55 protein-coding genes and 2 tRNA genes (1 of these 57 running past the window's edge) are annotated in these 53353 nt (G+C 69.5%); 25 read left to right on the top strand and 32 right to left on the bottom strand.

Going from position 1 to position 53353, the window contains the following annotated elements:
• Window positions 1–50: 50 nt before the first annotated feature.
• The 5 genes from M4D54_RS02215 to M4D54_RS02195 form a co-directional block, all read right to left on the bottom strand.
• Entirely contained in the window at window positions 51–689 is a 639-nt protein-coding gene (locus M4D54_RS02215; protein ID WP_259890042.1) for a 50S ribosomal protein L25/general stress protein Ctc, read from the bottom strand.
• Between the two features lie 437 nt (window positions 690–1126).
• Complete coding sequence (locus M4D54_RS02210; protein ID WP_193865980.1) at window positions 1127–1537, bottom strand: DoxX family protein; 411 nt, start codon at window positions 1535–1537, stop codon at window positions 1127–1129.
• A 398-nt stretch (window positions 1538–1935) separates the two neighbouring features.
• Window positions 1936–2916: a ribose-phosphate diphosphokinase gene (locus M4D54_RS02205; RefSeq protein ID WP_193865981.1), complete on the bottom strand. Its 981-nt coding sequence runs from the start codon at window positions 2914–2916 to the stop codon at window positions 1936–1938.
• A complete protein-coding gene (gene glmU, locus M4D54_RS02200) occupies window positions 2913–4412 on the bottom strand; it encodes a bifunctional UDP-N-acetylglucosamine diphosphorylase/glucosamine-1-phosphate N-acetyltransferase GlmU (protein WP_193865982.1) in 1500 nt (499 codons plus the stop codon). The genes M4D54_RS02205 and glmU overlap by 4 nt, the downstream gene beginning before the upstream one ends.
• Window positions 4413–4480: 68 nt before the next feature.
• Window positions 4481–4552: transfer RNA gene (locus M4D54_RS02195), tRNA-Gln, on the bottom strand.
• Window positions 4553–4635: 83 nt separating this feature from the next.
• Between M4D54_RS02195 and M4D54_RS02190 the strand changes: the two genes are divergently transcribed.
• The 3 genes from M4D54_RS02190 to M4D54_RS02180 all read left to right on the top strand — a co-directional run bounded on the left by M4D54_RS02190 (window position 4636) and on the right by M4D54_RS02180 (window position 7881).
• Window positions 4636–5283, top strand: a complete 648-nt coding sequence (locus M4D54_RS02190) for a TetR/AcrR family transcriptional regulator (protein WP_193865983.1) — start codon at window positions 4636–4638, stop codon at window positions 5281–5283.
• Window positions 5284–5385: 102 nt separating this feature from the next.
• Window positions 5386–5922 (top strand): MarR family winged helix-turn-helix transcriptional regulator, encoded by a 537-nt coding sequence (locus M4D54_RS02185; RefSeq protein WP_193865984.1) that lies wholly within the window; start codon window positions 5386–5388, stop codon window positions 5920–5922.
• 105 nt (window positions 5923–6027) lie between these two features.
• Window positions 6028–7881 carry an ABC-F family ATP-binding cassette domain-containing protein gene (locus M4D54_RS02180; RefSeq protein ID WP_193865985.1) on the top strand — a complete coding sequence of 618 codons (1854 nt, stop codon included), beginning with the start codon at window positions 6028–6030 and terminating at the stop codon, window positions 7879–7881.
• A gap of 25 nt (window positions 7882–7906) precedes the next feature.
• Here the strand turns inward: M4D54_RS02180 and M4D54_RS02175 are convergent, their stop codons facing one another.
• The 3 genes from M4D54_RS02175 to M4D54_RS02165 are packed head-to-tail and all read right to left on the bottom strand — an operon-like array spanning window position 7907 to window position 10703.
• The gene (locus M4D54_RS02175) at window positions 7907–8842 is read right to left on the bottom strand and encodes a 4-(cytidine 5'-diphospho)-2-C-methyl-D-erythritol kinase (protein ID WP_193865986.1); all 936 of its coding nucleotides are present in this window, start codon (window positions 8840–8842) and stop codon (window positions 7907–7909) included.
• Window positions 8839–9765: a 16S rRNA (adenine(1518)-N(6)/adenine(1519)-N(6))-dimethyltransferase RsmA gene (gene rsmA / locus M4D54_RS02170; RefSeq protein ID WP_193865987.1), complete on the bottom strand. Its 927-nt coding sequence runs from the start codon at window positions 9763–9765 to the stop codon at window positions 8839–8841. The genes M4D54_RS02175 and rsmA overlap by 4 nt, the downstream gene beginning before the upstream one ends.
• Window positions 9762–10703, bottom strand: a complete 942-nt coding sequence (locus M4D54_RS02165) for a TatD family hydrolase (RefSeq protein ID WP_193865988.1) — start codon at window positions 10701–10703, stop codon at window positions 9762–9764. Before M4D54_RS02165 ends, rsmA begins: the two co-directional genes overlap by 4 nt.
• A gap of 275 nt (window positions 10704–10978) precedes the next feature.
• On the opposite strand from M4D54_RS02165, the gene rpmF reads away from it, so the two are divergent.
• Complete coding sequence (gene rpmF / locus M4D54_RS02160) at window positions 10979–11149, top strand: 50S ribosomal protein L32 (RefSeq protein ID WP_193865989.1); 171 nt, start codon at window positions 10979–10981, stop codon at window positions 11147–11149.
• An 86-nt stretch (window positions 11150–11235) separates the two neighbouring features.
• Here the strand turns inward: rpmF and rsmI are convergent, their stop codons facing one another.
• On the bottom strand, window positions 11236–12090 hold the full coding sequence (gene rsmI, locus M4D54_RS02155; RefSeq protein WP_193866068.1) for a 16S rRNA (cytidine(1402)-2'-O)-methyltransferase: 855 nt from the start codon (window positions 12088–12090) through the stop codon (window positions 11236–11238).
• 129 nt (window positions 12091–12219) lie between these two features.
• Here rsmI and M4D54_RS02150 point away from each other — a divergent pair, with 129 nt between their 5' ends.
• On the top strand, window positions 12220–13863 hold the full coding sequence (locus M4D54_RS02150; protein ID WP_259890008.1) for a dolichyl-phosphate-mannose--protein mannosyltransferase: 1644 nt from the start codon (window positions 12220–12222) through the stop codon (window positions 13861–13863).
• A 50-nt stretch (window positions 13864–13913) separates the two neighbouring features.
• The gene (malQ, locus tag M4D54_RS02145; RefSeq protein ID WP_193865991.1) at window positions 13914–16034 is read left to right on the top strand and encodes a 4-alpha-glucanotransferase; all 2121 of its coding nucleotides are present in this window, start codon (window positions 13914–13916) and stop codon (window positions 16032–16034) included.
• Here the strand turns inward: malQ and M4D54_RS02140 are convergent.
• The 4 genes from M4D54_RS02140 to M4D54_RS02125 all read right to left on the bottom strand — a co-directional run bounded on the left by M4D54_RS02140 (window position 16021) and on the right by M4D54_RS02125 (window position 18214).
• Window positions 16021–16494, bottom strand: coding sequence for an S-ribosylhomocysteine lyase (locus M4D54_RS02140; protein ID WP_193865992.1), 474 nt, complete (start codon window positions 16492–16494; stop codon window positions 16021–16023). The genes malQ and M4D54_RS02140 overlap by 14 nt on opposite strands.
• Before the next feature lie 71 nt (window positions 16495–16565).
• Entirely contained in the window at window positions 16566–17126 is a 561-nt protein-coding gene (locus M4D54_RS02135; RefSeq protein WP_193865993.1) for a LysR substrate-binding domain-containing protein, read from the bottom strand.
• A gap of 69 nt (window positions 17127–17195) precedes the next feature.
• Entirely contained in the window at window positions 17196–17963 is a 768-nt protein-coding gene (locus M4D54_RS02130) for an alpha/beta fold hydrolase (protein WP_193865994.1), read from the bottom strand.
• A 26-nt stretch (window positions 17964–17989) separates the two neighbouring features.
• Window positions 17990–18214 carry a hypothetical protein gene (locus M4D54_RS02125; RefSeq protein ID WP_193865995.1) on the bottom strand — a complete coding sequence of 75 codons (225 nt, stop codon included), beginning with the start codon at window positions 18212–18214 and terminating at the stop codon, window positions 17990–17992.
• Between the two features lie 63 nt (window positions 18215–18277).
• Here M4D54_RS02125 and M4D54_RS02120 point away from each other — a divergent pair, with 63 nt between their 5' ends.
• From M4D54_RS02120 to M4D54_RS02110, 3 genes are read left to right on the top strand one after another with little or no spacing between them, the layout of a single operon-like run.
• Complete coding sequence (locus tag M4D54_RS02120) at window positions 18278–18469, top strand: hypothetical protein (protein WP_259889993.1); 192 nt, start codon at window positions 18278–18280, stop codon at window positions 18467–18469.
• Window positions 18466–19761: an acyltransferase gene (locus tag M4D54_RS02115; RefSeq protein ID WP_259889990.1), complete on the top strand. Its 1296-nt coding sequence runs from the start codon at window positions 18466–18468 to the stop codon at window positions 19759–19761. The genes M4D54_RS02120 and M4D54_RS02115 overlap by 4 nt, the downstream gene beginning before the upstream one ends.
• Window positions 19762–19788: 27 nt before the next feature.
• Window positions 19789–21336: a DUF1846 domain-containing protein gene (locus tag M4D54_RS02110; protein WP_193865996.1), complete on the top strand. Its 1548-nt coding sequence runs from the start codon at window positions 19789–19791 to the stop codon at window positions 21334–21336.
• 647 nt (window positions 21337–21983) lie between these two features.
• Here the strand turns inward: M4D54_RS02110 and M4D54_RS02105 are convergent.
• The 5 genes from M4D54_RS02105 to M4D54_RS02085 all read right to left on the bottom strand — a co-directional run bounded on the left by M4D54_RS02105 (window position 21984) and on the right by M4D54_RS02085 (window position 25189).
• Window positions 21984–22059 (bottom strand) — tRNA-Ala (locus M4D54_RS02105).
• Window positions 22060–22194: 135 nt separating this feature from the next.
• Window positions 22195–23112, bottom strand: coding sequence for an inositol monophosphatase (locus tag M4D54_RS02100; protein WP_193865997.1), 918 nt, complete (start codon window positions 23110–23112; stop codon window positions 22195–22197).
• A gap of 68 nt (window positions 23113–23180) precedes the next feature.
• Window positions 23181–23636 carry a hypothetical protein gene (locus M4D54_RS02095; RefSeq protein WP_311199657.1) on the bottom strand — a complete coding sequence of 152 codons (456 nt, stop codon included), beginning with the start codon at window positions 23634–23636 and terminating at the stop codon, window positions 23181–23183.
• The gene (locus M4D54_RS02090; RefSeq protein ID WP_259889987.1) at window positions 23636–24499 is read right to left on the bottom strand and encodes a hypothetical protein; all 864 of its coding nucleotides are present in this window, start codon (window positions 24497–24499) and stop codon (window positions 23636–23638) included. The genes M4D54_RS02095 and M4D54_RS02090 overlap by 1 nt, the downstream gene beginning before the upstream one ends.
• 36 nt (window positions 24500–24535) lie before the next feature.
• Window positions 24536–25189 (bottom strand): GNAT family N-acetyltransferase, encoded by a 654-nt coding sequence (locus M4D54_RS02085; protein ID WP_193865998.1) that lies wholly within the window; start codon window positions 25187–25189, stop codon window positions 24536–24538.
• 73 nt (window positions 25190–25262) lie between these two features.
• Here M4D54_RS02085 and M4D54_RS02080 point away from each other — a divergent pair, with 73 nt between their 5' ends.
• From M4D54_RS02080 to M4D54_RS02060, 5 genes are all read left to right on the top strand, one after another.
• Window positions 25263–25928: a 5-formyltetrahydrofolate cyclo-ligase gene (locus M4D54_RS02080; protein ID WP_259889985.1), complete on the top strand. Its 666-nt coding sequence runs from the start codon at window positions 25263–25265 to the stop codon at window positions 25926–25928.
• Window positions 25929–26022: 94 nt separating this feature from the next.
• Window positions 26023–26454, top strand: a complete 432-nt coding sequence (locus M4D54_RS02075) for an FmdB family zinc ribbon protein (protein ID WP_193866000.1) — start codon at window positions 26023–26025, stop codon at window positions 26452–26454.
• 86 nt (window positions 26455–26540) lie between these two features.
• On the top strand, window positions 26541–27173 hold the full coding sequence (locus M4D54_RS02070) for an SAF domain-containing protein (RefSeq protein WP_193866001.1): 633 nt from the start codon (window positions 26541–26543) through the stop codon (window positions 27171–27173).
• A gap of 63 nt (window positions 27174–27236) precedes the next feature.
• Window positions 27237–27680, top strand: a complete 444-nt coding sequence (gene mscL, locus M4D54_RS02065) for a large conductance mechanosensitive channel protein MscL (RefSeq protein ID WP_193866002.1) — start codon at window positions 27237–27239, stop codon at window positions 27678–27680.
• A gap of 277 nt (window positions 27681–27957) precedes the next feature.
• Window positions 27958–28833 (top strand): A/G-specific adenine glycosylase, encoded by an 876-nt coding sequence (locus tag M4D54_RS02060; RefSeq protein ID WP_259890051.1) that lies wholly within the window; start codon window positions 27958–27960, stop codon window positions 28831–28833.
• A gap of 68 nt (window positions 28834–28901) precedes the next feature.
• Here M4D54_RS02060 and M4D54_RS02055 read toward each other — a convergent pair whose 3' ends face one another.
• The 3 genes from M4D54_RS02055 to M4D54_RS02045 all read right to left on the bottom strand — a co-directional run bounded on the left by M4D54_RS02055 (window position 28902) and on the right by M4D54_RS02045 (window position 33006).
• The gene (locus M4D54_RS02055; protein WP_193866003.1) at window positions 28902–29429 is read right to left on the bottom strand and encodes an amino-acid N-acetyltransferase; all 528 of its coding nucleotides are present in this window, start codon (window positions 29427–29429) and stop codon (window positions 28902–28904) included.
• On the bottom strand, window positions 29426–30238 hold the full coding sequence (locus M4D54_RS02050; protein ID WP_193866004.1) for a DedA family protein: 813 nt from the start codon (window positions 30236–30238) through the stop codon (window positions 29426–29428). The genes M4D54_RS02055 and M4D54_RS02050 overlap by 4 nt, the downstream gene beginning before the upstream one ends.
• Before the next feature lie 188 nt (window positions 30239–30426).
• Window positions 30427–33006, bottom strand: a complete 2580-nt coding sequence (locus M4D54_RS02045) for an ATP-dependent Clp protease ATP-binding subunit (RefSeq protein ID WP_259889980.1) — start codon at window positions 33004–33006, stop codon at window positions 30427–30429.
• 262 nt (window positions 33007–33268) lie between these two features.
• Here M4D54_RS02045 and M4D54_RS02040 point away from each other — a divergent pair, with 262 nt between their 5' ends.
• Window positions 33269–33511 carry a hypothetical protein gene (locus tag M4D54_RS02040; protein ID WP_193866006.1) on the top strand — a complete coding sequence of 81 codons (243 nt, stop codon included), beginning with the start codon at window positions 33269–33271 and terminating at the stop codon, window positions 33509–33511.
• Between the two features lie 159 nt (window positions 33512–33670).
• Window positions 33671–33976 carry a hypothetical protein gene (locus tag M4D54_RS02035; protein ID WP_228019422.1) on the top strand — a complete coding sequence of 102 codons (306 nt, stop codon included), beginning with the start codon at window positions 33671–33673 and terminating at the stop codon, window positions 33974–33976.
• Window positions 33977–34305: 329 nt separating this feature from the next.
• Here M4D54_RS02035 and M4D54_RS02025 read toward each other — a convergent pair whose 3' ends face one another.
• Window positions 34306–34968, bottom strand: coding sequence for a CPBP family intramembrane glutamic endopeptidase (locus M4D54_RS02025; RefSeq protein WP_193866007.1), 663 nt, complete (start codon window positions 34966–34968; stop codon window positions 34306–34308).
• 80 nt (window positions 34969–35048) lie between these two features.
• On the opposite strand from M4D54_RS02025, the gene M4D54_RS02020 reads away from it, so the two are divergent.
• The 4 genes from M4D54_RS02020 (at window position 35049) to M4D54_RS02005 (ending at window position 36686) form a co-directional block, all read left to right on the top strand.
• Window positions 35049–35261: a hypothetical protein gene (locus M4D54_RS02020; RefSeq protein WP_193866008.1), complete on the top strand. Its 213-nt coding sequence runs from the start codon at window positions 35049–35051 to the stop codon at window positions 35259–35261.
• Window positions 35262–35715: 454 nt separating this feature from the next.
• Window positions 35716–36117, top strand: a complete 402-nt coding sequence (locus M4D54_RS02015) for a hypothetical protein (protein WP_193866009.1) — start codon at window positions 35716–35718, stop codon at window positions 36115–36117.
• Window positions 36114–36377 (top strand): hypothetical protein, encoded by a 264-nt coding sequence (locus M4D54_RS02010; RefSeq protein WP_193866010.1) that lies wholly within the window; start codon window positions 36114–36116, stop codon window positions 36375–36377. The genes M4D54_RS02015 and M4D54_RS02010 overlap by 4 nt, the downstream gene beginning before the upstream one ends.
• Before the next feature lie 84 nt (window positions 36378–36461).
• The gene (locus M4D54_RS02005) at window positions 36462–36686 is read left to right on the top strand and encodes a hypothetical protein (RefSeq protein ID WP_193866011.1); all 225 of its coding nucleotides are present in this window, start codon (window positions 36462–36464) and stop codon (window positions 36684–36686) included.
• Window positions 36687–36731: 45 nt separating this feature from the next.
• Here M4D54_RS02005 and M4D54_RS02000 read toward each other — a convergent pair whose 3' ends face one another.
• The 4 genes from M4D54_RS02000 to M4D54_RS01985 form a co-directional block, all read right to left on the bottom strand.
• Window positions 36732–37853, bottom strand: coding sequence for a hypothetical protein (locus M4D54_RS02000; RefSeq protein WP_259889959.1), 1122 nt, complete (start codon window positions 37851–37853; stop codon window positions 36732–36734).
• 216 nt (window positions 37854–38069) lie between these two features.
• Window positions 38070–38498: a hypothetical protein gene (locus M4D54_RS01995; RefSeq protein ID WP_259889957.1), complete on the bottom strand. Its 429-nt coding sequence runs from the start codon at window positions 38496–38498 to the stop codon at window positions 38070–38072.
• A 111-nt stretch (window positions 38499–38609) separates the two neighbouring features.
• Window positions 38610–38726: a hypothetical protein gene (locus tag M4D54_RS01990; protein ID WP_311199658.1), complete on the bottom strand. Its 117-nt coding sequence runs from the start codon at window positions 38724–38726 to the stop codon at window positions 38610–38612.
• Window positions 38727–38819: 93 nt separating this feature from the next.
• Window positions 38820–39233, bottom strand: coding sequence for a hypothetical protein (locus tag M4D54_RS01985; RefSeq protein ID WP_193866014.1), 414 nt, complete (start codon window positions 39231–39233; stop codon window positions 38820–38822).
• A 124-nt stretch (window positions 39234–39357) separates the two neighbouring features.
• Here M4D54_RS01985 and M4D54_RS01980 point away from each other — a divergent pair, with 124 nt between their 5' ends.
• Window positions 39358–39675, top strand: coding sequence for a multicopper oxidase domain-containing protein (locus M4D54_RS01980; RefSeq protein WP_228019465.1), 318 nt, complete (start codon window positions 39358–39360; stop codon window positions 39673–39675).
• A gap of 156 nt (window positions 39676–39831) precedes the next feature.
• Window positions 39832–40794: a hypothetical protein gene (locus tag M4D54_RS01975; protein WP_193866015.1), complete on the top strand. Its 963-nt coding sequence runs from the start codon at window positions 39832–39834 to the stop codon at window positions 40792–40794.
• 177 nt (window positions 40795–40971) lie between these two features.
• Here M4D54_RS01975 and M4D54_RS01970 read toward each other — a convergent pair whose 3' ends face one another.
• The 6 genes from M4D54_RS01970 to M4D54_RS01945 form a co-directional block, all read right to left on the bottom strand.
• Entirely contained in the window at window positions 40972–44157 is a 3186-nt protein-coding gene (locus tag M4D54_RS01970; protein ID WP_259889953.1) for a type I restriction endonuclease subunit R, read from the bottom strand.
• 5 nt (window positions 44158–44162) lie between these two features.
• On the bottom strand, window positions 44163–45260 hold the full coding sequence (locus tag M4D54_RS01965; protein ID WP_228019468.1) for a restriction endonuclease subunit S: 1098 nt from the start codon (window positions 45258–45260) through the stop codon (window positions 44163–44165).
• Window positions 45261–45424: 164 nt separating this feature from the next.
• On the bottom strand, window positions 45425–47431 hold the full coding sequence (locus M4D54_RS01960; RefSeq protein ID WP_259889949.1) for a class I SAM-dependent DNA methyltransferase: 2007 nt from the start codon (window positions 47429–47431) through the stop codon (window positions 45425–45427).
• 169 nt (window positions 47432–47600) lie between these two features.
• Window positions 47601–48197: a hypothetical protein gene (locus M4D54_RS01955; protein ID WP_193866019.1), complete on the bottom strand. Its 597-nt coding sequence runs from the start codon at window positions 48195–48197 to the stop codon at window positions 47601–47603.
• Window positions 48194–48418, bottom strand: a complete 225-nt coding sequence (locus tag M4D54_RS01950) for a hypothetical protein (RefSeq protein ID WP_193866020.1) — start codon at window positions 48416–48418, stop codon at window positions 48194–48196. The genes M4D54_RS01955 and M4D54_RS01950 overlap by 4 nt, the downstream gene beginning before the upstream one ends.
• A 275-nt stretch (window positions 48419–48693) precedes the next feature.
• On the bottom strand, window positions 48694–49308 hold the full coding sequence (locus tag M4D54_RS01945; RefSeq protein WP_193866021.1) for a DUF6642 family protein: 615 nt from the start codon (window positions 49306–49308) through the stop codon (window positions 48694–48696).
• Window positions 49309–49423: 115 nt separating this feature from the next.
• Here M4D54_RS01945 and M4D54_RS01940 point away from each other — a divergent pair, with 115 nt between their 5' ends.
• The 3 genes in view from M4D54_RS01940 to M4D54_RS01930 are tightly spaced (at most 9 nt apart) and all read left to right on the top strand, a layout consistent with a single transcriptional unit that may run on beyond the window.
• Window positions 49424–50752, top strand: a complete 1329-nt coding sequence (locus M4D54_RS01940) for a DUF262 domain-containing protein (RefSeq protein ID WP_259889936.1) — start codon at window positions 49424–49426, stop codon at window positions 50750–50752.
• 1 nt (window position 50753) lies between these two features.
• Complete coding sequence (locus tag M4D54_RS01935) at window positions 50754–52823, top strand: DUF262 domain-containing protein (RefSeq protein WP_193866023.1); 2070 nt, start codon at window positions 50754–50756, stop codon at window positions 52821–52823.
• 9 nt (window positions 52824–52832) lie between these two features.
• Window positions 52833–53353, top strand: the 5' end (the start) of a protein-coding gene (locus tag M4D54_RS01930; protein WP_193866024.1) for a DUF262 domain-containing protein. Its footprint extends 1615 nt past the window's final position; 521 of the gene's 2136 nt are visible here — the first part of the coding sequence; its start codon is at window positions 52833–52835; its stop codon lies beyond the right edge, outside the window.

Below are 53353 nucleotides of genomic sequence, written 5' to 3'. Positions count from 1 at the left end.
GCGCCGCCCCGGCGGCGTGTGTGAGGAACCGAGCGCGCGCCCGGTCCGGGTCACTCCTCCTCGGAGGCCTCCTCGGACTCCTCGCCCTCGGCGCCCTCGGACTCCTCGCCCTCGGTGCCCTCGGCGTCCTCGTCCTCGGTCTCCTCTTCCTCGGCGCGCGGGATGGACACGGCCACGACCAGCAGCTCGGCGTCGGTGACCAGATCGGAGCCCGCGGGAAGGGTGACGTCGCCGGCGAAGAGCTGGTAGCCCTCCTCGGTGCCCTCGACGTCGACCTCGATCTGCTCCGGGACGTTCATCGCGTCGGCGGAGAGGGTGAGGGTCCGAGCGTCGACCACGGCGATGGCCGGCGGGACCGGCTCACCGGTCAGGACCACGGGGATGTCGACCTCGACCTTCTCGCCCCTGCGGACCACGATGAGGTCCAGGTGGGTGATCAGGCGCTTGAGCGGGTGGCGCTGGATGTCCTTGATCAGGGCCAACTTGGTCTCGCCACCGGGCAGGGCCAGCTCGATCAGGGCGTTGGGGTTGCGAGCCAGCAGCGCGGTCTCGTGACCGGGCAGGACCAGGTGGGTGGGATCCTCGCCGTGGCCGTACAGGACCGCGGGGATCTTGTCCTCGCGACGGATGCGGCGGGCGGCGCCCTTGCCGAACTCCTCGCGGAGCTCGATGTTCAGCTTCTCAGCCATGGGTTCTCCTCGGCGGTGGTGGGCCATCTCGGTTCTCGACGGCGAGAACGCGACGGCGCACGGACCGGCAGCCCAGGCATCCGCACCGCGTCGATCACGGAGCGGGCTGGCCCGCTCCCTCGCCGAAGTACCCGGTCACCCTATCCCGTCCGGGCCGGCCATGGGAGATGGCCATGGGCCGCCGCCCTGCGATCTTGCTCACCGGGAACGGCGAAGCAGCGTGGAGGACGACACAGGCCAGCGGGAGACGACGGCGCAGGAGCACGGGCGACAACGGCACCGGCCCGCGGGAGACGACGGCGCAGGACCGCAGGAGGCAACGGCACAGGCCAGCGGGAGATAACTGCGCAGGGCCACGGGAGACGGCGGAAGCGGCGGAGCCGGGTGGCTCCACCGCTTCCTGGTGGTGTGGTCGCGCTGTGGCGATGCTCAGAGGATCACTTGCGCGAGAGGAGGTAGTCCAGGGAGTAGCGGCCGGGGCCGGTCAGGAACAGGGTCACGCCCGGGACGAAGTAGTACAGCGAGGACTCGAAGGCGATGCCGCCGTGCTCGCCGATCCACCCGCCGGGGATGTTGAACAGGACGATGATGAAGACGAACATCAGCGCCATCAGGAAGGCGCAGATGCGGGTCATCAGGCCGAAGGCGAGGACGAAGCCCAGCAGCAGCTGGCCGGCCACGACCATGAAGCCGAACAGGGCGGGGGCGATGCTGCCGACGGGGGCCTCCGACATCATGCCGACGAAGCCGGAGTACCCGGTGGCCTTGGCCCAGCCGTGGAAGAAGAGGAGGAGCATCCCGAGACGAAGCACCAGCAGACCGGCGTCCTTCAGGGCCGGGTTCTCCATGAAGTCCAGGGTGATGAACCGGACCAGCGGGTTGCGGGAGCGGGTGGTGTCCGCGGTGGTGCGGGGGTATCGGTGGCGACGGCGGGAGTAGACATGTCGTCCTCGTCCTTGCTGTGGGGAGTTATCGGGAAGTCAGAGGAGTCCTGCTGACACCGAGAATTCTTCCGGCCGAGATTTTGTCAGGAAGGGACAAACGTCCGTGCGGAGCACTTCTCGAGAAGGTGATCCATTGCACGTCGTCTCGGTCAGGATCGGGCACCAGCGAGTCTCGCCCGCAGCGCTGCACGGCGCGACACGCGAGGGCGACGACGGCGAATCCCCCGATCTCCACCGGGGGCGGCGGGATTCGGGGGATTCGGCGTCGAGCCCGGCGGCGTGTCGCGCAGTGCCGTGGAGGCTCAGACCTCACCGTCGAAGAGGCTGGTCACCGAGCCGTCGTCGAACACGGCGCGGATGGCGCGGGCGATCAGCGGGGCGATCGACAGCTGGGTGAGTCGGTCGAACTGCTTCTCCTCCGGGATCGGCAGGGTGTTGGTGCACACCACCTCCCGCACGGAGCTGTTCTTCAAGCGCTCCGTGGCGGGTGCGGAGAGGATGCCGTGGGTGGTGGCGATGACCACCGAGTCCGCACCGTGGCCCATCAGGGCATCGGCGGCCTGGACGATGGTGCCGCCGGTGTCGACCATGTCGTCCACCAGGATGCAGGTCTTCCCGGAGACCTCGCCGATCACGCGCTTGGCCACGGCCTGGTTGGGCCGGTTGATGTCGCGGGACTTGTGGATGAACGCCAGGCCCACGCCGCCCAGCTTCTTGGCCCACTGCTCGGCCACGCGGATGCGGCCGGCATCCGGGGAGACCACCACGACGTCCTCCTGGCCGTACTTGCCGGCCACGTAGTCGGCGAGGATCGGCAGGGCCATCAGGTGATCCACCGGACGGTCGAAGTACCCCTGCACCTGCGGGGCGTGCAGGTCTACGGAGATCATCCGGTCGATACCGGCGGTCTGGTACAGATCGGCCACCAGACGGGCGGAGATCGGCTCGCGGCCGCGGTGCTTCTTGTCCTGCCGGGCGTAGGGGAAGCTGGGGGCGATCGCGGTGATGCGCTTGGCGGAGGCCCGCTTGAGCGCGTCGATCATGATCAGGTGCTCCATCAGCCAGGTGTTGATGGGGGCGGGGTGGGACTGCAGAACGAACGCATCGGTGCCGCGCACGGACTCGCCGTAGCGCACGTAGATCTCGCCGTTGGCGAAGTCCCAGGCGTCCATCGGGAGCACCTCGACGCCGAGCTCCTCGGAGACCTGCTGGGCCAGTTCGGGGTGAGCCCGGCCGGTGGCGAGCACCAGGCGCTTCTCTCCGGTGGTGACGATTCCGCTCATCGCTGCAGGTGCTCCTTGTTGTCGTCGGCGTCCGGCCCGGCGGTTGACTCGGCCCCGGGCCCGCTCTGGGCGGCCAGGGCCGCGCGTGCCGCGTCCTCGGCCGCCGTCCCGGCACGTCGTCTCAGGGTCCATCCTTCCACGTTCCGCTGCGCCACCGCGTTCACGGCCAGCGCCCCGGGCGGTACGTCCTTGCGCACCACGGTGCCCGCCCCGGTGGCCGCACCGTCCCCGATGGCGACGGGTGCGACGAGCACGCTGTCGGAGCCGACGCGCACGTGCTTGCCCACCGTGGTGCGGTGCTTCTTCTGGCCGTCGTAGTTGGCAAAGATCGTGGCGGCACCGATGTTGGTGCCCTCCCCGATCTCGGCATCACCGACGTAGCTCAGGTGCGGCACCTTGGCGTCCTCGCCGATCTGGGCGTTCTTGGTCTCCACGAACCCGCCGATCTTGCCGCGGGCACCCAGGGCGGTGCCGGGCCGCAGGTACGTGAAGGGGCCCACGGTGGCCTCCGGTCCGATCACGGCGAGCACGGAGTGGGTGCGCACCACCTCGGCGCGGGCACCCACCTCGGTGTCGCGCAGTGTGCAGTCGGGGCCGATCACGGCGTCCTCACCGATGTCGGTGGCGCCGTGCAACTGCACGCCCGGCAGGATCACGGCATCGGTGCCGATGGAGACATCGGCGTCGATCCAGGTGGTGGAGGGGTCCACGATGGTGACCCCTGCCCGCATGTGGCGCTCCAGGATGCGGCGGTTCATCTCCGCGCCGAGCTGGGCGAGCTGCACGCGGTCGTTGGCGCCCTCGACCATCATGGCGTCCTCGGTGACCATGGCCCGAACGGTCCGGCCGTCGGAGCGCGCGATGCCCAGAACGTCGGTGAGGTACATCTCGCCCTGGGCGTTGTCGGTGCCGATGCGCCCCAGGGCATCCCGCAGCACCTGCAGGTCGAAGGCGTAGATGCCGGAGTTGATCTCGTCGATCCCGCGTTGGGACTCGGTGGCGTCCTTGTGCTCGACGATGCCGACCACCTCGGTGCCGTCGTCGCTGCGCAGGATGCGGCCGTACCCGGTGGGATCGGCCACCCGGGCGCTGAGCACGGTGACCGCGGCGCCGGCCTGCTCATGCGCGGCGACCAGCTCGCGCAGGGTGCCGGCCTCCAGCAGCGGGACGTCCCCGTAGGTGACCAGGACCGTACCGGAGGAGGCGCTGACCTTCTCCAGCCCGCACTGGACGGCGCGGCCCGTGCCGGGGATCTCGTCCTGATCGGCGATGGTGACCTCGGGCGCATGGTCGGCCAGGTGCTGGATCAGCCGCTCGCGCTCGTGGCGCACCACCACCACCAGCTCGGCGGGACCGGTCCCCTCGGCGGCGGTGATGGCGTGCCCCAGCAGGGACCGGCCACCGATCGGGTGCAGCACCTTGGGGGTGCGGGACTTCATGCGGGTCCCGGCCCCGGCGGCCAGGACGACGACTGCGGCGGGCGCGGAGGTTTCCACGTCGGCGGCTCCTCGGATCGACAACGGGTGTCTGGCCACCGCACTGCGCAGAACAGCGTCGATGGTCGTTCCGCCATCAGGACTCGAACCTGAAACATCAGAACCAAAATCTGAGGTGTTGCCGATTACACCATGGCGGATCCGCTCCCTCGGTGACCGCCGACGGGAAGCACCGCCACCGGCCGGGACGCGTGCCCGATCCTATCCGTGGGAGACTCCGGGCATGTCCCAGACGGATGCACCACGGACCCGCTCCGCCCGGATGACGGGCCGGGAGCGCCGCGAGCAGCTGGTGGCCGTGGGTCGTCGTCTCTTCGCCGAGAAGGGCTACGACGCCACCAGCGTGGAGGAGATCGCCGCGCGCGCGAAGGTGTCCAAGCCGCTCGTGTACGAGCACTTCGGGGGCAAGGAGGGGCTGTACGCGGTGGTGGTGGACCGCGAGATCGCCACCCTGCTGGCGGTGCTGGAGGAATCCCTGAAGGACCAGCGCATCCACCCCCGGCTGCTGATGGAGCAGGCGGCCATGGCGTTCCTGTCCTACATCGACGAGCACGAGGACGGCTTCCGGATCCTGGTGCGCGACTCCCCCGTCTCCCAGAGCGGGGGCACCTTCTCGGCCCTGCTGACGGATGTGGTCCGGCGCACCGAGCACATCCTGGTGGCCCAGTTCAAGCTGCGCGCCTATCCCACGCGCGATGCGCCGCTGTACGCGCAGATGCTGGTGGGGATGGTCGCGTACACCGGGCAGTGGTGGCTGGAGACCCGCAGCCCCGCCAAGGAGGTGGTCGCCGCTCGCATGGTCAATCTCTCCTGGCACGGACTGGGGGCGCTCGAGAAGAAGCCGGAGCTCGGGCGGCGGCCCGCGGGCTGAGCAGGCGGCGCGCGGGCTGAGCAGGCGGCGCGCCTGGGGCCGCCGCAGGGCAGCTCATCGAGCACGGCGGCACGCACGAGTCGGCCCCTCTAGACTCGATCCATGACCTCCTCGTCCTCCCCCGCCCCCGATGCCGGTCGTGACGAGGTCGACCGCATCATCGCGGGCTGGCGCCGGGCGCGCGCGGATCTCGACACCGCCCCCCTGGGCGTGTTCTCGCGCATCTCCCGGCTGGCACGCCTGCTGGAGGCGGCGCGCCGCGAGGCGTTCTCCGGGGCCGGGCTGGAGGGCTGGGAGTTCGACATGCTCTCGGCGCTGCGGCGCAGCGGGGAGGATGCGCTGTCCCCCGGGGCACTGGCCCAGCAGACCCTGGTCACCAGCGGCACCATGACCACCCGGCTCGACAAGCTCAGCGCCCGCGGGCTGGTGAGCCGCTCACGCAGCCCGCACGACGGCCGCGCGGTGGAGGTGCGACTGCTGCCCGAGGGCATCACCCGCATCGACGCCGCCATGGAGCGCCTGCTGACGGCGGAGGACTCCCTGCTGGAGCCCCTGGACGCCCAGGAGCGCGAGGTGCTGGCCTCGATGCTGCGCACCCTGGCCCTCGGCTTCGAACCTGCGGACGAGGACGGGGCCTGATCCGCACCTCCCGACCCCCGGGGTGCTGCATCGCTGGTGGCCCGCCCCGCACCGGTCGCCCCTCCATCCGATCACCACGAACGCCCCCACGAAAGAAGCTCCTGCATGGCCCACCTGCTCGGCGCCCAGTCCCTCCACGTCGCCCTGCCCGACCGCGTGCTGCTGGACTCCATCACCCTGGGCATCGACGCGGGCGACCGGATCGGCGTGGTGGGTCGCAACGGGGACGGCAAGTCGACCCTGCTGCGGCTGCTGGCCCGCCAGACCGAACCCCATGCGGGCCGTGTCACGGTGCGGGGCGGCGTCCGGGTGGGAGTGCTCGATCAGCGCGACGAGGCCACCGCCGGTGCCACCGTGCGCGAGCGCGTGGTGGGCGATCGGCCCGAGCACGAATGGGCCTCCGACCCGCGGATCCGCGACGTGCTGGGCGGCCTGCTGGGAGGCATCGACCTGGAGGAGCAGCTTCCCTCCCTCTCGGGCGGCCAGCTGCGGCGAGTACACCTGGCCGCCCTGCTGGTGGGCGACTGGGACGTGCTGCTGCTGGATGAGCCCACCAACCATCTTGATGTGGAGGGCATCGCGTGGCTCGCCCAGCACCTGCGTGGACGCTGGCCCCGCGGTGCGGGGGGCCTGGTGGTCATCACCCACGACCGCTGGTTCCTCGACGAGGTGTGCACGCGCATGTGGGAGGTGCACGACGGGGTGGTGGAGCCCTTCGAGGGCGGGTACGCCGCCTACGTTCTGCAGCGCGTGGAGCGCGACCGCCAGGCCGCCGCCGTCGAGGCCAAGCGGCAGAACCTGATGCGCAAGGAGCTGGCGTGGCTGCGGCGCGGCGCACCGGCGCGCACCTCCAAGCCCAAGTTCCGCATCGACGCCGCCAATGAGCTGATCGCCGGAGAGCCCCCGGTGCGCGACACCGTGGAGCTGACCCGCCTGGCCACCTCACGCCTGGGTCGTGACGTTCTGGACCTGCTGGACGTGGACGCCGGCTACAACGGCACCCCGGTGCTCCAGGACGTCACCGTGCACATCGGTCCCGCCGACCGCATCGGCGTGCTCGGCCCCAACGGAGCCGGCAAGTCGACCCTGCTGGCCCTGATCACCGGGGACCTGGAGCCGATGGCCGGTCGCGTCAAGCGCGGGAAGACAGTGACCGTCAGGCAGGTCTCCCAGCGCCTGACCGGACTGGAAGAGCTGGGCGAGCAGAGGATCAGCGACGTCGTGGGCCGCTACCGCACCAGCTACACGGCGGGGAAGGACGAGGTGAGCCCCGGCCAGCTCCTGGAGCGCCTGGGCTTCACCGCTGCCCATCAGAAGGTGCAGGTCAAGGAGCTCAGCGGCGGGCAGCAGCGGCGGCTGGACCTGCTGCTGACCCTGCTGGAGGAGCCCAACGTGCTGGTCCTGGACGAGCCCACCAACGACATGGACACCGACATGCTGGCGGCGATGGAGGACCTGCTGGACACCTGGTCCGGTCCGCTGATCGTGGTCTCCCACGACCGCTACCTGCTCGAGCGCGTCACCGACTCCCAGTACGCAGTGCTCGAGGGCACGGTTCGCCACCTCCCCGGCGGAGTGGACCAGTACCTGCGGGTGCGAGCCGAGTCCGAGCGGACAGCCGCATCGGGGGCCCGTCCCGGTGCCGCTGCGGGGGCACCGGGCATCGGCGGTCCCGGCGCGACCGGGTCCGGGGCGGGCGGTGCGGAGGCCGCCGGTGCGGGCACGGGCGGCCTGACCGGAGCGGAGCGCCGCAGCGCGGAGAAGGAGATGGGTTCGCTGGAGCGGAAGGTCGCGAAGCTGCGCAAGGACGCCGAGGCGGCACGGCAGGCGATGGCCGAGGTGGACCCCTCCGACTACCAGGAGCTGTCGCGGCGGATGGAGAAGGTGCGCGCCGCGGACGCAGAGGCCGACGAGCTCGAGGAGCGCTGGCTGGAGCTGTCCCTCGAGCTCGAGAGCTGAGAGCCGCCCGGGCGCTGACGCCCGCTCAGTCGACCGCGACGATCCTTGCGCCGTACGGGCTGCTGCGGGTGAGGGTGCACTCCAGGTCGCCGCGGTCCTCCCTCACGCGGGCGGAGACCTCCTCCCCGTGCTGCGCATCGCGCACCAGGGCGGCCAGCGTGGGGCCGGAGCCCGAGACGATCGCGCCCAGGGCACCGTGCTCGCGCAGCGCGCTCAGGATCTCCTGCAGGTCGGGCCGCAGATGGACCGCGGGCTCGTGCAGTTCGTTGGCCAGGCTGCGTGCGATCGCCTCCCGGTCCCCGGCGGCCAGCGCCGCGAGCTGGTGCTGGTCCGCCCGGGGAGTTCGGGGAGGCTGCGCATCGGCCTGTGCGGCAAGGGCGTCGAAGGCGCGGAACACCTCGGGGGTGGCCAGGTGCCCGCCCGGTGCGCACAGCAGCCAGGTGAGCGGTGCCGGTGCCGGCACCCGCTGCAGCTGGTCGCCGTTGCCGGTGCCCAGCGCGGTGCCCCCGAGGACGGCGAAGGGCACGTCCGCGCCGAGTCCGGCCCCCAGCAGCATCAGCTCCCGGTCGCTCAGCCCCAGCTGCCAGAGCCGGTTCAGGGCCACCAGCGCTGCGGCCGCGTCGGCCGATCCGCCGCCCATACCGCCGGCGACGGGGACCCGCTTGGTGATGTGCAGGGCCGCTCCCTGCGTCGTGCCCGTCTCGGCGCGCAGCAGAGCGGCCGCGCGCAGGGCCAGGTTGGTGGCGTCCACCGGCACGTCCCCGCGCACCCGGGAGTCGACCGTGAGGGTGAGGGCGCCGGGAACCTGGGGCAGGCGGGCCTCGACGGTCTCCAGCAGGTCGACGGCCTGGAACACGGTGGCCAGGGCGTGGTAGCCGCGCTCATCGGCGGCGCCCACGCGCAGGGAGAGGTTGATCTTGCCGGGCGCGGTGGCGACCACCCGCTGCGGTGCCCCGCTCATGACCGCCCCTCCTCGCTCTCCTCGCTCCCGCCCGCGTCCGCGCGGGCACGGGCGATCGCGAGGTAGTCGGCGATCTCAAGGGTCTCGCCGCGACGGCCGGGGTCAATGCCGGCGGCCTCGAGGATCTGCCCTGCCCGGGGTGCGCTGCCGGCCCAGGTGGCCAGGGCCGCGCGCAGGGTCTTGCGGCGCTGAGCGAAGGCGGCATCGATCACCGCGAAGGTGCCGCGGCGCTCGGTCTCGGTGCCCATCGGGCTGCCGTGCCGGGTGACCTCCACCAGGGCGGAGTCCACGTTGGGGACGGGCCAGAACACCTGACGGGAGATCTGGCCTGCCCGCTGCACGCTGCCGTACCAGGCGGCCTTCACGCTGGGCGCTCCGTAGGTGCGGGAACCGGGGCCGGCGGCGAGACGGTCCACCACCTCGGACTGCACCATCACCAGCGCGGTGCGAAGGCTCTCGAAGCGCTGCAGATGGGTGAGCAGGATGGGGGTGGCCACGTTGTAGGGCAGGTTGGCCACCAGGCGGGTGGGGAGGCGGTCCGGAGCTCCCTGACCGGGCAGGCGGGGCAGCTCGGTGACCTGGAGGGCGTCGGCGTGGACCAGGGTCCAGCGCTCCTGGGGCACCCCGCGGGCGGTGAGGGTGGCCGGCAGCAGCTCGGCCAGGCCCCGGTCGATCTCGATCGCGGCCACATCGGCCCCGGCCTCGAGCAGCCCCAGGGTCAGCGAGCCCAGGCCGGGCCCGACCTCGAGGACGGCCTCCCCGGGCTGGACACCGGCCCGCTCGACGATGGTGCGCACCGTATTGGGGTCCACCACGAAGTTCTGACCGCGCTGCTTGGAAGGGTGGATCCCGGCGAAGGCCGCCAGCTCCCGCACGTCCCGCGGGGTGAGCAGCAGTCCCTCGGACCCATCGGTGGGCCTCATGCCGCAGGCCATCCGTAGACCTCGCGGGTGGTACGCCTCACCCGCCGGCAGGTCTCCTCGAGGCCCACCCCGGCGGACTCGGCGATCTGCGCCATGGTCAGCGGTACCAGGTAGGACGAGTTGGGGCGGCCACGATAGGGCATGGGGGTGAGGAAGGGGGCGTCGGTCTCCACCATCACTCGGTCGATGCCCACCTCGGCCAGCGCTGAGCGCAGGTGCTCGGCGTTCTTGAAGGTGACGTTGCCGGCGAAGGAGAGGTAGAAGCCGCGGTCGACGCAGGCTCGTGCGAACTCGGCATCCCCGGAGAAGCAGTGCAGCACGGTCCGCTCGGGGGCGCCGTCGGCATCCAGCACCTCCAGCACGTCGCGGTGCGCCTCACGATCGTGGATCTGCATCGGCAGGCCCATCTCCTTGGCCAGGGCGATGTGGGCGCGGAACGCCTCGACCTGGGCGGTACGGGCCTGCTCGTCCTTGCGGGAGGTGCGGAACCAGTCCAGGCCCGTCTCCCCCACCGTGACCATGCCGTCGGTGCGGATCAGCTGGGCGACCTCGGCGATCGCCTCGTCCAGCGCGATCATCGGCTCGCCGTCGTGGTCGTGACCGCGGGCGTGCAGGGCCGCCTCGTTGGGGTGCACGGCCACGCCGCCACGCAGCGATGCGGGCCGATCGGGATCGGCCATCAGTCGGGCGGTCCAGCGGGCGGCCGCCAGGTCGGAGCCGATCGTGATCATCCCGTCGACCCCCACCCGGGCCGCGCGCTCGACGTGGTCGGGGACCAAGAGCTCCTGGTCCCCGTCGGCGAAGTCGAGGTGGCAGTGGTTGTCGATTACCGGCAGCGGCAGCGGCTCGGGGATCGGCGGCCAGGAGCGGTCGCGGGAACGGGGGCGGGGATCGAGGTCCTCGCGTCGGCGCACAGGGGATGGGGATGCGTCGGGCATGATGACCATCGTAGGTTCCGCCGGGACCGCGGATGTCCGTTTCCGTGGCAGCGGGGGCGCCCGCGCGACCCAGTGAGCACGCCACGGCCCGCAGCACCCGCGGCGGCGGTGGCAGAGGTCACCCGCCGCGGCGGTGCCGCCCGGCGCACGGCTGTGGCAGAATGATCGGTCGTTGCGTGTCCCTCTGCGCGCCTGCTCGGCTGATCACGGCCGCGGGCCGTCCTCGCGGGGGATGCGGGCTGCAGACCATCCTCCGGACCGTCAAGGAGCGTCCCATGGCAGTGCCCAAGTTCAAGATGTCCCGGGCTCGCACCCGGTCCCGCCGCGCGAACTGGAAGGCGTCCAACGCCGACCTCGTGCAGGTCACCGTTCGCGGTCGCACCGCTGCGGTGCCGCGTCGCCTGGCCAAGGCCTACCAGCGCGGCCTGATCCAGATCGACGACTGATCATCCCGGCCGATCACGGCCCGCAGGCACCGCGCCTGCCGCAGAACCGCTCAAGAGCCCCGGCCTCGGCCGGGGCTCTTGTGCATTCACTCGCGTCGAGCAGCCAGGGCCAGGTCGTACAGCTCTCGGGCGGTGACGCCCTGGCTGGTGCGGGCCACGGCCTTGGCCGCGTCCTTCAGTCGCTCCCCCGCCTGCGCTCTGTCCAGCACCTCCTCGAGCAGGTCCTCCGCGCTGGCGGCTCGTGGCGCGGCTCCGGCCACCACGATCACGATCTCCCCCAGCACCTCGGTTCCCTCGGCCCACGCCGCGAGCTCGGCGAGACTGCCCCGCAGCACCTCTTCGTGGGTCTTGGTGAGCTCCCGGGCCACGGCTGCTTCCCTGTCGGGCCCGAAGACCTCCCGCATCGCCGCGAGGGTGACGGCGGTGCGCCGGGGGGACTCGAAGAACACCAGGGTGCGCGCCTCGTGCGCGAGCAGTTCGAAGGCGGCGGCGCGCCTGCTGTCGCGGCGGGGAGGGAAGCCCTCGAAGCTGAACCGGTCCGGGGCGATCCCGGAGGCGGCCAGGGCGGTGAGCACGGCCGAGGGCCCGGGGATCACCGTGGTCTCGTACCCGGCCTCGGCAGCAGCGCGCACGGCCCGGAACCCGGGGTCGGAGACCACGGGCATGCCGGCGTCGGTGACGATCAGGACCCGCTGCCCGCCCGCCAGCGCCTCCAGCAGGCGGGGGGTGCGCTCGGCCTCGTTGTGCTCGTGGTAAGACAGCACGGTCGCGCGGAGGGTCACCTCGAGGTCGGCGGCCAGGCGCGCCAGGCGCCGAGTGTCCTCCGCCGCGATGAGATCAGCCTGCTCGAGTGCGCGCACCAGCCGCACCGAGGCGTCCAGGGGGTTGCCGATGGGGGTGGCGGCGAGCGTGAGGACACCGGGTGCGAGCATGCCGGCCATGGTAGTCATGCGGTGCGGTCCGGACCCTCTGCTCCCCCTCCCGGGCCGGACGCGCCCCTGCCGCGGGTGCGCCGGGTGCGCGAAGTCGGGATCGGCCGGGCGGGTGCTGGGATGACCTAGCATGACCGGGTGCACACCCAGGAGCGGGCGCGGCCGCGCAGCGTCGCCGAGGTCGAGACGGACGCCGTGCTCGACTCCTACCGCTCCCGGCTCAAGGTCATGGACCTTCCCTTCTCGCGGCTCGCATGGGCCTCAGCTCTGGCGGTGTTCGCCCTCGCGCTGGTCCTGCGGCTGTGGGGGCTGGGCGGCATCGCCGAGCTGATCTTCGACGAGACCTACTACGTCAAGGACGGCTACACCCTCACCCAGGAGGGCGTGGAGATGTCCTGGCCCGACGAGCACGACCCGGTGTTCGAGGGCGGGGAGGTGGACACCTACGAGGACCGCGGCGCCTATGTAGTCCATCCCAGTGTGGGCAAGTGGGTGATCGGGGCCGGGATGCTGCTGCTGGGTGCCGACAATCCCTGGGGATGGCGGATCTCGGTGGCGGTGCTGGGGTCGCTGAGCGTGCTGATGCTGGCCCGCATCGGCCGCCGCCTGTTCCGCTCCACCACGGTGGGTCTGATCGCCGGGCTGCTGCTGGCCATCGACGGGATGCACCTGGTGCACTCCCGCACCAGCCTGCTGGACCTGCTGCTGATGTTCTTCGCGCTGGCCGGCTTCGGGGCGCTGCTGATCGACAGGGACCGATTCCGCGAGCGCCTGGCCCTGCACGCCGCCCGCCTGCACCTGGCCGCGGTGGATCCGGCCCCGACCGAGCACGTCACCGGGTCGCGCCCCCTCCCCCATCCGGGCGCCGTCTTCCATGCGGGGTGGAGGCCGTGGCGGCTCGCAGCCGGTGCCCTGCTGGGACTGGCCTGCTCGGTGAAATGGTCGGGCATCTACTTCCTGGCGGTGTTCGGCATCATGACGGTGCTCTGGGACTGGTGGGCACGCCGCGCTGCCGCACAGCGCCGCTGGGCCTGGGTGGGCCTGGTGCGCGATGCGATCCCGGCGTTCTTCGCGATGGTGGGCACCGCGCTGGTCGTGTACGTGGCCTCCTGGGCGGGCTGGTTCGCCAGCGACAAGGGCTACTACCGCACCTGGGCGCAGGACGAGGGGCACGCCACCGGGTTCGGACCGCTGGATGCGCTGCTGTCCCTGTGGCACTACCACCGCCAGGCCTACGACTTCCACATCGGCCTGGACTCGGAGCACCCCTACATGGCTCAGCCGTGGGGATGGCCGCTGATGCTGCGCCCCACGAACTTCTACTACCGCGCCTACGAGTACGGGGAGCACGGCTGCGAGGTCGCACGCTGCTCCGCCCACATCCTCTCCGTGGGCAATCCGCTGATCTGGTGGCTGGGCTCGCTCGCGGTGCTCGTGTCGGTGACGCTCGCGGTGCGGTTCCACGACGGCCGCGCCTGGGCCGCGCTGTCCGGCATCGCGGGCGGCTACCTGCCGTGGCTGATGTACACCGACCGCACCATCTTCACGTTCTACGCGGTGGTGTTCGAGCCGTGGCTGGTGCTGTGCCTGGCGTACGTGCTGGGGCTGGTGATCGGCCCACGTGATGCTGATCCCGATCGGCGACTGGCCGGCGGGCTGTTCGTCGGGAGCCTGCTGACCCTGACGGTGCTGGTCTCGGCATTCTTCTGGCCGGTGTGGACCGGGGACGTGATCGACACCGAGCAGTGGCGGTGGCGCATATGGCTGCCCGGCTGGAGCTGAGCACCCGGGGGTGAGCTGAGGTCCCGGTGCGGGCCGTTACGATTGTGCGCATGGCTCTGGACTCCATCGCCCTGCGTGAATTCGCCCGCGACCTCGGCATCGGCACCGAGTACTGGGGGTTCGACGGCACCCAGAAGAACGTCTCCGACGGCACTCTGCGCAAGGTGATCGCAGCCCTCGGCCACGCCGTCGACAGCGACGAGGACCTCGCCGCCGTGCGGGCCGAGCGGGAGCGCGAGCCGTGGCGCCGCACCCTTCCCCCCGTCACCGTGCTGCGCGAGGACCACGAATCCAGCATCCCCGTGCACGTGGACCACGGGACCCCCGTCTCGGTGCATCTGCGGCTGGAGAGCGGCGGCCGGTGGGACCTGCACCAGATGGACGACTTCACCCCGCCGTTCGACCTGGGCGGCCGTCAGCTTGGCCGCGCCCGCTTCCACCTGCCGGCCGGCCTGCCGCTGGGCTGGCATCGGGCGGTCGCCGAGACCTCCACCGGGGCCCACGAGGCCGACGTGGTGGTCACCCCGGCGCGGCTGCGGGTCCACGAGCAGCTCGGCGCCCGACGGGCCTACGGCCTGCAGGCGCAGCTGTACTCGGTGCGCTCTGACCGCTCCTGGGGCATCGGCGACCTGGGTGACATGCGCGACCTGGCCGCGATCAGCGCCGCCCGCCACGGCGCGGACTTCCTGCTGGTCAACCCGCTGCACGCCTCCTATCCGACCGCTCCCGTGGAGCCCTCCCCGTACCTGCCGGTGACCCGCCGCTTCATGAGCCCGCTGTACCTGCGGATCGAGGACGTGCCGGAGCTGCGGGACCTTCCCCCCTACGCCCGGCAGCGGATCTCCCTGCTGCGCACGACGGTGCAGGCATGGAACGAGCGCACCGATCGCCTGGAGCGCGACGAGGTGCTCACCGCCAAGATGGAGGCGCTGGAGGAGCTGTACGCGGTGCCGCGCACCGCGGGCCGCCAGGCGCTGTTCGAGGCCTACCGCCGCCGTGAGGGCCAGGGGCTGGAGGACTTCGCCACCTGGTCGGCGATCGCCGAGAAGCTGCGCGGAGAGCAGGACGCGGCGCTGAAGGACCTCGATGACCGCACCGTCGAGCAGGCCCGCACGGAGCTGGCCGATCGCATCGAGTTCCACGCCTGGGTGCAGTGGCTGCTGGACGAGCAGCAGTCCGCTGCGCAGACTGCCGCTCTCGATGCCGGCATGCGGATCGGCGTCATGCACGACCTCGCCGTGGGCGTGGAGCAGGTGGGAGCCGACTCCTGGCGCCTGCGGCACGCCCTGGCCTCCGGCGTGGGCGTGGGTGCCCCGGCCGACCAGTACAACCAGCAGGGCCAGAACTGGGACCAGCCGCCGTGGCACCCGGAGGGCCTGCGCGATGCCTCCTACCGCCCGTGGCGGGACATGCTGCGCTCACTGATGCGGCACGCCGGTGCCCTGCGCATCGACCACGTGCTGGGCCTGTTCCGACTGTGGTGGATCCCCGAGGGGAACATCGCAGCCGACGGCGCCTACGTGTTCTACGACCACGACGCCATGGTGGGCATCCTGGCCCTGGAGGCGCACCGCTCGAACACCCTGGTGGTGGGCGAGGACCTGGGCACCTTCGAGCCGTGGGTGCGCGACTACCTCAGCGACCGCGGCATCCTGGGCACCTCGATCCTGTGGTTCGAGTACGACCACGAGGGCAAGCCGCTGCCGCCGGAGGACTACCGCGAGCTGTGCATGGCCTCGGTCAACACCCATGATCTGCCACCGACCGCCGGCTACCTTGCCGGGGACCACGTGACGCTGCGCCACCAGCTGGGCCTGCTGGAGCGGGACCTGGAGGAGGAGCAGACGGCCGATGCCGCCGGCCGCGAGGAGGTGCTGGACGCGCTGAGGGACGAGGGCCTGCTCCAGCCCGGTGCCGACATCGAGGACACCGTGATTGCCCTGCATCGCCACCTGGCGCGCACGCCCTCCCTGCTGCTGGGCGTGTCCCTGGTGGACTGCGTGGGCGAGCGGCGGATCCAGAACCAGCCTGGCACCGACGAGGAGTACCCGAACTGGCGGATCCCCCTGGCCGATGCCCAGCTGCATCCGGTCACCATCGACGACCTGGCCACCGATGCGCGCACGGAGCGTCTGCTGAGCGCGGTGCGGGACGCACTCAGCTCGCGCTGACCTGACCCCACTGCTCACGCGCGTCGAGGAAGGCGCGAGCGGCGGACTGGGCGCCCTCCAGGGTGTGGTGGGCGCCCCAGCCGCACTGGACCTCGTTGGCGGCGGGCACCTCATCGGCCTCGACCAGGTCGCGCAGGGTGGCCTCCAGCACGGGCGCGAAGCCCTCGGCGGTGTGATCACCGATCAGCAGCACGTAGAAGCCGGTGCGGCAGCCCATCGGGGACACGTCGATCACCTGGTCGGAGTGGTTGCGCATGTGCTCGGCCATCATGTGCTCGAGCGAGTGCACGGCCTCGGAGTCCAGGTGCTCGATGTTGGGCTGGGTGAAGCGCACGTCGAACTTGGTCAGCACGTCCCCGCCGGGCAGCTCCTTGCGGTCGGCGATGCGCAGGTAGGGGGCGGCCACAGTGCGATGGTCCAGGTTGAAGCTCTCCACGTTCATGCGGGGCTGCTCGGTCACGGTGTGTCTCCTTCGGTCGGGTTTGTCGGTGATGGGGTCCGCGTCGGGTGCGGGGCCGGGACGCGGCTGGGTCAGCGGGAGGAGCGGGGGGTGCGCCCGCGGACCACGCCCACGAACGCCTGCCGCAGCTCGTCGTCGTCATCCCGGGGCCACACCAGCACGATCCTGGTGGGCTCCGCCCCCCGCAGGGGCCGGTGCGCCACGTCCTTGCGGTGGTGCAGCCGGGCCAGGGACAGCGGCATCCGCGCATAGCCGACTCCGGTGGCTGCCACGGCGACCCGGTCTGCGGCATCGTCGGCGTGCTGGGCGGGGATCTCGGTCTCGTCGCCGAGGTCAGCGGCGGTGACCTCGGCGAGCACGGTGAGCACGTGATCGGTGTTGATCACGACGACGGGCTGCTCCTCCCAGAGAGGGACCGCGTGCAGGGTGTCCCGCGCCGGGCGGTCCGAGGGCAGGGGGTCGCGCGCGAAGCACATGTCCACCTCACCATCGGCGATCACCTCATCCTGCTGGGACTGCGGCACGGGCACCAGTTCGAGCCGCGCTGCCCGCCGACCCTGCTTCCAGCGCTGGAGGAAGCGGTCCGGCTCGACGCCGGGCACGAAGCCGACACGCAGGGTGGGGTGGATCATGGAACCAGGGTAGGCGGTCGCGTGCTCGGAGCCCGCTGGGGCGGGGCACCGCATCCGGTCCGTTCGCCGTCAGGCGCGAGCGAGCACCCGCAGCAGATCAGCGGTGAAGCGTTCGGGCCGGTTCAGGTTCACCAGGTGCGTGCCGTACGGCAGCACTTCGAGCCGTCCGTGCCGCGCCGCCGCCGTGAAGGCCCTCTCCTGGATCCGCAGCTGGTCGAAGCGGCCGTGCAGGAACGTCACCGGCACCTGGATCCGTCCCAGGTCCCGACGCAGGTCCAGGGAGGCCACGGCGCGGAAGGCCGGGCCGACGACCTCCGCTCCTGCGCGCCCACCGCGCAGGTAGGCGCGAGCCCCCTCGCGGCCCAGCAGCAGGCGGAACAGGGACGAGCTGCCGTCGGGCCCGCCCGGGAGCCGGTCGCTCAGCGTCACCAGGCCGCCGTACAGTCGGGCCGTCCACGGGCCCGGCTGCACCGCTGCGCCGCACACGGTGAGGGAGGCCAGGGGCAGGGACACCGTGGCGGCGGTGTGGATCGCGAGCATGCCGCCGAGGGAGGAGCCGACGAGATGGACGCGGGCGGTCCCGTCGGCACCGGGCGGGCCGTGCTGATCCTGGACACCTGGGGGTCGGCGGGCGAGGTCGGCCGCCGTCCGCACCGCCGCTGTGATCGCGTCGATCGCACCGGCGAGGGTGAAGGGCTCGGTGCGCCGGGCGCCGTGACCGGGGAGGTCCGGCGCCACCACCGTGTACCCGGCGGCCAGCAGGGAGGGCACCTGGGGGTCCCATTGGCTGGCGGAGGTCCGGGTGCCGTGCACCAGCACGACGGCGTGAGGGCTCATGGGTCCATTGTCCCCTCGCCCTCTCCCTACCCCCTGACGGCGTTTGTCACGATCCAGTAGGTGCGCACACTGAGCGAGAAGTCCAGCAGGGCCCGGTGGGTGGGGGCGTGCTCGGATCGCACGATCGCGAGCCGCTGGGGCAGGCCCGCCGCATCCAGGCAGAAGAACACGATGGTGACGAAGGTGGCCGCCAGCAGGCCCCGACCGCGCCCACGGAGGAGACGGCACTGTTGAGCAGTCCGAACAGGCATCGCACTTCTTTCCCCCGGGGCATCGAGCTTCGCAGGAGCGCGCAACGGCGCGATGATGTCCGGATGGAGCTGAGCGCCGCGAAGGACCTCGACCGCACCCGCGACCACTGGTGGTGGCGGCCCGGCCGGGACCGGAAGGCGTACGAGTGGGAGGTTCTGCGGCAGCAGCCGGCCCCCGGCCCCGCCACCCCACCGGCCGGGCACGCCGAGGCGGGCACCGGCCCGGTACCCTCGGCCGATCCTGGACGGCGATGAGCACCCGCCCGCTCAGCCGCGCCGAGCAGGTCGACGCGGCCACACCGGATTCCCGCAACCGGGTGGTGGACTTCCTGCGCGCGGCCGCTATCACGGTGGTGGTGCTGGGGCACTGGACGATCATGGCCGTCAGCGTGGACGGGGGCCTGCAGCCGCACGGGGTGCTGGACCAGGCCCGCTGGACTCACCCGCTGACCTGGGTGTTCCAGGTGATGCCGATCTTCTTCCTGGTGGGCGGGTACTCCAATGCCCTGTCGTGGCGCTCGGCCCGGCGCCGGCAGGAGGGCTACGCCTCCTGGCTGCGCACCCGCCTGCGCCGACTGGGGATCCCCCTGCTGCCCCTGCTGCTGACCTGGCTGGTGATCTGCACCCTCGCACTCGCACTCGGGGCACCGGCGCAGACGGTGCGGCTGGCCTCTCAGATGGCCCTGATCCCCACCTGGTTCCTGGCCGCCTATCTGCTGGTGATCGTGCTGGCCCCTGCCTGCCTGGTGCTGTGGGAGAGGTTCGGCTGGTACTCGATCATCGGTGGGGTGGTGCTGGCCGGGCTGGTGGACGCGCTCAGCATCACCACCGGGCAGCCGCTGCTGGGATACCCGAACTACGTGCTGGTGTGGGCTGCCTTCCACCAGTTCGGCTACGCCTGGCTGGACGGACGCCTGGCCGGGGCGGGTCGCCGACTGGTCCTGGCGGCGATCGGCGCTGCAGGGCTGGTGCTGCTGGTGGGGCCGGGGCCGTACCCCGTCTCGATGATCACCGCGGGCACCGATGCGATCAGCAACTCCAACCCCACCCGGGTCACGATGGCGTTCCTGGGCATGATGCAGGCGGGACTGGTGCTGCTGGCGGAGCGGCCGCTGACCGCACTGCTGCGCCGCCCGCGGGTGTGGCTGGTCACGGTGCTGCTCAACCGGCGCATCATGAGCTGGTTCCTGTGGCACCTGACCGCTCTGGTGGGCCTCGCGCACCTGCTGGTGGCCCTGGATGCGCAAACCCTGCTACCACAGCCTCTGACCGGCACCTGGTGGGCCACCCGGCCGCTGTGGTGCCTGGCCCTGCTGGCGATCACCGGCGTGATCGTGCTGGTCGTGGGCCGGTTCGAGGACCCCCGCGCCGATGACCGGCCGGCCCCGGCCCTGTGGCGGCCGGTGCTGGCGGCAGCGCTGGTGTGCGCGGGCCTGGCGGTGATGGCCACCTCGGGGATGGTGGGATCCGACGGTGTGAACTGGGTGTGGCCTCTGCTGCCTGTGGTGGGCCTGCTGGGGCTGGGGATGGTGCGCCTGCGACCGTGAGCCGCGGCGTGTTGCTAGCGTGGCGAAGTGACTGATTCGGCTCCCGCTGCCCCTGCCCCTGCCTTCCCCGCCGATCCCTCGGCATCCCGGCCGGCCGGCTTCGACCGGCAGCGCTACATCGAGCTGCAGTCCCAGCACATCCAGGCTCGCCGTGAGCAGATCGGCGGGAAGCTGTACCTGGAGATGGGCGGGAAGCTGTTCGACGACCTGCACGCCTCCCGCGTGCTGCCCGGCTTCACCCCGGACAACAAGATCGCGATGCTGGAGCGGCTGCGGGACGAGCTGGAGATCCTGATCTGCTTGAACGCCAAGGACCTCGAGCGGCACAAGGTGCGGGCGGATCTGGGCATCCCCTACGAGGACGACGTGCTGCGCCTGATCGACGTGTTCCGCGAGCGCGGCTTCCTGGTCCAGCACGTGGTGCTCACCCAGCTGGAGGACACCAACCACGTCGCCCATGCGTTCCGCGAGCGCCTGGAGCGGCTGGGCCTGACGGTGGCGCGGCACGGAGTGATCCCCGGGTACCCGCAGGACATCTCCCGGATCGTCTCCGATCAGGGGCTCGGGGCCAACGAGTACTCGCTCACCTCGCGGGACCTCATCGTGGTGACCGCGCCGGGGCCCGGATCGGGCAAGCTCGCCACATGCCTGTCGCAGATCTACCACGACCACCGCCGGGGGGTGCGATCGGGATACGCGAAGTTCGAGACCTTCCCGATCTGGGACCTGCCGCTGGAGCACCCGGTGAACCTGGCCTACGAGGCCGCCACCGCAGATCTGGACGACCTGAACCTGATCGACCCGTACCACCTGGCCGCCTACGGCACCCAGGTGACCAGCTACAACCGGGACGTGGAGGTGTTCCCGCTGCTGCGGGCGATGCTTGTCGAGCTGACCGGCTCCTCACCGTACGCCTCTCCCACCGACATGGGGGTGAACCTGGCCGGTCGCGGCATCATCGACGACGGGGTGTGCCGGCAGGCAGCCAAGCAGGAGATCATCCGCCGCTACTACAAGGCGCTGATGGACGAGCGGATCAACGACCGCGACGACGACGTGTCCCAGCGGGTGGCGATGGTGATGAGCAAGGCCGGCTGCCGGGTGGAGGACCGCGCCGTGGTGGCACCGGCCCTCGCGGTGGAGGCCGCCACCGGGCATCCCGGCTCGGCTCTCGAACTGGCCGACGGCACCATCATCACCGGCAAGACCTCCGCGCTGCTGGGCTGTTCGGCGGCGATGCTGCTGAACGCCCTGAAGCGCCTGGCGGGCCTCGAGGACTCGGTGCACCTGCTGTCCCCGGCAGCGATCGAGCCGATCCAGACCCTGAAGACGGAGCACCTGGGCTCCCGCAACCCGCGCCTGCACACCGATGAGGTGCTGATCGCGCTGTCTGTCTCCGCCGCGACCGACGAGAACGCGCGCCGCGCCCTCGCACAGCTGCGGAGCCTGGAAGGCTGCGACGTGCACACCACCACCATCCTGGGCACGGTGGACGAGGGGATCTTCCGCCAGCTCGGCATCCACGTCACCTCCGAACCGCGCTTCCAGCGCAAGGCGCTGTACCAGAAGCGGTAGAGGACCACTCAGCTGGCGGGACTGGCGCACAGATAGGTGGCATCTTGACCTGACCTTTGGCTCGGTTTCCAGTTGACTTCGCTAGTCGATGGTCTTCACGGAAGGCTCTTCGCATGCCCCGCCCGTACCCTCCCGAGTTCCGTGCCCGTGCCATCACTCTGGTCCGCGAGGGCCGCGATCGACACCCGCCACTGCTTCCGGCCGCCGACCGGGATCGCGGCAAGCTTCCTCGAGCGGACGAGCTGGAGCGTCTGCAGGTACGAGATCGAGAGCTCCTGTTGGAGGTGCTCGAGCGGTACGAAGTGGGACAGGGCTGCGGGGTCGGTCTTGCCTCGACGGTAGAGCAGGTGAGGGTGGCGCGAGGATCCTCGATCAGAGCCGTGGACGGCCCGCGACTGCTGAGTGCACTGAGCCCGCATCCGTCACGCGGTTCGTTCGAGCGAGGCGGCCATAGGGTCCTGCGCTACTCCTTCGATTCGACCGTCCGTGGGGGCCTGGAAGTGACCTGAGCCTTAGAAAGACGTTGCGAGCCCTAGAGAGCCGCAAACACCGAGTGACGGACTGAGTGATCGCGACCCACTGAGGGCAAAGAAGAAGGGCCCCGACCCGGGAACCGTCCCTGGTCAGAGGCCCTTTCTGGACTTCCTTGGTGGAGCTAAGGGGAATCGAACCCCTGACCTTTTCATTGCGAACGAAACGCTCTACCAACTGAGCTATAGCCCCGTGCCTTACGGCAACCCCACCAGGGTAGCACCGCAGGCCACCGGCTCCGGCCGCCCCGGGCCGGGTTTGGCAAGCATCACATGGAGGCGGTGTGCCCTCTCCGTCCAGCGCTCACGGCGGGCTGGCAGGCCACCATCAGGCGCTGCGCTCGCGCTCCCGCTGCAGCTCGTCCTGGAGGCGATCCAGCAGCTCGAGACGTCCAGGGCCCGCGCAGGCCACGCACGCGGGCTGCAGGTGGGCGGGCGCATCAGCATCGACGACCACGCCCGGCCAGGTGCGTACGCTGCCGCCGGCCTGGCGCACGATGTGGAAGCCCGCGGCCACGTCCCAGGAGTTCAGGGTGGCGAAGGCGGTGGCATCGGCCCACCCTGCCGCCACGTACGCCAGTTCGAGCGCGGCGGTGCCCAGGCTGCGCACCGCGGAGTACTCGGCGTTGACCTCGAGGCCGGCGCGGGCGGCGAACTCGGGGTGCTGGGCGGTCACTCGCGGGCCCAGGAACCCGGAGAGCACCATGGCGTCCTTCGCCTCACGGGTGGGGCGCGGCGTGATCGGAGCGCCGTTGATCATGGCGGGGCCGTCCGCCGCGGTGAACACGGTGCCCAGCACCGGGGCGTCGATCACCCCGGCCACCAGTGCGTCATCCACGGCCACGCCGATGGACACGCAGAACAAGGGCAGGCCGGCCGCGAAGTTGCTGGTGCCGTCGATGGGGTCCACGAAGAAGGAGACCACCGGACTACCGGCGGCGGTGTCGATGCCCGGTCCCGCGCCGGTTGCGGTGCCCTGGGCGGGTCGCTCCCCGCCCTCTTCGCCCACGATGCGGCAGCCGGGAAGGCGACGGCGCAGCTCGGCGACGATCATCTCCTCGCAGGCACGATCGTGCTCGGTGACGATGTCCTTGCTGGAGGTCTTGTACTCGCGGGCCAAGGAGTCGCGGTCCAGACCCCGGATGTGGTCGGCGGCCAATGCCGCGGCACCCACGGCGATGTCCAGCAGCTGGGAGGGGGTGGGGACGCTCGAGGTGGCGGGGGCGGAGGGCGCAGTGGTGTTCATCGCCTCCCAGCCTAGGCCGGATCGCCTCTACGGTGCAGGAACGCCCATCAGGTGGCGCAGGTACGGGCTCAGCAGCAGGCCACCCGGATCGGCCGGCCGGGGCCGATGAGCCCGCGGGTCGCGTCCAGGATCAGGTCCAGCTGGGCGGTCTCGTCGACCATCAGCGTGATGTGGGAGCGGGCGCGGTCGTCCCGCGCGAGGGAGGCGATGGCCTCGCGGTCTGCCGTGGGGTAGGCGACCACCAGGTCCTTGATGCCGCAGGAGGACAGCCACATCGCCTCACGCAGCGTGTAGGCCAGCACGCCAGCGAACCCGGGTCGCTTCAGCACCCGTTCCAGCAGGCCCCGCACCCGCAGCGACTTGGAGGCTACCCGGATGGGCAGTCCTTGCTCGCGCGAGGCACCGGCGCGGGTGGCGAGGTCCTCCGCATTGGCGTCGAAGGCTTCCAGGTCCAGCACCGCGACTGGCCGCTGATCGATGCCCGCTCGGGCCAGGGCTTCCTCGATGCGCCGGACCGCGCTCATCAGGCCCTCCGGCGTGCGAGCACCTCGTCCAGGTGCAGGTCCACGGCGGGAGCGGCCTGCTCGTCGGTGGCCTCCAGCAGCTCCACGTCGCCCCGCTCCAGGGGCACGGTGGTGGCGCGCACGTACTCGCGGTGGGCGGCGTGGCGGGTGGCGAGGTCATCCACCTCGCCGCGCATCGTGTAGGTGGGGCGGGGCACCGGGCGCGGGGTCCACTCCCCCGGCGCGGCCACGTGCCGGGCGGCCCGCTCGGTGGTCCCCTCGAGGGTGTCGCGCTCGGGCAGGCGCGCAGCAGGCCGGGAAGCAGCCACGGGTGCCTCGTCCCGGATGCGAAGGGCCTCCTCGCGGGCGCGGGCCTCCTGCTTGGCGATCGCAGCGGCCCGCTGGGAGCGGGCGCGACGTTCGAGCTCGGCACGGCGCAGGCCCACCAGGTACACGGCGAGCACCGCGGCCGGAACGGCCGGGGACCACACGGGCAGCATCTGCGTGAAGGCGAGAACCCCCACCGCGGCCGTGGCCAGCAGCAGTGACACCAGCACGACAGCCAGCAGACGGCGGTGGCGTGCGCGCTCCTCGAGGTGGTCGATGCGCTCACCGGGGGTGGCGTCGAAGCGGGGACGACGGGTGGGGTCGGCGGGGCGCAGGAGCAGACGGTCCTGGGGCACGGGGGCACTCACCTCTCGGGAAGGGCGGCGGGATCGGATCGCGGCGGAGAGATCCCTCGCGGTGGCGGACACCTCGGTGCGTTCAGCGGCGCGAGCGCGGCCCATCACGTCGCGGCGCTGCGCGAGCTGGGGGATGGCGTAGGCCACCCACAGCACCAGCAGCAGGGCGAACAGGACGGCCCCGAGATTGATCGATTCCACTCCCCCAGGGTAATGACACCCGTGTGATTCAGCAGGTCAGGTGGGGCGCGTGTCGGGAGGGTATTCCGTCAACAATCGGTCAAGGACCCCGCGGCCGCCATGATCGCGGCGATCGGTTCGGCCCGCGTGAGCGGGGCGGATCTCCTCAGCGGTGATCGCGAACACCAGGTGGTCGCGCCAGGCCCCGTCCACGTGGATCGCCGAGCGCCGCAGGCCCTCCCCACGCAGGTGCAGCTTCTCCACCACCCGCAAACTGGCGGCGTTCTCGGGCCGCACCGTGACCTCCACCCGGTGGATGCCCATCTCGGCGAACAGGTGGTCGATCACCAGTGCGGCCGCGCGCGGCACGATCCCACGGCCGGCGCTCTCGCGGTCGATCCAGTACCCCAAGGTGGCGCAGCGCTGCGGGCCGTAGAGGATGGGGGCAGCCGTGATCTGCCCGCGCAGCCTGCCGTCGACCACGATGCCCAGCGGCAGCATGGTGCCGGCCCTGGCCTGTCTCTCGCCCCAGCGGCGCAGGGTGGCGAACGGCGGCTGCACCCGGCCGTGCTCGGGATCGGTCGCGTCCCAGGGGCGCAGCCAGGCCGCATTGCGGCGACGCAGAGCGTCGTAGGCGGCGCGGTCACGGCGCTGCAGCGGCCGCAGCACCAGCTCGCGGTCGCGCAGCGTGAGTGGCCACGTGTGCACCATCGGGTCATCGTAGGCCCGGAGGCGAGCCGACGATCCCGGGGCGCGGGCACGATGGGTGTGGGACGCTGTGCGCATGGACGGGGCGCACATCACCGAGCAGAAGCGAGCACTCCGCCGGCGTCTGCGCGAGCAGCGCACGCGCGCCTACGGCGGCCCGGAGGGCACCCGCCGGCGCGAGGTGGAGGGAAGGGCGCTCCTCCGCCATGCCGCTGCCGTGCGCGCTCTGGTCGAGGCCGCCCTGGCCGAGCACGGAACCGCCCGGGTGGCCGCCTACCATCCCACGCCCACCGAGGCCGATGTGATGCCGCTGGCTGCGGAACTGGCCGAACTCGGTGCGCAGCTGGTGTTCCCCGCCGCCGCCGGCCACGAACTGGAGTGGATCACCTGGGACGGGCACTCCGCGTTCGTGCCCTCCCCCGGCAAGGGCTTCGGGCACGAGCCCGACGGCCGGCGACTGGGACCGGGAGCACTGTCAGAGGCGGTGCTGGTGCTGGCCCCGGCCGTCGCCGTGGACCGGAAGGGCACCCGGATGGGCCATGGCGCCGGCTACTACGACCGAGCCCTGCCGCACCGCCCCGCCTCCACGCCGGTGGTGGCGGTGATCCATCCTGCCGAGCTGCTCGAGCCGGGGATCCTGCCGCGCGAGGCGCACGACGTGCCGATCGACGCGGTGCTCACGGCGGAGGGCCTGCACGTGATCTCCGACCACCTGGCACTGCCCCGGGCCCGGCGGTCGTAGAATCGCCTCGGTCGCCGCGCAGCGGCGCCACTTCCACCCTTACTCCCCCTGCCCCTACGGGGCCCCGCACCCGGGACATCGTGAAGGACTGCTCGTGCCCACCTACGTCTATGCCTGCAAGAACTGCGACCACCGCTTCGAGCAGTATCAGAGCTTCTCCGAAAACTCCCTGGTGACCTGCCCTGAGTGCACGCAGGACACGCTGCGCAAGGTGTTCGACAGCGTGGGCATCGTGTTCAAGGGCCCCGGCTTCTACTCCACCGACTCCCAGTCCTCCACCAAGGGCGGCACCCGCTCCCACGGCGCGGAGAGCTCCACGACCTCCTCTGGCAGTTCCGAGAGCGCATCCGCTTCCTCCGGTGCTCCCGGAGCCGGCAGCGACTCCTCCAGCTCGGCGGGGCCCGGCTCGGCGGGGCCCGGCTCGGCGGGGTCCGGCTCGGCGGGGTCCGGATCGGGCTCCTCGACCTCGGGCTCCGGTTCGACCTCCAGCCGTTCCGCCGGCGAGAAGAGCGCCGCCTCGGCCTGACGGCGAGGTTCCTCCCCACCGCTCCTTCGTCCACCGGCGCCGAGGTTCCGGCCCGACGGCAGGGCCCGGTCCATAGCGTGCAGAGCATGCTCTCCAGGATCCGCTCGCAGCTCCCCCTCTACCGGCGTGCCCTGCGTCGCCGCCGGCGAACGCTGATCGTGCTGCTGATCGCGGTGCTCGCAGCCGCAGTGCTGCCCTCGGCACTGCCCACCTCCACGAGGGGCACCACGGTGGTGGTGGCGGCCGCCGACCTGCCCGCGGGGACGACTCTCGCGCCGGAGCACCTGCAGGAGAAGCAGGTGGCCGCGGAACTGGCCCCTGAGGGCATCGCGACCACCGCGGAGTCGCTGCTGGGCAGCACCACCGCACTCCCCCTGACCGCGGGAACGCCGATCCTCCCAGGCACCTTGACGGGGAAGGACTCTGCGGAGATACCCGAGGGGCGTGCACTGCTGGCGGTCTCTGCACCTGTCCAGCTCGCGGATCGTCTGCGGCCGGGGACCGAGCTGGAGATCCACCACTCCACACCGGATCCCACACAGCCCGGCCGGACCTCGGCCACCGTGGTCGAGGTGACCCCGGCCACCGAAGCCGGGGTGGCGGGCCTGACGGATGCCGGGGCTGATGTGGTGGTGCTGGTCACCGTGGCGCGCGGCGATGCCGCGGACGTAGCACAAGCCACACGGGAGGGATGGTCCATTTTGTCGATACTCGGCTAGGGTTCCCGTTCGGGCGCCGGGGTGCGCCTTCGCAGAACCATCCCTACCCAGATAGGAGAAGCCATGAAGGGCTTCAAGGACTTCATCATGCAGGGCAACGTCCTGGACCTCGCCGTCGGCGTGGTCATCGGCAGTGCCTTCACCGCCCTCATCAGCGCCTTCGTCGACAACCTGATCCAGCCCGTGATCAACGTGTTCGGCGGCACCAACGTCGACGGCCTCTCGTTCAAGATCATCCAGGTCAACGAGGCCACCCGTCTCGACCTCGGCGCGCTGCTGTCCGCGATCATCGCCTTCCTGATCACCGCGGCCGTCGTGTACTTCGTCTTCGTGCTGCCGGTCACCAAGGCTCGCGCCTTCGACCGCAAGCGCCGTGGCCTGCCCGAGGAGGACGAGGGCGGCGCCCCCGAGGACGTCGTCCTGCTGGGCGAGATCCGCGACCTCCTCGCCGCTCAGCGCGGCGGTGCCGCCCCCACCCAGGGCAACACCCTTCCCCCGCAGCTCTGATCTGACCTGCGTCGCGGCCTCCGGCCGCAACCGACCCCAGCGGGGCGGGACCATTGCGGTCTCGCCCCGCTGTCGTATCCCGCACCCCTGTCGCCTGCGGTCCCGCTGCCGCCTGCGGTCCCGCTGCCGCCCCTGCGCTCACTGCCGCCTCGCGCCTGGGCCGGGAGCGTCCTGGATGCGATAGCGTCCCGGCGTGGCCTCCGCACAGTCTCACCCCGCCGGGGCACCGTCCCGCCCCGACGCCCCCTCCCCTGCACGAGCGGCGTCCGCGGCCACCGTGCCACTCGATGCGCACGCCGTGACCGCGGTGATCGCCTGGTTCGCCGACGCGGGTCGGGACCTGCCCTGGAGGAGCCCCGGTGCCTCCGCCTGGTCGATTCTGGTCTCCGAGGTGATGCTGCAGCAGACCCCCGTGGTCCGGGTGCTCCCGCGGTGGCTGGACTGGATGGACCGCTGGCCCGCTCCGGCCGATCTCGCATCCGCTCCCACCGCCGAGGTGCTGCGCGCCTGGGACCGCCTGGGCTACCCGCGCCGTGCACTGCGCCTGCAGCAGTGCGCCCGGGCCATCGTGGACGAGCACGACGGGGAGGTGCCCCGCGGCGAGGAAGCGCTGAGGGCTCTTCCCGGCATCGGCGAGTACACCGCTGCTGCCGTCACCGCCTTCGCCCACCACGACCGGGCGGTGGTGCTGGACACCAATGTGCGCCGGGTGCTGGCCCGCACCATGGCGGGGGCCGCCCTGCCGCCACGGTCCCTGACTGTCGCCGAGCGCCGCACCGCCACGCAGGTGCTGCCCGAGGAGCCGGAGCGCTCGGTGGCCTGGAACCAGGCGGTGATGGAGCTGGGGGCACTGGTGTGCACCGCCGGCGCACCGCGCTGCGAGCAGTGCCCGTTGGCGGGCCCCGCCTGCGCCTGGTACAGCGCCGGCAGGCCGCCGGCCGCTGAGGGGTCCCGCCGCGTGCAGGCCTTCGCCGGCACGGATCGTCAGCTGCGCGGGCAGATCATGGCCCTGCTGCGCACCCAGGACCGGGCCACCGAGCAGGCACTGCTGGAACTGGATCCGGGGGACGAGCAGCGCGTGCAGCGCTGCAGGGCCTCACTGGTGGCCGATGGGCTGGCCGTCCCGGACGGCGCGGGGCTGCGCCTGCCCTGAATCCGCCGCCGCGGGCGGCTTGGGAGCTGCGTGGGATGCGGCCCCGGGTGCGGCAGGCCCTTCGGGCATCAGCGTGCGCGGTCCTCGATGACCGCGTGCTCGAGGTCGATGATCATGCGGGTGTTGCCCAGGGTGTTGGGCTTGACCCGAGCCAGGTCCAGGAACTCCGCGACGCCCTCGTCGGCGGAGCGCAGCAGCTGGTTGTAGACCTCCGGATCCACCTGCTCGTCCATCTCCCGGAAGCCGTGCCTGCGGAAGAAATCCACCTCGAAGGTCAGGCAGAACACGCGCTGCAGGCCCAGCTGCATGGCCCGGGCCAGCAGAGCCAGCAGCATCCGGTGGCCCACACCGGAGCCCCGGTGGGACTCCGCGACCGCGAGGGTGCGGACCTCGGCAAGGTCCTCCCACATCACGTGCAGTGCCCCGCATCCCACCAGCCGGCCGTTCTCGTCCTCGGCGACCAGGAACTCCTGAACGGATTCGTAGTAGGAGACCAGGTCCTTGGCCAGCAGGATGTTGCGGTGGGTCAGCGGTTCCACGAGCCCGTTGATGGCGCGCACGTCAGCCGGGCGCGCAGCGCGGATGGTGACGCTCATCGCGAGCCCGTCTCCCCTTCACTGCTGCCGCAGCCTGCGGTTGCCTGCACCCGGTGGGAGCCCTGCGGACCCTCACCGCGAAGATCGGCCGGGGCGTTGAAGGTGCCGAACTCGGCGTCGGTGGCGTCATCGGCGTCGACGCGGTCGGGCACCACCTCGCCCCCACGGGCCGCGCGGCGATCCAGGGCCTTGTGGATCGCGGTGATGATGCGCTCGGCGATCAGGGCCAGCACCACGGCGGCCACCAGGGCCACGCTGACGGCGAGCAGGTGGTGGTCCTCGAACCAGGCTCCGGCCACGGCACCGATGCTGCAGGAGTACACGGCCCAGACGAAGGTGGACAGCAGCGAGCGGGGCCAGAACTGCGTGTGCGGGTAGTGCACGGCCCCGGCCACGAGGTTCACCGCCGTGCGGCCGAAGGGGATGTAGCGGGCGGTCATCAGGAACAGCAGCGCCCGGCGCTGGAGGCCGCGGTCGGCAGCCTCCACTGCCCTGCGGCCCTTGCCCTCTCGCAGGAAGCGGAACCGCTCCCAGCCCACCTTCTTGCCGATCCAGTAGCCGATGTTGTCCCCGGTCCAGGCGCCGATCCAGGCGGCCAGGCCCACCAGGATGATGGAGGGCCGCCCCGAGGTGGACCACAGGGAGGACAGGGTCACGATCGTCGACTCGCCGGGCACGCTGGGGAAGAAGCCGTCAGTGGCGGCGAAGCCGAACACCACCAGGTGCACCCACCAGGCGTCGGCGATCCCCAACACCCACTCCTCGACCGCGCCGGTCCAGGACATGAGCTGATCGATGAACTCGCCCACAGGCGGCCCCTTTCCCTAGCGCATCGGCGGCGGCGCGATCCTCCGGTGCCCGCGCTCCGGCCGGCGCCCGCGGTTGCGGTCGGCGCCCGCGCCCGTGCTCGCGCACTGTACCGCCCCATCCCGAGAGCACTCCCAGGGTGGTACGGACAGGGCCGGCCCCGCCGCTGGGCGGGACCGGCCCTGTGCCGTCAGGAGGTGTGCGCCTCCGCGGCGTCGTCGGACTCGGCGTCCGCATCCGGGTGGGTCATCTCCTCGGCACGGGCCTGCGTGATCGACTCGACGTCCACCTCGTCGGAGATGGGGGTGACCTCGCCGTCGGCACCGCGACGGGCGAAGGTGAGCTCGCCCAGGAGGCCCTCGCCCTCGGAGTCCACGATGATCGCGTCCCCGGCGTGGACCTGACCGAACAGGATCCGCTCCGAGAGGGCGTCCTCGATGTCGCGCTGGATGGTGCGGCGCAGCGGCCGGGCGCCCAGCACCGGGTCGTAGCCCTTCTCCGCCAGGAGCTTCTTGGCCCCGTCGGTGAGCTCGAGAGTCATGTCCTTCTCGGCCAGACGGGTCTCCAGCTTGGCGATCATCAGATCCACGATCTGGACGATCTCCTCCTGCGAGAGCTGCGGGAAGACGACCACATCGTCCACACGGTTGAGGAACTCGGGCTTGAAGTGCTGCTTGAGCTCCTCGTGCACCTTGGACTTCATCCGCTCGTAGTCGGTGGAGAGGTCGCCTCCGGCCTGGAAGCCCATGGAGACGCCCTTGGCGATGTCCCGGGTGCCGAGGTTGGTGGTCATGATGATGATGGTGTTCTTGAAGTCCACCACCCGGCCCTGGGAGTCGGTGAGGCGGCCGTCCTCGAGGATCTGCAGCAGCGAGTTGAAGATGTCCACGTGGGCCTTCTCCACCTCGTCGAACAGCACCACGCTGAACGGCTTGCGGCGCACCTTCTCGGTGAGCTGGCCGCCCTCGTCGTAGCCCACGTAGCCGGGGGGCGAGCCGAACAGGCGCGAAGCGGTGTGCTTCTCGCCGAACTCGGACATGTCCAGCTGGATCAGGGAGTCCTCGTCACCGAACAGGAACTCGGCCAGGGCCTTGGCCAGCTCGGTCTTGCCCACGCCGGTGGGGCCGGCGAAGATGAACGAGCCACCCGGGCGCTTGGGGTCCTTCAGACCCGCACGGGTGCGGCGGATGGCCTGCGAGATGGCCTTGATGGCCTCGTTCTGGCCGATGACCCGCTTGTGCAGCTCGTCCTCCATGTGGAGCAGACGCGAGGACTCCTCCTCGGTGAGCTTCACGATCGGGATGCCGGTGGAGGCGGCGAGCACCTCGGCGATGGTCTCCTCGCTCACGGTGGTGACCTCATCGGACTCCCCGTGGCGCCAGGCCTTTTCCTTCTCGTCGCGCTCGGTCTTCAGCTGCTGCTCCTGGTCCCGCAGGGAGGCGGCGAGCTCGAAGTCCTGACCGTCGATCGCCTCCTCCTTCTTCTTGCGGACCTCCTCGATGCGGGCGTCGAACTCCTTGAGCTCGGGCGGCGCGGTGAGTCGACGGATGCGCAGACGGGCGCCGGCCTCGTCGATCAGGTCGATCGCCTTGTCCGGCAGGAAGCGATCGTTGACGTAGCGATCGGCCAGGTTCGCCGCCGAGACCAGGGCACCGTCGGTGATGGTCACCTTGTGGTGCGCCTCGTAGCGGTCCCGCAGTCCCTTGAGGATCTCGATGGCCAGGGCCACGGAGGGCTCGTCCACCTGGATCGGCTGGAAGCGGCGCTCCAGGGCGGCGTCCTTCTCGATGTGCTTGCGGTACTCCTCCAGCGTGGTGGCGCCGATGGTCTGCAGCTCACCGCGGGCCAGCATGGGCTTGAGGATCGAGGCGGCGTCGATCGCGCCCTCGGCGGCGCCGGCACCGACCAGGGTGTGGATCTCGTCGATGAACAGGATGATGTCGCCGCGGGTGCGGATCTCCTTGAGCACCTTCTTCAGGCGCTCCTCGAAGTCACCGCGGTAGCGGGAACCGGCCACCAGGGACCCGAGGTCCAGGGTGTACAGCTGCTTGTCCTTGAGGGTCTCCGGGACGTCCCCGGCCACGATCGACTGGGCCAGGCCCTCGACCACGGCGCTCTTGCCCACGCCGGGCTCGCCGATCAGCACCGGGTTGTTCTTGGTGCGGCGGGAGAGCACCTGCATGACGCGCTCGGCCTCGTGCTCGCGACCGATCACCGGATCCAGCTTGCCCTCGCGCGCAGCCTGGGTGAGGTTGCGGCCGAACTGGTCCAGCACCAGCGAACCGGCGGGCTGGCCCTCGGCGGGGCCGCCGGCGGTGGCGGGCTCCTTGCCCTGGTAGCCGGAGAGGCGCTCGATGACCTCCTGGCGCACCGCGGCAGGCTCGGCGTTCAGGCGGGACAGCACCTTGACGGCCGTGCCCTCACCCTCGCGCAGCAGGCCCAGCAGGATGTGCTCGGTGCCGATGTAGTTGTGCCCCAGCTGCAGCGCCTCGCGCAGACTCAGCTCGAGCACCTTCTTGGCGCGCGGCGTGAACGGGATGTGCCCGCTGGGCGTCTGATTGCCCTCGCCGATGATGTCGCGCACCTGTTCGCGCGCGGCGTCCAGGGTGACGCCGAGTGCCTCCAGGGCCTTCGCCCCGACGCCCTCGGCCTCGTGGATCAGGCCCAGCAGGATGTGCTCGGTGCCGATGTAGTTGTGGTTGAGCAAGCGGGCTTCGTCCTGTGCCAGGACGACGACGCGGCGGGCGCGATCGGTGAAGCGTTCGAACATGGTCCTCCCCCGTCCGGTGGTGGTGATGGATCGAGACTACGCGTCCCCACCGACGAACCACCGGCCTGTTCGCCGCGGGCGTGACGGGCCCCGATGCGGCATGACACGACGACGGACCCCTCGGTCGGTGCACGTCGGCAGACCGCGACTGCTCTAGAGTGGCCCCCATCACCGTGGCCGAGGTCCCCCGAGGCGCTCACGGCACGCGGCCCCCGGGTGCCCGCGGCGCCACCTCGCCGCACCGATCATCCAAGGAGCACCCATGGGCGCCATCGTCGGCGGAATCATCCTCTTCATCCTGGGAGCGATCGTCCGATTCGCTCTCGAGGTCGACCTGCCCGGTCTCGAATCGTCCACGCTGGGCACCATCCTGATGGTGGGCGGCGCGATCCTGTTCGTGGTGGGCCTGCTGCTGATGCTGAGGTCCCGCAAGACCGTCGTGAACACCCAGAGCGCTCCCGGCCACTCGGTCTCCGAGCGTCGGGACCCCCCTCCCACCGTTTGATCCCCCGCAGCACCCGGCCGCCGCGGCCGGAACAATCGAACGCCGCAGCGCCCGCGGGCCTGCGGCGTTCGTGCTGGTCACGAGGGGACCTGGCAGCGGGTCCTCTCCCCCGATCAGGAAGTCGTCGAGCGCCTGCGCGGGGTCGAGGAGCATTTCGGGGTGCGGGTGCTGCCCGAGTGCTTCGAGGCGACAGGCCCGATCAGCGCGGCCGACGTGCTCGTGCCGGGGGCGCGGGTGTGCTTCTCCGGCACCGCCCACTCGCCCCGGCACGGCTGGCTGGAGAAGGAGCAGCTGCACGCCATGGCCGAGGCGCGCGGGCTCCGGGCCGTCGCGACCCTCACCAAGACCCGGACGGATGTGCTGGTCGTCGCCGAGGCCGGCTCGCAGTCGACCAAGGCGAAGAACGCGGCGAGGCGGGAGAACCCGGTGATCACGGCAGAGGAGTTCCTGGAGTGGGTGGGATGAACCGCAGCGACGAGGCGAGGACCGACGTGGATGATACGGAGGACGAGGACCGTTACCTGATCATCCGGGGACGGAGATGGCGACGCACGGACCCGGCGCTGGGCGCCGACGTGGTCCGTGCGCTGAAGAGCCATCTGGGCAGAGCCCGCTCCGAGGTCGGGCGAGCCGGCCGCGACGACGACCAGGCGAGCGTCCGATCAGCTCGAGACCGTGTCCAGCTCGCGAAGGAAGGCCTCGGAGAGCGCGGCCCCGCATGGTGGGAGCGCCCCGAGGACGAGCGCCGCCGTCAGGCCGCGGATCGACTCGCTCGGCTCGAGCGGCCGGACACCTTAGCCCGCGATACCGACACGGACGAGGACGGCGGGGAACAGCCCCACCATGGTGAGCGTCCAGAGGGCATGGACGAAGAGCGCCCCGCTAAGTGAGCCGGAGGTCTCGCGGGCCCACATCGCCACCGGTCCCAGCAGGAGGGCCATCACCGCGAGAGCAGGGCTGCCGGTGCACAGCGTGACGAGGCCGTACACCGCGGTGGGGACCACCCAGCGGGCCCGGCCGGTGAGCAGCCGAGGCAGCGCACCGCGGAAGAACACCTCTTCAGCGGCGCCCGCCACCAGCGCGACCGCGAGCACGCCCCACCGTCCGTCGGCCGCTGCGGCGACGGGACCGGCCACCCACGGGGCAGTGGCCGGGACACCGGCCAGGACCAGACCGCCCGCCATCGAGGCCGCGGCCAGACCGACGCCCGCGGCGGCCACCGCGACCTTCGGTGCGCGCCCCGGGGCCCGGCGGTCGAGATCCGAAGGTGCCAGGCGCATGATCAGCAGTCCGCCGACAGTCCAGGTCAGGGCGATTCCCAGTGCCCAACCGGCGACGGTCCCCGGCCCCTCGCCCTCGGCGCGCAGCGACGCGGCCAGGAGCGGCGCAGCCACCACGACGGCGAGGCCGACCACCCACCACGCGCCGGGACGGGAGGCGGGACGATCAGGGCTCATGCGCCAAGCGTACGAGGCCGCTCGCCGCGACAGGGCGAGTCCGGTCTTGCTCGAGAGCGCCGGCACACAGCACCCACGGCGTGTACGACATCGGCGGGGGCGAGGTCATCGCCTATCCGCAGCTCGTCGAGAAGGCCACCGGACGTGGGCCGCAGCCCCCGCGAGCGGGATCCGCTCGCGGTCATGCCCGGCGAGGCACGGATCTCGCCGATCACCGGCCCGATGGCGGCGACGCCGATGCGCAGGTTCAGCTCGATCAGGATCAGTCCAACGCCGGGCAGCTGCAGGGCTGAGCTGCCGCGGGGCCGTGCGGCGGGCCGCTGCACTGCGGGGCGCCGGGAGGCGGTCACTCATTGCAACCTACGCTCCTTGGTCGGCGGACATGCAACCCGCGTCCGGAATCGTGTGGTCCGCGGAGTGGTCCGCCGCGTTCCCGGTGGTCGTCGGGAGGTGCGCCGGTCCGGCGCGGGACGATGATCTGTCGGACGCCCGCCCTACTCTCCCCCCATGATCATGATCCTCGGCGAGGAGCCGACGCCGCCGTACACGGAGCCGCGGGGTACGTGTCCCGACTGCGGATCCGCCCGCGTGAGGCACCATCTGCTCGGCATGGCGGACCCGCGCACGGACCCTCCGCCCCCCGACTGGGTCGACTGGCACGGCTGCCTTCTCCCGTTCGGGGACCGGTCCTGCGAGGAGTGCGACAACTTCTGGCGCGTGGGGTGGCTGGAGGAGCCGCATGCTCCGATGCGCCTCGTCTCCGCGGACGGTGCGGCCTTCGCCCTCTTGCCGGTTCCCGACCTGGAGGACGACGGCGTGGTCGAGGTCGACATCGAGCTGCTGACCTCGGACCGGCTGGTCCGCTATCTCCATCGCGCGCCGGAGGAGGGGGCGCTCTCCCGGCTCGGCGGCATGCTGCAGGACGCCGCGAAGGCCGACCTGCCCGAGGTCGAGGTCCCGTCCTTCCAGGATGAAGAGTCGGAGCTCGCGGTGCTCGTGCTCGACTCCGACCCCCTGACCGTGACCCTCGAGATCCTGGTCGCCAAGGAGCCGGGCAGTGAGGAGCGCGAGGTCGATGCGGTCGCCTTCGACGTCACCCGCGCCGACCTCATCTCCGCCTCCTATCAGATCTGGGCGTGGGAGGAATGAGCCACCTCGGAAACCTCCTGGAACTTCCGGAGGGGTCGCGCCTCACGGGCGTGACCCTCCACGACGTCGGCATCATGCCGAGGCACCTCTGGATGGCCGCGCACCTGCAGGTCGTGCTCCTGCCGGAGACGGCGGAGCCGTCGGCGAGCGCGGGAGCTCTCAGTGCCTTCCTCCCCGAGGTCTTCGCGAGCCTCCATGGCACCTCGCCCGACGGCGGGAGCTGGGCTGCGTTCCTGCTGCTCCCCCGCAGCGACCGATAGGTGATCCCTCGCGACGTCATAGCCCTCGCGCCCCTGCGCCGCGCGCTGGGGCTGCTTGGACTGGACGGGGCGGCGGCGAGGAGCATGCCACTGACCGCGAAGGCCCTGCAGGGGATGTACTGGCAGAGGGACACGCCCGACACCGACAGCTGGCCCGCCGAGGAGATGCTCCTCGGCCTGCTCGTCGAGCTGACCGGGGCGCCGCTGAAGGATGCGGTGGAGTTCGCGACGCGCGGCGGAGCGGAGTGGGCGCCATCAGGTCAGCGGGAGCGGCTGGTGTCGCTGCTGGAGTCGTGGTCCGTGGGGTGAGGGACTGCGGGTTCGGCTGACGCTGGGGTCCGGGGTGGCGCGGCCTCAGAAGAGGCGCGCCTGCCCGGGAAACCCACTATTGAGCACTCGTTCCTCCATCGCGGCGAGATGCTTGGTGCTGCTGACGACCTCCGCGTCGGCCCAACGAATCGCAACACGATTCCCGGCACGGGTGACGAGGCGGGTCGCCGTCCAGCGTCGCCCCGCGGTTCTTTGCCCCTGCTGGACCCTCCTTGCATCCCGCAGGGTGCCGGTGACGACCCCGATCCGGAGGATCACGACGGCGAGGACTCCCAGAAGCCCCGGGAGAAACCACAGAACGAGGATCAGGGCGAGCAGCAGATCCACGGAGAAGCTGAGCCCGATGAAGACCCATGAGCTCACCACCTCTATGCGATTCGGATCCGGTTTTCTTGACGCACTCGCGAACACCAGCATGGCCGCAGACATCGCACCAGCTACGACGACGGATCCGGCGAGGACGAGCGTGGGCAGTGGATCGAACGACGGCGGGTGATCCCGAGAGACGATCCGGACGACGACGATCGGGAGCACAACGCACACCACCGTCTGCGCAGCGCCGCCCACCCCAGCGGTGACTACGGGATGCAGTGTCGGCAATCCCGTGAGCGCCTCTGCCTGGTCTTGTGCGTGCTCGTTCCGTCGTTGTGCCCGCCTCAGGAGCAGATAGTCCGGGCCCGGCTGGAAGGTCGCGATGAAAACAGCGATCGCGAGCATCGTCAGGTACACCGGCACGGCGACGAAGAGCGCCGCTCCCGCCTCCGCTGATCCGATCGCACCGAGAACGAGGAGCAACATCGCGGGCGACAGTGCCGCGCTGGGAAGGACGCCGAGAAGAAGGAGGGCATCTCGCACCCCGGCTTCCTGCTCCTGGTCCCCCAAAGCCATCTGACCTCCCACGATGGCGACGAGCACACCGAACTGCACGGTCGCGACGGCACCGAAACCCCAGCCCAGGTGTCCAGAGATCGTCGCACCAGCATTCACAGCCCACTGCCCGATAAACGGATCATCCGAACCCTCGCGGTCGAGCATGAGCGCGAGCGAGAAGAGAACAGGTCCCGCACCGAACACCGCCACCATGCCGCCGACGAATCTGACCGCAGACCGCACGGACGTCCTAGCCGGCGCGAACGACCCTGTCACCGCAGCTCTTTTCCCCATGCTCATCCCCCGTCCGCCCCGCGGAGAATCTCAGAGAGCTCCCTGCTGCTCGCCCTCCGCGACTCCGCCGCCTGCACGTTGTCGAATCTCCATTCTGGAGCACCCCGAGCGTGCCTGCGGGCTGTGACAGACGACGTGTGCGGTGGTTCCTCGCCCGGCGAGGAACCGGATGTCTCCGCCAGGGTGCGCCCCCGTCCTTCACCCCTTCGCCGCGGAGACGTCCTCGCCGAGCTCGGTGACGTACGCGGCGAAAATGTCCTCGCGCAACGCATCGATCTTCTTCTTCAGGGTCTTGCGCTGCTTCGCTGTGGAGCCCGCGGCGGCCAGAGTCTTCGCGGCACCGGTGGCCGCGTCGAGCTTGGCGGACCAGGCGGCCGCCTGAGCGGCCTCCTGCTCGTCGTCGGCCGATTCGGTCAGCAGCGCGACCTGCTCGTGCAGGGCCTCCACCGTCGCGAGCATCGCCTCGGGCGTGGCCTTGTCGTTGTGCTTGAGCCTCGCGAACTGCTCCTTCACGAAGTGCGAGATCTCCGGGTTGTCCTTCATTGTCTGCACGACCCGGATCACGATCGGCGTGGCCGTACTGAGGACGGCGATCGCCATCGCCAGCCCGCCCTTCGTCGTGCCCACCTGTGCGGGTTTCCTCGCCACCATTGCTGCTCCCCTCGTCGAGTACAGCGACACTGTCGACGTGCACGCCGCGGCTGAGCAGCGGCGGGTCGGTGCGGCGGAGGTAGTCCATCAGCGCCCGGGACGTACCGGCCCGGTCTCGTAGGCGAGCACCACGAGCGCGGCGAGGTCGCGGGCACCGAGCCTGGTCAGCAGGCGCCTGACGTAGGTGCGGGAGGTGGCGGGGATGAGGAAAAGCTCCGCGGCGATCTCTGCGTTGGTCAGGCCACGGCCGACGGGTCAAGTGGTGCCGTCCTCGACCAGAACGCGCCCTGCGCGCGGTCAGTTCTCTGGAGGGCGCCAGTCGTACGTCGTCGGCCGGCGCACCTCGTGGAAGGTGAGGTCGGGGTCGTCAGCGTCGACGAGGTGGATCACCAACCACTGGTCGTAGTACTCGCCGATCCCGGCGTTCCTGGGCAGATCCTTCCGCTGGATCCACAGCTGGTACCGCCCGCGCGAGGAGGGGCCGACGTCCACCGGGATGACGCGATACTCGCCGGGGTAGGTATACCTGACGATCTCCTCCACGTCCTCGGGGCCGACGGGGAGCAGCCACGCGGGCTCCTGCCGTTCCCACTCCGGACCGGGAGACGTCGGGGTGCGCGCCAGGAGCACGTCACGGCCGCGGATCCGGAGTAGCGCATACTCCTCGCCGCGCCAGGTGGCGTACGGGCCGGGGTCCTTCATCGTCGTCACGGGGTCCATCATTCCTGGTCGGCGGCGCCACCCGCGCTGTCGAGCTCGAGGACCGCGAGATCAACGGGCAGCGGATGGACCTGACCGGCGTCGACGAGGTTGTCCACGAGGGCGACGCCGAGATCTGGTAGGTGCACAGCAGCCAGCGCATCCCCACAGCGTCCCCATCCACGACGTCCAGTTCCGGATCCTCACGATCGACGGAGACGCCCCTCCCCCTGAGCTCGCCGGGCCGAAGGACACGATCTACCTGCTGCCGAACGTCCGCTACCGGCTGCTGGTGCGCTTCGCGGACTACGCCGACCCGCACGTGCCGTACATGTACCACTGCCACATGCTGCTGCACGAGGACGAGGGGATGATGGGCCAGTTCGTGGTCATCGAGCAGGGGCAGGAAGGGATGGTGGGGGTCGCGGGGATGGAGGGGCATGGGCATGGGTGACGGGTGATGCGGGGACGGCTCCCGGCCAACCCATCAGATCTTGCGCGTGCAAACAGTTCACGTCGGACACCAGGACCCAGTACCGCCAGCGCCGCCGCCATTATCTACTTTCAGCGTCTGACTCCCATCGTCAGAGCGGCTTCTTAGGATGCACCTATGACGACGATCCCGCAGGCCCTGATCGATGCACACAAGCAGTGGGTCAACGCAGGTAAGCGCCCGCAGGGCGCGTTCCGGTGGCGTCCTGAGGCATGGGAACGACGCTTCTCCCGTCGCGGCGGGCTCATCATCTCGGGTGTCGACGCGGCCGAAGCCGTCCGGACCATCTCAATTGCCGCGAAGACGCGATTCAACGGCAACGACGAGCTGATCGACCGTGACCTGGTCAGGTCGCTCCATGCTCCAGATCTGCTGCGCCCCGGAGGCTCTGACGACACCCGGGCCGTGGTCACGGCGTTCATCGCAGCGATGATCTGGGGCTACGGCGCTACGGGTTATGGGCCGTATCGCACCGAGCGAGTGCTCACTGCGGATCCCGAAGCGGTCCGTCACCTGTGCGAGATCGCGCGGATCGCGCAAGATCCCAGTCGCGAACAGCTTGATGCGTTCTCCGCGGTCGCCGACAAGAAGCGTCACGGCGAACTGAAGTACCTCGGTCCCGCGTTCGGCACCAAGTTCCTCTACTTCCTCACCTCTGCCGCCGATGGGGTGAGGTCGACCCCGGTCATGGACGCGGTCGTGCGGCGCTGGTTCTCGATCGAGGCAGGTGTCGCGCTTACGACGAGCTGGTGGGACAGCACGAGCTACGCAACCTTTCTCGAGGCGCTCGATGATTGGGGAGCTGCGCTGGCCGAGGAGGCTGACGGAGATGCGCTGGCACGCGACACGGTCGAGCTGCTCATCTTCGCTAGCGCTCGCGGAGATGCGTGGTCCTGGGTACCCGGTACTGAGGTCGCTGCCATCGAGGACAGCACTGTGGATCAGCTGCTCGACGTCCTACAGGGAGACATTGCCGAGCTGTCCGAGCGAAGCGGATCTACCCGAGGGCCGGAGCTCCTCGCCCAGCTGGCAGATTGGGTCGCCGGGGTGGGCCGCGAGGGGGAACAACTAGTCCGGTAAACGCCGCGAACGGCGTGAACACGAAACCCGGAGGGATCTTCTCCTCCGCTCCGGGGCTTGCTCACTCCAGTCTCCACTCTGCGGACTCGGCCTTGGGAACTCATGGATTGTTCAGCGTCGTGTCCGACGCTACCTGCGGCCGACAGAGTTCAGATTCTCGACCTCACCCTCCAGTTCTCAGACGGTGCGCAGCCGGCGCGACTGGTAGAGGTACTCACCGATGAGGCGAATGAACTCGTCCGCGCGATCGCTCTCCCCCGTCAACGCACCCGTGAGCTTGCCGAACGCGCCCTCGTTGAGCACGGCTGCATCTGTAAGCGTCTCTCGGAGGTCGGGCGAGCTGAGGAACTGGTCCTGGGCGTTGAAGTCGATCTGCTCGACGATGCGTGGATCTTCCTCGGCCATTCCTGCTGCAGCGACAACGAATCCTTCGATCTGCGGATCAGCGAACTCAGAGCCGAACAGCGCGTTGATCTTGGAGACGACCTCGGACAACAGTTCAAGCTGCGGGTCCTGGCGCGAGGCTCCGGTACCGACGCCTGTGAAACCTCCTTCGAGCCCTGGAGTGTCTTGATTCCCGCTGATTCCGATCTTGGCAGTACCCTGATCGATCTGGCGGACGCGGCGCAGCTCGAGCCCGGAGACGTCCGCATCGACAGGCATGTCCTCTGAAGGGAGGATCCGCACGAGCTGGCGCAGGAACTCGGCGAGCTTCTCGAGGTCGCTGGTGGCGTAGTCGACGACCTGCGACATGAAGTCGTAAAGCCGCACATATGAGCCACAGTCCTTCTTGAACGTGCGCAGCACGTCGAGGGCCTGATCATCGGAATCCGAACGAGCTTCTTCCCACCTGGCCACATACTCGTCACGTGCCGGGGCCACCGCAGCCCCCAGCGCCTCGTGCGACTGCTTCGGCGTCCACCAGGCCTCGGCGTAGCGCTCGATGTCCGCAGGGGTGAAGATGCGCGCCTCAAGAAGCTTCGTCGCGAGCCGGTGGACGAGGTTCGGGTCCGTCTCGGTCTCGACGTGGGCCTCGAGGTAGTAGGTCAGGAACGCTTCGCGGATCTCGTGAGGGTCGTTGGCGAAGTCGAGTACGAAGGTGCGGTCCTTCACCTCACCGGAGGGCGCGCGGTAGGTGCGGTTCAGCCGCGAGAGGGTCTGCACGGCGTGCACGTCTGGGAGCTTCTTGTCGACGTACATCGCGCACAGCAGCGGCTGGTCGAAGCCGGTCTGGAACTTGTCCGCGACCAGCATGAACCGGTACTCCGGCCGGCGGAACTCCTTGGCGAGGTCGGAGCCGAGTCCCGGGTTCATCGACGCCTCGGTGGCATCAACGATGCCGTACTCCTCGTCGCTGATCTTGTCGCTGAACGCCACGATCGACTGGTAGCCGTACCCCTTTTTCGCGAGGTACTTGTCGGTCTCGATCTTGTAGCGGACCGCGGCCTGGCGGGAGTCGGTGACCACCATGGCCTTCGCATGCCCGTCGAGCAGGTGCGCGACGTTCGCCCGGAAGTGCTCGACGATGATCTCGACCTTCTGCCCGACGTTGGTGGGGTGGAGGTTCGCGAACCGCATGATCTTCCGCGTCGCAACCTTCGGGTCCACATACCGATCCGCATCCCCGACGGGACGGCCGGCGCTGATTTGCGTGACCAGGCCCTTGTCGTCGCGCTGCTCGATCTCGAAGGCAGTCTTGTAGGTCTGGTAGCCGCGCAGCACGTCGAGGATGAAGCCCTCCTCGATCGCCTGCCGCATCGGGTAGACGTCGAACGAGACGGGCAGTCCGTCCTCACCGGGCCGCCCGAAGAGGGTCTTGGTCTTGTGCTTCGGGGTCGCGGTGAACGCGAGCAGGGAGACGTTCCGCGCTCCGGCCCGGGCCGCGGTCTCCTCGGCGATCTGCCGCTCCCGGGCGACGTCCTCCTCGACGACCTGGTTCACGACGTCCTGGCTGTCGAGCTCGTTCTCGTCGGTGACCTGGCCTCCCTCGGTGAGCACCTTCTTCAGGTCGGCCGCGGTCTTGCCGGACTGCGAGGTGTGCGCCTCGTCGATGATCACGGCGAAGTTCTTGTCGCCGAGCGTCGTCTCGAGCAGCCCCTTCACGTAGGGGAAGGTCTGGATCGTGACGACGACGATGAGCGCTGAGCCCGTGAGCGCATCCAGCAGCGCGCGGGACTTCGAGCCGCCCGAGCGGCGCACAGCCACCGAGTCGATGACCGCGACGGTGCCGACGGTGTCATCGACCTGCTCGACGGCCTGCTGCAGCTGCGCATCGAGCACCCGACGGTCCGAGACGATGAGGATCTTGTCGAAGACCTTCTCGTTCGAGCGGTCGTGCAGTCGCGCAAGTCGGTGCGCCGTCCAGGCGATGGTGTTCGTCTTCCCAGAGCCGGCGGAGTGCTCGATGAGGTAGCGTCGCCCGGGGCCCTCCTCGGTGATCTCGTCGACGAGCTTCGTCACCGCGCGCCACTGGTGGTAGCGGGGGAACATCAGCGCGGTCGAGCGCTTGAGCTTGCCGGTGGTCGGGTCCTCGTCGGTCTCGGTCTTGAGGAACATCTGCGAGCCGAGGATCTGGAGCCAGGCGTCGCGCTGCAGCACCCGCTCCCAGAGGTACGAGGTCGCGGCGCCCTCGGGGTTTGCGGGGTTCCCCGACGCGCCGGTGTCGTCGTGCCCGCGGTTGAAGGGCAGGAAGTAGGTCTTCTCGCCGGCGAGCTTCGTGGTCATGTGCACCTGGTCGTCATCGACCGCGAAGTGCACGAGCGCGCGGGTGCCGAAGCCGAACAGCGGCTGCCCGGCCGGGTCCCGGTCCTTGCGGTACTGGGTCACAGCGCTGCGCCACTGCTGCTTGAAGAACGACTTCAGCTCGAGCGTCGCCACCGGCAGACCGTTGACGAAGAACACCAGGTCGATCGAGCGGTTGTCCCCGCGCTTCGGCGAGAAATGCACCTGGCGCGCAACCCGGAGCCGCACCTTGCGATAGTGCTCGGTGACCTCACGGTTCAGCGTCGTCGCGGGCTTGAACTGGCACATCCGCAGGTGCGCGGTCGCGCCGCGAGTGTGCGAGAACTTCCGCCGCAGCACGTTCAACGTCCCGCCACCCGAGGACATAGGCGTGTCCAACCGCGCCACGAGCGCGGATTCCAGCGCCGCACGGTCGGCCTGCTCCGCACCAGTACCGACGCGCACGACTTTCGCGTACTCGTCCGGCTGAGTCTCCTGCAACCACCAGTGGATGTCCTTGGGCCAGATCGCGCGCGAAGCGTCGTAGCCGGCGTCGTTCGGGCTGTACTCCCAGCCGTGGGCTGAGAGGTACTCCGCGATCTCCGTCTCAAACGCTTCCTCGCGCGTGCCGTCCACTGCCATCTCGTTCAGCTCGCCTTCTGTGCGGCCGTGCGCACGTCGATCTGCCCGGTCACCGCAGCCGTGATCAGCGCCGAGCGACGTTCATTCGCCAGCGCGATGTGCTCCTCGGCTTTCGCGATGAGTGTGTCGATACGAGAAGTCTGCTCGTCTAGGTGATCTACGATCTCGTACTGCTTAGATTCCGGATGCAAGGGAACCAAAACGGATCCAATAGTCGAACCATTCAGGTTAGAGAGTCCCGTTGAAGTCGTCGACAGCAGATCGAACTGCTCCCGGACCGCCCGTGAATTCAAGCAATACCAAAGAAACTTCGGCGATGTTCCAGAACGAGCACGAAGTCGCTGCATGAAATTGCCGAAGCACGCAGACATGGACGACACATGTTCGTCGACAAGTGTCGTTTTGCCGATATGCTTCGAACTTCCACTTGTCTTAGTGACCAGGAGATCACCAACTTCAAGGAGCGCAGCCTTGAACTCCTTCGCAGTAAGCGATCGACGCGCGGGGTCTTCGATGCGCCACCTTCCATCAACTGTTTGCTCAGTCGATCGAAGCACTACCGTCCCTTCACTGCGAGCCGCATCCTCACCCCATACGCCACCATCATTCCTGTCCAGTAAGTTCTTCAGGCGAGTATGGCCAAGACTGCCGGAATCCAGCTCGCGATCAACAACAGATCTGCGTCGCTCACGAAGAGTTGCCGCCAGCTCCTCCTGCTTTTCTACGAGCGCATCGATCTGGACCGTCTCGTGGTCGAGGTAGTCGGCGATGGCGCGCTGCTCGTCGAGAGGTGGCAAGGGGAGTGGCACTTTGGCAAAGGTCGAGTACTTAATCGACTGCCCATCCCTCAGTTGATCCGTAGTTGAGCTAAGTTCCCGAATGTACGCCAAAGACTTTAGCGTCCAGCGGTAGTATGCAGGCAGCACGTTACGCCCTCGGGGCGACAATACGGTGTATGCCATACTAACCTTCCCGGGGAGGCTCGACCATTCGATCCCGCCCTGAAAGCTTCGAAGATGGATGACAAAATCATTGGCTTCGACGTGCTTCATATTGTCCTGGCCTTCAAGATTTAGTACGACACGAGTCCCAGTGATCCGCATATATTCTTCTTGAGGAAGGATTCCGAACTTCTGCGAAGGCGTTAAATGGACATCTGTAGTCCTGGACCTTTGACGCCGCTCAAGGAAAGCGGCCTTTGCTGGAATAATTTCCCAATTTGACGGAATCGCATCCAGCCATCCCGGGCACGGATTGCAAGTGCTTTTCACGCCTCAACCTCCCGCAGCAGCTCCATAATCTCGCCAACGACGCGCTCGAGGTCGGCGTCGATCTCCTCGAGCGGCCGGGGTGGTACGTATTCGTAGAAGTGCCGCGTGAATGGGATCTCGTAGCCGGTCTTGGTCTTGGTCCAGTCGATCCAGGCGTCGTCGACGTGCGGCTTCACCTCGGCGTCGAAGTAGTCCTGCACGGTCTCTTGGAACGCCCCGTGGGTCTTCGGGTGCCCACCCCAGCCGAACGGCACGTTCTCGGTGTCACGCAGCGCGGCGTCCGGTTCGAGTTCGCCCTTCTGCTTGCCGGTCTGCACGCGGCAGTAGTCGGCTTTCCCATCGTGGACGCCGATCACTTGCCAGAGTGTCTTGCGCTGAGCCGGCGTGAGCTTCACGCCCAGGTCGCCGAGATGTGCACCGAGCGCGCGGTTGAACTTCTCGCGGTTCAGGTACCGCTCCTCGCCGAACGACTCGAGCGCCTCAGTGAGCCCGGTGATCTTCCCGAGGGTCTTGTGCTCAGTGACAGCGCTGATCGTCTCGGGGATGCATTCGAAGCGCAGCTGCAGCGGCCGCTCGACGGTCACCGTCCAGTAGGCGAAGTCGCGGTTCGAGAACGTCTTCACGGGCACCTGTTGCTCGCTCTGCTCGTCCTGGGTTCCGGCGAACGCGCGGATGACCCGCTCGCGGTCCTGCTCGGTGATCTCGAGGCGCTTCGAGCCGATGGACTTGCGCAGCTTCGTGCCGAACTTCGAGGCGTCGATCAGCCGCACCGTGCCCTTGTGCTCGGCGACCTTGGCGTTCGAGAGAATCCACAGGTAGGTCGCGATGCCGGTGTTGTAGAACATGTCGTTCGGCAGCGCCACGATCGCCTCGACGAGGTCGCGCTCGAGCAGGTGGCCGCGGATCTCCGAGGGTCCGGAACCGGCGCCGCCGTTGAACAGCGGAGAGCCGTTGAGGACGATGCCGACCTTGCCGCCGCGGCCGGTGTCGTCCACGTCGCGCATCTTCGAGGCCGCGTGCAGCAGGAACAGCATCGCCGCGTCGCCGACGGCCGGCAGGCCCGGTGCGAAGCGTCCCTGACCGCCGCGGGCGTGCTCGCCCTTCACCTCCTGCTCGACGGCCTTCCAGTCTGTGCCGAAGGGCGGGTTCGAGAGCACGTAGTCGAAGCGGCGGTCCTCGAAGCGATCGACGACGAGGGTGTCGCCCTGGCGCACATTGGACGGGTCCTGACCTTTGATGAGCAGATCGGCCTTGCAGATCGCGTAGGTGCGCGGGTTGATCTCCTGGCCGAACAGCGCCGTCGAGGCGTCGGGGTTCAGCTCGTGGAGATGCTCATCGGCGACGGTGAGCATGCCGCCGGTGCCGACGGTCGGGTCGTAGATCGAGCGCACGGTGCCGCGATCGCGCAGCGCCTCAGTGTCCTCGGCGTAGACCAGGTCAACCAGCAGCCGCACGACATCGCGCGGCGTGTAGAACTGGCCCGCGCCCTCGTTCGCGGACTCCGCGAAGCGGTAGATGAGGTTCTCGAACAGGTCGCCCATGTCCGCGTTCGACACGGCATCCGGCGACAGATCGATGCCCTCGAAGTGCCGGACCACCTGGGCGAGCCGGTTCCGCGCATCGAGCGTGCGCAGGACGTTCTCGAAGTCGAAGGACTTGAACACGTCGAGGTTCGCGGAGAATCCGCCGACGTAGTCGATGAGATTCTCGGCGAGGTTGTCGGGGTCCTGCAGAGCCTTCTTCAGCGAGTAGTCGCTCGTCGTCCAGAACGACAGCCCAGAACTGTCCTCGGTGCGGGTCTTGAGCTTCAGGTGCGTGCGCCGCTGCTGCTCACCTGGGTAGCTCGAGACGATGTCGGCCATCACCTCGCGGTGCGGCTTCATCACGCACTCGAGTCGCCTCAGCACGGTGAACGGCAGGATCACGGAGCCGTACTCGGCCTCGCTGTAGGGGCCGCGGAGCGTATCAGCGACGCTCCAGACGAAAGCGGAAAGGCGTGACACGGTCGCTAGAACTCCTGGTCTGGAATGGCGTTTGCTCGTGGGCCGATCCTATCGACGTGGCCGACAGTCGAGAGGGCTGTCCCCTTCGTTGACCCGGTTGCGCAACTGGGTGGGTCCCGCTCCCAGCGCACGACGGAGCAGTGGGGCTTTGGGTGACAGCTCTAGCCGTTCAGGGACCTCGCACGATGCCTGCGGACCAGTCCCCTAGTAGTTCGTCGAACACTTCACGCCGAGACGTTTCCCGTCGCGTTGCGAAGTTCCCTGTCGTCACCACCTCCGGGAGATCGTCGGTCGCAAGTTCCACGACGAGTCCGAGAAACAGCTCTTCGAGGGTCCACTCCGCAACATCGCCAGACCCTGCGTAGGCCTCGGCAAGGAGGTTCGGGGGAAAGGCGATGCCCCTGAAACGTCCGGCGCGCGTTCCGGTCAGGTCAAGAGCTCGACGGAGCAAGGCATCAGCCGCTGGGCCGGAGTTCACCTGAGTGATGTCGTGGCGGGCGCGTTGCGCCGTGGCAAGCCAGGTAGCTCCGTCAGGGCGGTACCCGGCGATAGAAGCGAGCCGAGTGGGCAGGAATGACGAGATCGCCCCGGCGAGGGAGTGCGGATCGGTCGTCGACTGCGGTGTGAGGACGTGGAAGTAAATGGCACCCACCTGGAGCGATTCCTCGCCCGGTGCTGTGGGCAAGGCTTGATCCTCGGGATACAGCACCACGTCGGTCAGGCGCGATCCATCCTCGAGGTCGAGCACCATTCCGAGCCGGCTCATCGCTGCCACTCCTCGAGCTGGTGAGCCATGTCCACGAGACTCTGCCTGGGTGTTTCGAAGGAGATGCCGTCATGGTCGGGCAGATCGGCCTCGAGATCATGCAGCACCAGGAACTCGAGGTGCACATCCGCTTTGGTCGATCCCTTCACGAGGACCGCGAGTCCCGCCGTGTCGTCCTGCACCGTGGGCACAGTCTGCTCGGGGTACGGCTCGGTGGCCATCTGTATGAGTGCCTCAGCGAGGGCGGTGGTGGTCCTCGCCTCGAGCGGCCTCGCCAGGTACCGGACGAGACGATCTGGGGATAGGAGCTCAATGTCCACGACGAGCTCTGTGCTCCCGGTCAGGTCGGGCACTGGTAGCAGAGCGAATGCCGCGCCCGCGGCGGCGAGAAGCCGCGCAGGCTCCCGGACAGCGAGAGTGCGTGCAGCCCCCGCCGCAGCACGACCTCCGCTCGGTGGGTCGTCCGTCCCCTGAGCGTGCCGCGGAGGCTTCTCCCTCATGACGAGGCCTTCGACGTACGCAGCGCTGTTTGGTGCACCTTGGTCTTCGTCGCGACCACGAGTCCGAGCCGCTTCGCGAGCACCGGATGGTCAACCTCCAGCCGCCTGAAGATCCCGCTCGACTTCACCTTCGTGATCAGCTCCTGCAGGAGGATCACCTCGAATGCCGCAGCGTCCGACCACCGGACATCCTTCCGGTAGCCGATGACGGCACGGGCGCGGGTACGGTTCGCGAACTTCTGCAGACGCTTCTCGTCCGCCTTGAGCGTGGAGCAGGACGCGAAGTAGATGACTTTGCCTGAGCAAGCACCGGCGAGGACGTCTTCGAGCTCGTCCAGGGTGAGCCCGCCGTTCTCGTCACCGCTCAAAGAGATTTCCGCTTTCTTCCCGTGCATGGCGAGCCAGAGAACGGGGAAGTCCGCGTACTCGTCCGAGGTCCATTTCTCGAGGTAGTACTCGAATTCAGGACGCGTCACCACGTCGCGGTGTATCCACTGAGCGACCTCGAGTTGTTCGAGCAGCTCGAGGACGGGGCGCACACTCAGACGGCGGGTTAGGTCGCTGTCCCACTCGCCTTCGAGGCAGAAGATGCCGGGCAGGTCTTCACGCATGGATGCTCTTTTCCTCGCTGATCAGGTGGGCACACCGTAACGGCTCGACACGTCGCTCCACGTCGGACTCCGGGAAAAACTACCAGCTGTCGGATCTCGTCGTTACCGTGGCGCCATGGCGATCAATCGCAGCCTCCTGATGTTCCAGACCGTCGAGGACCTGCTCGGTCCGGGACGGACCCCTCTGCGGATCCCGGACTTCCAGCGGCCGTACTCCTGGACCCCGCAGCACGCCCGGCAGCTGGTCACCGACATCGCCTCCGCCCGGGAGCGCCGCCCGGAGCAGCCCTACGTGATGGGCACGATGATCCTGCTGCAGAGGCCGGGCGAGGATCACTTCGAAGTGGTCGACGGGCAGCAGCGCCTTCTCACCCTGCACATGCTGCGCACCTTGCTCCGCGACGGGAGGCTGCGAGATCTCGCCTCCGGCACGACGCCGATCCATCGCGTCTACCAGGGGCTCGCCCGGCTCGTCGAGAAGATGCAGGACAAGGCTGGCTACCTGCGCTTCCTCGACTCCCGAGCCCAGGTTCTACGGATCGTCACCGATGACGAGGACGAGGCGTTCCAGTTCTTCGACTCGCAGAACTTCCGTGGCAAGGCCCTGCGCCCCCACGACCTGCTCAAGGCCTTCCATTTGCGGGAGATGGTCGCGACCACGGCTGCCGAGCAGCGGGCCGTGGTCGAGCAGTGGGAGTCGGCCGAGGAGAATGACCTCGACCGACTCTTCGGCACCTATCTAGCTCGCATCCACTGGTGGAGCCGGAATCTTCCTGCCCATGCCTTCACCGCCGAGGATCTCGACCTCTTCAAGGGCGTCAGCCGTTCCACGCCCCGTCTGCCGGCCACCGAGTACCACCGCGCCGCGAAGACGGTTCTTCCCGGGGTCCAGCAGTGGGCGCATCCGGACGCCGATGAGCGTGCCGCGCGGGACCTCCGGCGGGCCCGGCATCAGCTGGACGCGCCGCTCTCCGCCGGTCGCTCGTTCTTCGACTTCGCGACTTTCATGCTCGAGGAGATGGAGCGCTTCGAGAACCTGCTCTTCCGTCGGGACACCGAGATGGGGGATCCGGATCCGGACCTCGAGATCTTCCGCGTCGGAGCACGTTTCCGCTTCAACCGGGAGCTGTACATTGCTGCGGCGCTTTACTTCACCAACAAGTACTCGGAGGACGATCTGCACGAGATCAGGCCGCGCCTGTTCCGCTGGGCGTTCGGGCCGCGTCTCGCGTACGAGAGGCTCGGGTGGAAGTCGACAGACAACTTCGCGCGGGGGCTCGCGACGGCCCGAGAGGGACTCGCGGCGTTCAATCTCTTCGCCCGCATGCGCGACAGCCTCGATCCCGCGCAGCTCGCTCTCGAGAACCTTCCGATTCCGCCGACCGTCCGCTCCACGAGCGAGGACGACAAGACGCTCCAGGCGCTGCTCGAGGAGATCCGCTGACATGACGCAGACCCACACCGCCCACGATGTCCAGGCGATCCCCGTCGGCCGTCTCTTCACCGAATCCCACGAGCGATATTCCGTGCCGCTGTACCAGCGGAACTACACCTGGGGCGAGGAGCAGATCCATCGCCTCCTCCAGGACGTACTCGACGAGGCCGGGCAGCCCGAACTCAAGGAGTACTTCTTGGGGAACCTCGTGGTCGCGCCACCGGCACGTCCGGACGAACCGTTCGACGTGATCGACGGGCAGCAGCGCCTGACCACGTTGTACATCCTGCTGTCCGTGCTGCGACGGGATCGCGACTTCCCCGCGATCACCGGCGACCTGCAGCCGCTCACCTACGAGGCCCGCGACAAGGCAACTGCCGCCCTGCGGACCGTCGCGCGCGGTGGAGTCACCGCGGAGGACGTGGAGGTCGATCGTGAGGACTCCGGGATCCGCCGCGCGGAGGGGATCATCGCCGAACGTCTCGCCGATCCTGTGCTGCGGCAGAAGCTGATCGAGAGCCGCTTCGTCGAGTACCTGCTGACGAAGGTGCTTCTGATCCGGATGCCCATCGATCGGTCCACGGACCTGAACCAGTACTTCGAGATCATGAACACCCGCGGCGCCCAGCTCAGCCCGGTCGACATCGTCAAGGCCCGCCTACTGCGCTGCCTGCAGCATCCCGACGATCGCGCGCTGCTGAACCATGTCTGGTCAGCCTGCTCCGACATGGAGCATTACGTGACGATGACCGTGACCGCCGGCGACACCGCCTGGCGCGCGATGGTCTTCGGCGATTCCTGGGAGGGGCTGCCCAGCGCGGACTTCACCGAGCTGCGGGACCAGCTGATCACGCAGAACCCGGCGGCGATCGCGCCTGCATCAGACCCCAGCACGGCGGCACCGGCCGCGGCGATGGATCTGAACCAGGCGATCTCCCTCTACGCACGCACCGAGACGACGAAGGAAGCGGCCGAGGTCAGCGAGGGAGAGCGATTCACCTCGCAGATCACCTTCCCGACGTTCCTCCTGCACGCGTTGGCCGTGCGCCCGATGGTCGGCGATACGACATCGCTAGACCGGCAGCTCGACGACAAGCAGTTGGTCGACCGATTCACTCGTCGGCTCCAGGAGCTCGACGCCGACGCGCGCGAGGACTGGGTCCAGCGCTTCACCACCGATCTGCTGCGCTTGCGCGTGCTCTTCGATCGGTACGTCCTCAAGCGCGATGCGACCCTCACCTCCGGGCACGAGTCGACGAGCGATGAGGAGCCGGGCAGCTGGTCGCTCTTCCGTGTGGCACGCGGCGAATCCTCGAAAACCGGGACCGTGCGCTACTCCCCGCGGTACCGGCCGACCTTCGCCGACGACGAGAGCGGCGCCAGACCGCGCTCGCTGCAGCGCCGGATCCTGCACCTGCAGTCGGCGCTGCGCATCACCTACACCTCGCCGAGGACCATGCACTGGGTCACCGAGGTGCTGCGCCATGCACTGGACCGTGCGGACAGCGGTGAGGCGGTCACGGCGGAGGGGCTGTACGGCGTGCTGCAGCGCCATGCGCTGGACCGGCTCGACGCGGCGCTGCACCCCGACGGAGAGAAGAACGAGGTCGGGCCCGACGGTCTCCCGCTGGGCTTCGGGATCCCGCGCATCGTCTTCACCTATCTCGACTACCTGCTCATCGAGCGGGAGAACGCGTGGGACTTCACCTTCAGCTACCGCACCTCTGTCGAGCACTTCTCCCCAGGGACCGAGGACGTGGAGCACGCCTCCCCCGCTGAGCACGTCGAGGACCGGCAGTTGCTGGATTACCTCGGGAACCTCGCCCTCGTCACCGTCAGCACGAACTCGAAGTTCAGCAACTACCAGCCCGGGCACAAGGCGCAGAACCTCGCGGCGCGTCGGCAGAGTCTGAAGCTCGACCTCATGGCGCGGCGCGCTGCAGCGGGAAGCTGGAACGACGCGGACATCCTGGAGCATCATCGGGAGATGGTGGAGCTGCTGTTCGAGGCGTTGGGGCAGGAACCTCCGGTGCTCCGCAACGCGACGGAACCCGCGCCGCATGACAGTGACAACGCATAAGGTCGAAGAATGGATACTCGCGTCCAGTCCCCCGGTCAGCTCTTCCAGCTGCCGCAGACCCTCGTGATCCCCCTGTTCCAGCGTCCCTACGTCTGGACCGAGGAACGGCAGTGGATCCCGCTGTGGGAGGACGTCGTGCGGCTCGTCGAACTCCGGATGGACCAGGCACCGTCGGCCACCCACTTCCTGGGCGCCGTGGTGATGCAGCAGAGCCGGGGTCAGATGGGATTCGCTGACGAGTACTCGCTGATCGACGGCCAGCAGCGATTGACCACGATCCAGCTTCTGCTCAACGCGGCGAGCATCGCGCTGCGCGATGCTGGGCAGTCCACGTCGGCCGAGCATCTCCAGATGCTCACCCTTCACGAGAGGAAGCTCGGATTCGAGGGTGCGGAGCGTTTGAAGGTGCGCCATACCAACGGAGACGGTGTCCCGTTCCTGCAGGCGATGCTTCCTGGGGACGCTCCGGACCTCGCGGCGGAATCAGCCGCCCATCCCATCCTGCTCGCGCACCGGTTCTTCTACGACCG

It is taken from the genome of Brachybacterium sp. p3-SID1565 (assembly GCF_025143785.1).
In the GTDB taxonomy this organism is placed as follows: Bacteria; Actinomycetota; Actinomycetes; order Actinomycetales; family Dermabacteraceae; genus Brachybacterium; species Brachybacterium epidermidis.
Note: the sequence above shows the minus strand (reverse complement) of the source record. Positions and strands in the feature narration are given on the sequence as shown.

Coding starts and splice junctions, on each gene's coding strand:
- M4D54_RS02040 (WP_193866006.1), top strand. CDS start 33,269: ATGGGCGCCATCGTCGGCGGAATCATCCTCTTCATCCTGGGAGCGATC.
- M4D54_RS02085 (WP_193865998.1), bottom strand. CDS start 25,189: ATGGTGCACACGTGGCCACTCACGCTGCGCGACCGCGAGCTGGTGCTG.
- malQ (WP_193865991.1), top strand. CDS start 13,914: ATGGCTCTGGACTCCATCGCCCTGCGTGAATTCGCCCGCGACCTCGGC.
- M4D54_RS02010 (WP_193866010.1), top strand. CDS start 36,114: ATGAGCCACCTCGGAAACCTCCTGGAACTTCCGGAGGGGTCGCGCCTC.
- M4D54_RS02130 (WP_193865994.1), bottom strand. CDS start 17,963: ATGAGCCCTCACGCCGTCGTGCTGGTGCACGGCACCCGGACCTCCGCC.
- M4D54_RS02015 (WP_193866009.1), top strand. CDS start 35,716: ATGCGCCTCGTCTCCGCGGACGGTGCGGCCTTCGCCCTCTTGCCGGTT.
- rsmI (WP_193866068.1), bottom strand. CDS start 12,090: ATGGCCGGCATGCTCGCACCCGGTGTCCTCACGCTCGCCGCCACCCCC.
- M4D54_RS02100 (WP_193865997.1), bottom strand. CDS start 23,112: ATGAACACCACTGCGCCCTCCGCCCCCGCCACCTCGAGCGTCCCCACC.
- M4D54_RS02045 (WP_259889980.1), bottom strand. CDS start 33,006: ATGTTCGAACGCTTCACCGATCGCGCCCGCCGCGTCGTCGTCCTGGCA.
- rsmA (WP_193865987.1), bottom strand. CDS start 9,765: ATGAGGCCCACCGATGGGTCCGAGGGACTGCTGCTCACCCCGCGGGAC.
- M4D54_RS01945 (WP_193866021.1), bottom strand. CDS start 49,308: ATGCGTGAAGACCTGCCCGGCATCTTCTGCCTCGAAGGCGAGTGGGAC.
- M4D54_RS02215 (WP_259890042.1), bottom strand. CDS start 689: ATGGCTGAGAAGCTGAACATCGAGCTCCGCGAGGAGTTCGGCAAGGGC.
- M4D54_RS01950 (WP_193866020.1), bottom strand. CDS start 48,418: ATGGCCACCGAGCCGTACCCCGAGCAGACTGTGCCCACGGTGCAGGAC.
- M4D54_RS02205 (WP_193865981.1), bottom strand. CDS start 2,916: ATGAGCGGAATCGTCACCACCGGAGAGAAGCGCCTGGTGCTCGCCACC.
- M4D54_RS01975 (WP_193866015.1), top strand. CDS start 39,832: ATGACGACGATCCCGCAGGCCCTGATCGATGCACACAAGCAGTGGGTC.
- M4D54_RS02180 (WP_193865985.1), top strand. CDS start 6,028: ATGGCCCACCTGCTCGGCGCCCAGTCCCTCCACGTCGCCCTGCCCGAC.
- M4D54_RS02095 (WP_311199657.1), bottom strand. CDS start 23,636: ATGAGCGCGGTCCGGCGCATCGAGGAAGCCCTGGCCCGAGCGGGCATC.
- M4D54_RS02210 (WP_193865980.1), bottom strand. CDS start 1,537: ATGGAGAACCCGGCCCTGAAGGACGCCGGTCTGCTGGTGCTTCGTCTC.
- M4D54_RS02115 (WP_259889990.1), top strand. CDS start 18,466: ATGAGCACCCGCCCGCTCAGCCGCGCCGAGCAGGTCGACGCGGCCACA.
- M4D54_RS01935 (WP_193866023.1), top strand. CDS start 50,754: ATGACGCAGACCCACACCGCCCACGATGTCCAGGCGATCCCCGTCGGC.
- M4D54_RS02165 (WP_193865988.1), bottom strand. CDS start 10,703: ATGCCCGACGCATCCCCATCCCCTGTGCGCCGACGCGAGGACCTCGAT.
- M4D54_RS01940 (WP_259889936.1), top strand. CDS start 49,424: ATGGCGATCAATCGCAGCCTCCTGATGTTCCAGACCGTCGAGGACCTG.
- M4D54_RS02005 (WP_193866011.1), top strand. CDS start 36,462: ATGCCACTGACCGCGAAGGCCCTGCAGGGGATGTACTGGCAGAGGGAC.
- M4D54_RS02055 (WP_193866003.1), bottom strand. CDS start 29,429: ATGAGCGTCACCATCCGCGCTGCGCGCCCGGCTGACGTGCGCGCCATC.
- M4D54_RS02125 (WP_193865995.1), bottom strand. CDS start 18,214: ATGCCTGTTCGGACTGCTCAACAGTGCCGTCTCCTCCGTGGGCGCGGT.
- M4D54_RS01970 (WP_259889953.1), bottom strand. CDS start 44,157: ATGGCAGTGGACGGCACGCGCGAGGAAGCGTTTGAGACGGAGATCGCG.
- M4D54_RS02025 (WP_193866007.1), bottom strand. CDS start 34,968: ATGAGCCCTGATCGTCCCGCCTCCCGTCCCGGCGCGTGGTGGGTGGTC.
- M4D54_RS02135 (WP_193865993.1), bottom strand. CDS start 17,126: ATGATCCACCCCACCCTGCGTGTCGGCTTCGTGCCCGGCGTCGAGCCG.
- M4D54_RS02185 (WP_193865984.1), top strand. CDS start 5,386: ATGACCTCCTCGTCCTCCCCCGCCCCCGATGCCGGTCGTGACGAGGTC.
- M4D54_RS02190 (WP_193865983.1), top strand. CDS start 4,636: ATGTCCCAGACGGATGCACCACGGACCCGCTCCGCCCGGATGACGGGC.
- rpmF (WP_193865989.1), top strand. CDS start 10,979: ATGGCAGTGCCCAAGTTCAAGATGTCCCGGGCTCGCACCCGGTCCCGC.
- M4D54_RS02070 (WP_193866001.1), top strand. CDS start 26,541: ATGCTCTCCAGGATCCGCTCGCAGCTCCCCCTCTACCGGCGTGCCCTG.
- M4D54_RS01965 (WP_228019468.1), bottom strand. CDS start 45,260: ATGCGGATCACTGGGACTCGTGTCGTACTAAATCTTGAAGGCCAGGAC.
- M4D54_RS02175 (WP_193865986.1), bottom strand. CDS start 8,842: ATGAGCGGGGCACCGCAGCGGGTGGTCGCCACCGCGCCCGGCAAGATC.
- M4D54_RS02120 (WP_259889993.1), top strand. CDS start 18,278: ATGGAGCTGAGCGCCGCGAAGGACCTCGACCGCACCCGCGACCACTGG.
- mscL (WP_193866002.1), top strand. CDS start 27,237: ATGAAGGGCTTCAAGGACTTCATCATGCAGGGCAACGTCCTGGACCTC.
- M4D54_RS02080 (WP_259889985.1), top strand. CDS start 25,263: ATGGACGGGGCGCACATCACCGAGCAGAAGCGAGCACTCCGCCGGCGT.
- M4D54_RS01955 (WP_193866019.1), bottom strand. CDS start 48,197: ATGAGCCGGCTCGGAATGGTGCTCGACCTCGAGGATGGATCGCGCCTG.